We start from the raw sequence: 56,709 nt of genomic DNA, 5'->3' as shown, positions 1-56,709 counted from the left end.
CTTTTTTTGCCATTTTCACGGCATACAGCACATCACGTTCCGAAATCTCGATCCCCTTGCGAATTAAAGTAAGGAGCGAGCCCAATAATCTGTCAGCGATCTCAAATGTTTCATCATTCCCGGAAACGTAAATGGTTTCACCGCGTGTGATGAGGCTAATGCCCAGATCCTTCTCCATTAAATGTAAAAAGGCATCTTGGCTGCCGAACAAAGAAAGTGCTTCGTCCGGGCTTTTCAGTTTGTGATTAATCGCAAGTAAATGTTCTGCCATTCTTTAGTCTCCCTGAACAATAGGTGTGGTTTGAACGATATCTTCTATAACTTGGTAGAGAATAATCAACTTTACTTTACCATTCTCAACGGATTGGTGCAAAACTTTTTCACTTTCCACCTCTCCGCTGCCGTTTAATCGCTTTTCTACATCTTGTCTTCCCATTTTGATACCGGCCTGAACCGCTTCGCCTTTCGTATAAGTCCGCACGGTTGTTTCACTTTCTCTTGTCTGTTCTTGAACGTAAGACACCGGAAGCTTCATCCCCAGAAATTGAAACGGGTGCTTTTCTTCCTCTGTTTTCGGATGTTTCAGCGGCTCCTCATTAAATTCAAAGCCCCAAAAAGGCACGCCCCATGATCCGAAAGACAGCTTGTGCTTCGTCCTTACTTTACCCGTATATAGCGTAAATGATGTTTCAAGAGGCACGGTTACTTCAGACTTGTACCATGTTTCTCCGTAAATTTCCGCTTTTGAGGCGACTTTCCGGTCTTCATTTCCGATCAGTCCTGAGACGAGAAGCTGTCCTTTGTCAACGTGATCGTTCACAAAAGCCATCGGCTGCCCCTTTTGCACGAACATCCTTTTGATGACCGCCTTCTTTTTGGCAACGATATGGCGGGGGCTCACGTACTTTTCTTTTGTCGGTTCGTTTTTTTCGACCACTTTCATATGAAGGGCTGTCCCGTTCAATTCCACACCGACCCACGTAATATTATCAATGCCGTTTGTTAATGATTTTTGAATTTTCTCCGGCGTCATCATTAAAAATTGCAAACGGCCTTTTTTCACACCGATTTCTTCAAGGTGCTTTACCATCTGATGCTCGGTTTCGGGCTTGGCCCCTTTAATATCAATGTCCCAAATCATGTTGGACAAAAGAAACAATATAACGAAAAACATCACAAATCCCGCAGTGAAGCCCAGGTTTAATTTTGATTTGAGAAGCAGAAAGGGAAGACCCTTTCTTTTTGTAAAGCTTGCTTTGCATTCATGTTTTCTGATGACTCTTCTGAAAGCATGTACATCTTGAAGCTGAATCATCAGCAGAACACAGTCTTGCTTTTTTTTCACCGCAAAGATGGCGATTCCGTTTCTCGTGCATTCATTCAGCAGCCGTTCAATCCCTTTTCCTTTGACTTCCATTTGGACTTTACCTGAAAAAAATGACAGCCATTTGTTTTTCACATTATTTCCCCCCGGCTTTATGAATCGACATATCGTACGTGATCTATCGTGCCTTCCAAAAGGATTTCCTCTGGAAGGATTGCCTTAATGACCAAGTTTTTTCCTGATATGATACATTGCCCCTGCTTGAGCATCAGCCTGACTTCTTCTTCGCTGAACAGCAGGAGGCCTCTGTGATTCTCTATGTAGATATGAAGTCTGCCGACCATCGTAATACGAGGCAGATCCATCATAACGTCCGGGGGAATTTCCAATGCTCTTGTCAGCCATGCCTTTACACGATTCTTTCTTTGCCCCATAAAAAAAGAACCCCCTTTCATCTCATATGTATGATTTGAAAAGGGGTTCTAACACTTTATTTTTTACCGATGTTCCGCATGGTCCGATGCGGTTTTTTTGCACGGGGCGGACCCAAAACCTCACTGAATATAATGCCTTGGACCGCAGTTTCTTTATTTATTTTGAGGGCTGATTTCTTCAGAGATGCGTTTCGTGCGCGTTGAGATGTCAGCTTATGTTCAAGCCCGTTAAACATCTGCTCCGTCTCCGCTAGGCGCTTTTCAGCTTCCCTTCTTTTTTGCTCAAAAGGGTTCTCTTCTGAAACGGCAGGCAATTCTTCCGCTTCCGGCTTATGCTCTTTCTGCGGCTGTTTTTGATCCTGCTTTTTTGCCTGATTTTCGGGACGTGTACCCGGCGGCCGTTTTTCATCTTTGTTTTTCTTGCCGAATATTGCCGATATAATGCCGATGACGGCGGCAATGACGAGCGGATTTGTCAGAATCTCGTGCATATAGCGGCTCCCTCCTTAATAGAGAGGTTATTGTTGGTCTTCATCTTGCTGGTCATTCGTCAGCTTGCCGATAGAATCCCTCATGTCCGTATCCGCGTCGATATTTTTTATGTTCATATAGTCCATGACGCCGATGTTTCCTTCACGCAGCGCTTCTGCCATCGCAAGCGGCACTTCGGCTTCTGCTTCCACGACTTTTGCACGCATTTCTTCTACGCGAGCGCGCATTTCCTGCTCTTGGGCGACCGCCATGGCACGGCGCTCTTCGGCTTTGGCCTGCGCAATGTTTTTGTCTGCTTCTGCCTGATCCGTTTGAAGAATCGCTCCGATGTTTTTGCCGATATCAACGTCGGCGATGTCAATCGAAAGAATTTCAAAGGCGGTGCCTGAATCCAGCCCTTTGCCAAGTACGGTCTGCGAAATCATATCAGGGTTTTCCAGCACTTTTTTATGATTACCCGAGGAACCGATTGTCGAGACAATCCCTTCTCCGACACGGGCGACAACCGTCTCTTCTCCCGCTCCTCCGACAAGGCGCTCGATATTGGCTCTTACGGTGATTCTGGCTTTTGCTTTTACTTCAATTCCGTCCATGGCGACACCCGCGATAAACGGTGTTTCAATGACCTTCGGATTGACGCTCATCTGTACGGCTTCCAATACGTCACGCCCGGCCAGGTCAATGGCTGCGCAGCGTTCAAATGTCAGCTCAATATTGGCGCGCTGTGCCGCAATCAGGGCATTGACCACCCTGTCGACATTACCACCGGCCAGATAATGGCTTTCGAGCTGATTTGTTGTTGCGGATAGGCCGGCTTTGTGCGCTTTAATTAACGGATTGACAACGCGGCTTGGTATGACGCGCCGCAGCCTCATTCCGACCAAAGTAAAAATGCTGATTCTGACTCCTGCCGCAAGCGCCGAAATCCATAGCATCACCGGTACAAAGGTGAAGAATATGGCTAACACGATTATGGCAGCTGCAACTATTGCTAAAATCGCCAAACTTGACAGTTCCATCTAATTCCTCCTCAAGGTTATCATCTATATTTCTCTCACGACAATGCGTGAGCCTTCCGCTTTCACTACTTTCACCTGTCTGTCTTTTTCAGTGAACGATCCTTCCGAGACGACATCCAGACGTTCATCATCAATAATGACGGTGCCTGACGGTCTGAGGGCTGTAGCGGTAATGCCGACTTTCCCCAACAGCTCCGTCCGGTTCTGATTTGAAACATAACCGCTCTCCGTGCTTGTTGAATCAGTTAATATTAATTTTTTAAAGAATTTCATTCGTTTCCCCAACACCCTTGTTAATATGATAAAGGCTGTAATAGACACAGCAATGGCGATCAAGAGAGAAACCGCCATTACGGTAAAGCTGCCCGCAGCGAGAAAGAGGCTCGCGATGACGCCTGCAATACCGATAAGACCGATTATGCCTCCGGGCAGAAATATCTCTAAAAGGATAAAAACCAATCCCGCGCAAAATAAGAATACGCTGTCATAGCCGGCGAATCCGGCAGCGATATGCCCGGTGAAAAACAGCAGCATGGCCGTCAGTCCGACGGCACCCGGTATCCCGAGGCCCGGCGAGAACAATTCAATGGTCAAACCAAGCAAAGCAAGCGTTAATAAGACGGGGACAACAAACGGATTTGTCAGCCATCTGCCCAGTTTGCCGACGAAACCTTCTTTTGCATGGTGAACATCCGCTTTGTCAAAACCGAGCTTTGTATATAAAGCATCAAGGTTTGAAACCGTGCCCTCCGAATATCCGACTTCCTTGGCTTTTTCAGCTGTCAGTGTCAGCAGTTTTCCCTTTGGGGCGCCCGCTTCCTTTGCATTGATGGCGGGATCAGCCATAGCCAGGGCGTATTTCGGATTTCGGTTGTTTTTAACCGCTGCGTCCTCCATTTCTGCATGCCACAGTGATTGAGCCTTTTTGTCCGCCGCGTTTCCTTTTCCGTCAATGATGGCTGCGGCACCCATTTTTCCGCCCGGCGCCATATAGATTTCATCTGCCTGAAGCGCTATATACGCTCCGGCAGAAAGCGCCCGTTTATTAACGTAAGCGGTAACAGGCACATCCGCGCGGCCGATGATATCCGCAATATCCAAGGCTGATTGAACGGCGCCTCCCGGTGTATTGATGTCAAGAATAATGTGTGACGCGCCGGACTCCTTCGCTTCTTTGAAAGAACGCGATAAAAACGAGGCGAGCCCCTGTTCGACATTTTTCTCAACCGGGATGACATAAACCGATGGATGATCAGCTTTCGCGTTCAATTGAACCCCTAATAAAGATAATACAAATAAGCCCAATAGAGCAACAGCAATTCCGGTTTTTTTTCGGAACAAGGCAAATATACCCTCCTTCCCGTTTCGTTCTTCTTTATATACGTAACAAATGTACTTTAGTTTCATTTTTTATGTATAAAAAAAGACATCTCTCTAGGAAAGATGTCTTTTTTCTTGTCAATTAAGATAATTGACTGCTGACAAGTCTGTTAATTACGCTGCCGTCAGCTTTACCTTTTACTTTAGGCATAATAGCACTCATCACTTTGCCCATGTCCGCTTTGGAGCTCGCACCGACTTCAGCGATGGCTTCATTTACAATTGTCTGCAGCTCTTCTTCAGAAAGCTGCTTCGGTAAATAAATTTCTAAAATGTCCAGCTCTTTTTGAACTTTATCTACTAAATCTAAACGATCAGCGTTTGAAAATTCATGGAGGGAGTCTTTACGTTGCTTAAGTTCACGAGATAGGACAGTAAGTTCCTCATCCTCGGTCAAACTGTCTTTCTTAAGCTTAATTGCTTCGTTTTGAAGTGAAGCTTTCACCATTCGAACGACAGTCAGTTTGTCTTTCTCACGGCTTTTCATATACAGCTTCATATCTTGGTTAAGTCGCTCAAGAAGACTCATAAATCCACCCTCTTTTAGAATTTGCGTTTTCTAGCAGCTTCTGACTTTTTCTTGCGCTTTACGCTAGGTTTTTCATAAAATTCGCGCTTTCTTGCTTCTTGCAAAGTACCTGTCTTTGATACACTGCGTTTGAAGCGACGAAGAGCATCTTCAAGCGATTCGTTTTTTCTAACGACCGTTTTTGACATTCTCTTTCCCTCCCTCCGAATACACCAATCGACTACCTTTAAAAAGATACATATATAAACATGTACTTTGACATTATAATATAAGCCATCAGTCAGGTCAACTAAGCGAGCTCACTTTTCCGTCATGAATAAGGCTGCTTGTCTATATAATGATGGAAAGGGGTGTTTCGTTTGATAATACTGATTCTCTTTACCGCACTTATCCTGTTTTTTTTACTCGGAATGAGCCTGCTCAGGCAGGGCCTGATCGCATTAACGTATTCAAAAATTGAGAAAAGCCTGCTCTTATTTACCGACCACCCTTTGAAAGCTTTTCTCATAAGCATCATATTCACCGGTTTTCTTCAGAGCAGCTCAGCCTTCATGGTCATTGTCATCGGCTTTGTCAGCGCAGGCGCTTTATCTTTTAAACGGACCATTCCGATGATTCTCGGCACGAATGTCGGCTCCACATTTACGACGGAGTTTTTAGCCATAAAGATGGATGTGCTCATTTGGGTGCTTTTTATCGGAGGCCTTGTGTTTATCCTCATCCGTAAATATCCGTTCAGGCAGATCGGTATAAGCTTCCTCGGTCTCAGCATCATCTTTTTTTGCATCACATGCTTCAGCCGACTTGCCGTTCCGCTGACAGAAATGAAGGCGGGGGCGGAGGTTTTGCGCCATGTGAATGATTCGAGCTGGTCCGCTCTTTTTATCGGTATGATATTGACGGCAATCATTCATTCAAGCTCCGTCTGCATCGGCATTTTGATGAGTTTTATGAACGAAGGGGTGATCGGCATTGAACAAGCGGTCAGCGTCGTTCTGGGATCTAATATCGGGACATGCGTCACGGCCGTCATGGCTGCTGTTTCAGGCGGTTATGCCGCCAGACAGACCGCCGGTGCTCACGTAGTGTTTAATATTCTCGGCGTGCTGCTCGTCTTTCCCTTCCTGTCTGCATCAGCAGGTATTACGGAGCGCTTGTCTGATGATCCCGCGCAGATGATTGCGCATTTCAGCCTGTTATTTAACGTAGTCACCGCCTTATTGTTTCTGCCGTTCACACATTTGTTTTACCGGCTGATTGACAGGATGATTCCTCCGAAACCGTAAAAAAACCGATGCGGGAAGGCACCGGTTTTTTTATCTGTTATGAAGACATGCGCATGTTCCGGGTCATTTCATCCTCAACGACGCGGACGAATTGTCCTTCATTATACGGATAGCCCGCTTTTTGAATTTTGACTTTGACAAGTTTGCCGATTACATCTTCCGTGCCTTTGAAGACGACTTTCATGTAATTGTCCGTATAGCCGACGAACATGCCGTCCTCATCAGACTCTTTAAACGCCTCTTCCGGAATGATTTCCAGAACCTCTCCTTCATAATCGGAGGCGTATTCTTTGGCAAGCTGGTCAGACAGCGCAATCAGCTTATGCACCCGTTCGTTTTTCACGTTCTCGTCAACCTGGTCTTCCATTCTGGCCGCAGGTGTTCCGGTGCGTTTGCTGTAAGGGAATACGTGAAGCTCTGAAAACTTATGTTCTTTAATGAACCGGTATGTTTCCATAAATTCTTCTTCCGTTTCACCCGGGAAACCGACGATGACATCAGATGTGACAGCAAGACCCGGCAGCGCTTCTTTCAGCTTATTTAAACGGTCCGCGAAAAATTCCATCGTATATTTGCGTCTCATCCGTTTCAGAACGGTGTTTGATCCTGACTGAATCGGGATATGAAGGTGGCGGACGATTTTATCAGACGCGTCCAGCACTTCAATCACTTCATCAGTGATTTGGCTTGCTTCAATAGATGAAATTCTGATCCGCTTCAGTCCTTCTACACGTGTATCAAGCTCGCGGAGAAGCTTGGCGAAATTATAATCTTTCATATCTTCGCCGTAGCCGCCCGTATGAATCCCCGTCAGGACGATTTCTTTATAGCCGGCATCCACCAGCTGCTGCGCCTGTTTAATGACTTCTTCCGGATCGCGGGAACGAAGCAGACCGCGCGCCCAAGGGATAATGCAGAACGTACAGAAGTTGTTGCAGCCCTCTTGGATTTTTAACGACGCTCTTGTGCGGTCAGTAAAAGCGGGAACATCCAGCTCTTCAAACACGCGTGCTTTCATAATATTGCCGACGCCGTTGATCGGCTGACGCTCTTCCCTGTACTGCTCAATGTAACCGAGCATTTTTTCACGATCCTGCGTGCCGACGACGATGTCAACACCCGGTATGGCCATAATTTCTGCCGGAGAGGTTTGCGCATAGCACCCTGTTACGCAGATGACGCCGTCAGGATTTTGGCGGATCGCCCGTCTGATGACTTGACGGCTTTTTTTATCTCCCGTGTTTGTTACCGTACATGTATTAATGACATATACATCTGCTGTCTGTTCGAATTCTTTTCGTTCATAACCCGCATCTTTAAACAGCTGCCAGATTGCTTCTGTTTCATAATGATTGACCTTGCAGCCAAGGGTATGAAAAGCAACAGTTGCCATTACTGATCACCTCTTAATAACTCTGTATGATAGGAAACTGCGCTTAACGCGTAAAGAGGCGCAGTTTCAGTCCGTAAAATTCTCGGTCCGAGGCCGCATAAGACGGCGCCTTTTTCTGAAAGCTGATGAACTTCAGACTCAGTCAGACCGCCTTCAGGGCCGAATACGATTAAAAGAGACGAACCTTGCGGAAGGCTTTTAAGCTCCGCGGCGAAAGCGCCCGTTTCTCCCTGCTTTGATGACTCCTCGTATGCAACGACACATTTATCGACATTCTCCGCCATTTCAAGCAGCTGCCGGAACGTATAAACGGTTTTCACTTCGGGAATTTCATTGCGGTACGATTGCTCCGCCGCTTCCTTCGCGATTTTCGCCCATCTCTCCCGCTTTTTCTTTGCCTTTTTGTCGTCTAGCTTAACGACGGATCTGGCGCCCTGAAAGGGGATGAACATACTAGCCCCCAGCTCGGTCCCTTTTTGGATAATCCATTCAAGCTTATCGCCTTTCGGAAGGCCGCTGGCAATCCTGATCTTCAAAGGCAGTTCACGGTTTTCACCCGTCCATTCAGCAATGCTGCATGATATATGATCTTTAGAAACCGCTTTGAGCAGGCATAACGCTTCATGGCCGTCTTTCGAACAGCAGATTATCCGGTCTCCCGCACTCATTCTCATGACGTTCGCTATATGGTGGACGTCTTCCCCCGTAATTTGAAAATCGGGAGTTTCGTCCATCTCCTGCTTCGTGAGCTCGATAAAATATCGTTGCATACGCTGTGACACCTACTAACTGTTATTTTTTCGCGATGATGCTGACCCAATCTTCCATAGACAGAATTTCTGTGATGGTAAAGCCGGCTTTTTCCAACGCTTCTTTTACTTCCTGTTTTTTCTGGCCGATAATGCCTGAAGTAATAAAATGGCCTCCGTCTTTGAGCAGGTCGTACGCCTGTGATGTAAAGCGGAGAATCACTTCCGCCAAAATATTTGCGACAATGACATCATGTTCGCCCGTGATGCCGTCTAACAAATTGTTCTGCTTCACTTCGGCCGTATCACTCACTTTGTTCAATTTTAGATTCAGACGCGCGCTTTCAACAGCGACCGGATCAAGGTCATATGCATGAACCGATTCGGCCTCAAGCATGGCGGCCGCGATGCTTAAAATTCCTGAACCGGTGCCGACATCAATGACATGGTCGCCTTTTTGAACGATACGCTCAAGCGCCTGAATGCACAGAACGGTTGTCGGATGCGTTCCCGTACCGAATGCCATGCCCGGATCCATTTCGATAATCAGTTCATCGGTATTCACGGGTGTGTACGTTTCCCATGTGGGTACGATCGTGAATTTTTCAGAAATTTTCACCGGATGATAATACTTTTTCCAAGCTGTCGCCCATTCTTCTTCATTAACTTCAGAAATGGTGATTGTGTTTCTGCCTAAATCAATGTCGTACAAAAGCAGATTATTAATCGTCTCTTTAATGCCGTCCACCGTTTCGCCGAGGAAACTGTTAATCGGCAGATACGCTTTGACAATGACACCCTCATCGGGGTAATCATTGGGGTCGAGCTGGTAGATTTCCCCGTAAACATTCTCACGCTCTTTCATTAAATCAAGCGGATCTTCGATGACAACCCCGCTCGCACCAGCTTCATGCAAAATATTTGAGATGGGTTCGACCGCTTCATGTGTTGTGTGAATGCTGATTTCGGACCATTTCAAAACTACCAACTCCTATCCAATCATTACTCGCCTTTAAATGCGCGTTTTACTTTGTCAAAGAAACTCATTTCTTGTTCATCCGGCAGGTTTCCGCTGACTTCAGCGAACTCGCGGATGATGTCTTTTTGTTTGTCTGTCAGATTCGTCGGTGTGACGACGCGGACGACAATGTGTTGGTCGCCTTGTCCGTAGCCCCGGACGTTCTGAACGCCTTTGCCTCTTAATCTGAATTTCGTGCCGGTTTGTGTGCCGGCAGGTATTTTCAATTTCACTTTTCCGTGAAGCGTCGGCACTTCCACTTCGTCTCCGAGTGCCGCTTGGGCAAACGTTAACGGCATTTCGCAATAAATATCGTCTCCATCGCGTTCAAAGAACTCGTGGGCGCGCACATGGAATACGACAAACAGATCTCCCGCAGGCCCTCCGTTTACGCCAGGTTCACCTTGGCCCGGAACGCGCAGCTGCTGTCCGTCATCCACACCGGCAGGAATCGTGACATTGATTTTTTTCCGTTTTTTCACTTTGCCCGTGCCGCCGCAGTCAGAACACTTGTTTTTGATGATTTTTCCTGTTCCTTCACAGTGGTGGCAGACTCTTCGGTTAACCACTTTGCCAAACGGCGTGTTCTGTTCGACGTTCAGCTGGCCTGAACCTCCGCAGTGCGAGCACGTATCCGGCTTTGTTCCCGGCTTTGCGCCCGATCCTTTACATGTTTCGCAATTCTCTTCGCGCGGAATTTCAATGATCGTTTCTTTTCCGAAAGCCGCGTCTTCAAATGACAGGGTCATTGTATACTGCAGATCCGCGCCTTGCCGCGGCGCATTCGGGTCACGGCGTCTCGTGCCGCCTCCGAAGATGCTTGAGAATATGTCATCGAAACCGAAGCCGCCGAAGTCTCCGCCGCCTCCGAAACCGCCGCCGAATCCCTGGTTAGGGTCTGTATGGCCGAATTGGTCATATTGAGCGCGTTTTTGGTCGTCTGAGAGCGCTTCGTACGCTTCTTTTACCTCTTTGAATTTTTCATCTGCTCCGGATTCTTTATTGATATCAGGATGATATTTTTTTGAAAGCTTCCGATAGGCTTTTTTGATTTCATCCTTTGAAGCGCTCTTACTTACCCCAAGCACTTCATAGTAATCACGCTTACTCATCTCGCTTCACTCTCCCGAATTTCTCACATAAATTAGATTGTATCATTTTGAATTATGTTTTTTCAATTCCTTTTATCCCGGGCAAGAAAAAAAGTCAAAGCCAAGAGATGCCTGACTTTGACTTTCTGTCTGTTGAATCAGAATATGCTGTGTGTTCTTCCGCCTAAAGCCATGCGGGAAAGAACTTATTTTTTCGTTTCGTCGTCTTTTACTTCTTCGTATTCCGCATCGACAACGTTGTCATCCGCTTTTTTGCCTTCAGCGTTTGCTGCGCCTTCAGCCTGCTGCGCTTTTGCCGCTTCTTCATAAAGCTTCATAGAAAGCTCTTGAACGATTGTTTGAAGCTCATCTTTTTTCGCTTTGATGTCTTCAATTTCGTTTTTCTCGATAGCGGCTTTCAGCGCGTCTTTCGCGTCGTTTGCTTTTTTCACTTGCTCTTCGTCCACTTTGCCTTCCAGATCTTTTAATGTTTTTTCCGTTTGGAACACAAGCTGGTCAGCTTCGTTGCGGACTTCGATTTCTTCTTTTCTCTTCGCATCAGCGTCAGCGTTTTCTTCCGCTTCTTTTACCATGCGTTCGATCTCATCATCAGAAAGACCTGAAGAAGATTTGATTGTAATGTTTTGTTCTTTTCCTGTGCCTAAGTCTTTCGCTCTTACGTTTACGATACCGTTTTTGTCAATATCGAAAGAAACTTCGATTTGCGGTACGCCGCGCGGTGCAGGCGGGATATCAGTAAGCTGGAAGCGGCCGAGCGTTTTGTTGTCCGCAGACATCGGGCGCTCACCTTGAAGCACGTGAATGTCAACAGCCGTTTGGTTGTCAGCTGCAGTTGAGAATACTTGAGACTTGCTCGTCGGAATTGTCGTGTTGCGGTCGATCAGTTTCGTGAACACGCCGCCCATTGTTTCAATACCGAGAGAAAGCGGTGTAACGTCAAGAAGAACAACGTCTTTTACGTCTCCCGTGATGACGCCGCCTTGAATCGCTGCACCCAGCGCTACAACTTCATCAGGGTTTACGCCTTTATGCGCTTCTTTACCCGTTTCTTTTTTGATTGCTTCCTGTACGGCAGGAATACGTGTTGATCCGCCGACAAGGATAACTTTGTCGATTTCGCTCGCAGAAAGATCCGCATCTTGAAGAGCCTGACGGACAGGAGCCATTGTGCGCTCAACAAGGTGAGCGGAAAGCTCTTCGAATTTAGCGCGGGTCAGTGTCAGCTCAAGGTGAAGAGGACCTGCTTCTCCCGCTGTGATAAACGGTAAAGAAATTTGTGTGGATGATACGCCGGAAAGATCTTTTTTCGCTTTCTCAGCCGCATCTTTCAAACGCTGAAGCGCCATTTTGTCTTTTGAAAGATCAATGCCGTTTTCTTTTTTGAATTCTGCTACGAGATGATCGATGATGACTTGGTCAAAGTCGTCCCCGCCAAGACGGTTGTCACCGGCAGTTGAACGGACTTCAAACACGCCGTCGCCAAGTTCAAGAACAGATACGTCAAACGTACCGCCGCCAAGGTCGTAAACAAGAATCGTTTGGTCTTCGTCCGTTTTATCAAGTCCGTATGCAAGCGCTGCTGCAGTCGGCTCGTTGATAATACGCTCTACCTCAAGACCGGCGATTTTACCGGCATCTTTTGTCGCTTGGCGCTCTGCATCGTTGAAGTATGCAGGAACCGTGATAACGGCTTTTGAAACTGTTTCGCCGAGGTAGCTTTCAGCGTATGCTTTCAGATGCTGAAGGATAATAGCTGATACTTCTTGAGGCGTGTAGTCTTTTCCTTCGATTTCCACTTTATAGTCAGTACCCATATGGCGTTTAACAGACATGATTGTGTTAGGATTTGTGATTGATTGGCGTTTCGCCACTTCCCCTACTTGGCGCTCGCCGTTTTTAAATGCAACGACTGACGGAGTCGTACGGTTTCCTTCAGCGTTGGCGATTACTGTAGGCTCTCCGCCTTCAAGCACTGCCACACATGAGTTTGTCGTACCCAAGTCAATTCCGATTACTTTACTCACTTTGAATTACCTCCTGCTATGTAGTTATTGATTCACTTTTACCATTGAAGGACGGATGACGCGATCCTTCAGTTTGTAGCCTTTTTGCAGTTCTTCGATAACAATATTGCTGCCGAAGTTTTCATCTTCCACCTGCATGACGGCTTGGTGAAGGTTCGGATCAAATTCCTGACCGACAGCTTCGATGGCTTCAACGCCTTCTTTTTCAAGTGCGTCCATCAGCTGACGGCGGACCATTTCCATACCTTGCAGCAAGCTTTTTGTCTGCTCGCTTTCAGCTTCTACCTGTAACGCCCGTTCAAAGTTGTCGAGAGCCGGAAGGATTTCCGTTACGACGTTTTGAGAACGGTATTTCTGAGCAGCTTCCATTTCAAGGCGGCTGCGTCGTTTATAGTTTTCAAAGTCTGCTTGAACACGCAAAAGCTTGTTTTCTTTTTCATCAAGCAAACCCTGCAATTCATCAATTTGGTGCTGAAGGGCTTCTTCCTGACCTGCCGTTTCTTCATGCTGCTCTTGTGAAGCCGCTTGTTCTGCCTGTTCTGTCACTTCTTCTTGTTCTGCTGCTTCAACCTGTTCTGCGGTTTGTTTTTCTTCTGACATTGTGTTCACCTCCCTCAAATGCTGTAAAAAGATGACTGAAAATGATTGCCAAAATTCCCTTATTCATCATACAAACTTGTGAATGCTTTTGACAAGTCTGAAGTCACATGCTGCAGCAGGCTGACGACTCTTGAATAATCCATGCGCGTCGGCCCGATAATCGCGATTGATCCGATCTGTTTCGTATCAACTGTATAAGTGGCCGTGATTAAGCTGCAGTTTTCCATTTCTTCGTAGTCGTTTTCTTTCCCGATTTTGATTGAAATCCCCGCTTTTGATGACTGAAACAGCTTCAGAACATCCTGCTCTTTTTCAATTAAAGATAAAAGCGAGCGAACCCTTTCAATATCATGGAACTCCGGCTGATTCAGCATGTTGATCTTTCCGCCGAAAAACAATTTCTCAACGTGGGCCGCCGGATGGAATGTGGAGCGGAGCGATTCAAGTATGCTGTCATAGTTGGCGATATGCTGCCTTAAATATGTGACAACCTCTTTAAAAATGCGCTCATTCAGTTCGTCCATCGGCACGCCCGCTAATCGATCGTTTAATATATTGACCAGTTTTTCAATATCGGCCAAATCCACTTTAGCCGGGAAATTGATGGTGCGGTTTTCGACATGCCCCGTGTTCGTGACGAGGATGGCGACCGCCTTATCCGGCTGGATCGGAACGATTTGAATCTGTTTAAGATAGTTCTCGCTCAGCGTCGGCCCGAGGACAATCGATGTGTAGTTTGTCAGGTCGGACAGGATTTGCGCTGATTTTTGGACTGTTTTTTCCAGCTCGAAGATTTTTTCTTTAAATATCGAGTGAATTAAATCCAGATCGGTTTTTGTCAGCTTGACGGGTGACAGCAAATGATCGACATAATACCTGTACCCTTTTTCCGACGGAATCCGTCCTGAGGATGAATGGGTTTTTTCAATAAAGCCCAATTCCTCCAAGTCAGCCATCTCGTTTCTGATCGTTGCAGAGCTGAATGTAATCTCGTCTTTTTTTGAAAGAGTTCTTGATCCTACAGGCTGCGCTGATTGTATAAAATCATTAATAATCACTTGCAGGATCAACAGCTGACGATTTGTTAACATCATCATCACCCCTGTTAGCACTCAAGGTCAGCGAGTGCTAATTCTATATCAAAAGTAACAAACCAAAAGAAAAATGTCAATTATAACTCACCCAAAAAAGCGCCAAAAACCTCATTTCCTAATAATTTGCCCTCATGCGTTAATGCAACCGATTCTTCCGTGTCACAGATCAGGCCTTTTTCGGTTAAATCTTTGAGAACATCGGGAAACAGTTCGTCAACCGAGCGTCCGAATTTATCGAGGAAAGCTTGCTTTTGTACGCCGGACATTTTTCTGAGACCGAGGAACATTTCTTCTTCAATCTGCTCCTCACGTATCACCTCGTGCGTGTCACGATAAGGCAGCCCCTTTTCTTCGATGAGCTGAATGTAATGTTTCACAGGCCCGGCGTTGACGGTGCGCGTGCCGCTGATATACCCGTGAGCGCCTGCGCCAAAACCGAAATACGCTTCATTGCTCCAATACGTCAGATTATGCTGCGACTCGTATCCGGGCTTTGCAAAGTTGCTGATTTCATATTGGCGGATGCCTGCTTCACTCATCTGCCTCATGACCGTTTCATACATCTCGGCCTCTTGTTCTTGCGCCGGGAGATGCAGGCGGCCTTTTTGCATTAAATTATAAAACACCGTTTTCGGCTCTACGATCAGCGAGTAAACGGAATAGTGCTCCGCACCAAGAGACAAAGCCGTTTTGACGGAATTGTCAAGATCGGCCAGCGTCTGACCCGGCAGGCCGAACATCAAATCGAGACTGATGTTGTCGAAGCCGAGAGCCCTCGCACGTTCAAAGGAAGTGAATACGTCCTTTTGTTTATGCACTCTGCCGATTTTTTGTAAAAGCTCATCTTCAAAGGTTTGAACACCGAAGCTCAGCCGGTTGACACCGGCATTTTTCATGATTTTTAATTTTTCCGGGGACAAATCATCCGGATTCGCTTCCGCGGCAAATTCTATGAGTCCGTCAGAAGGTTTCAGCACGCGGTGAATGGAATCCATCAATTTTTCCAGCTGGACGGGTGAGAGCGATGTCGGCGTGCCTCCCCCGATAAAAATCGTGCGGAGATCAGGGCGTCCCGTCCGTTCTATTGTATTTATCATTTCCTTTTCGAGTGAGTTTAAGTACTCATCGACAGGCTGGCTCTGAATAAAATATTTATTGAAATCGCAATAGTGGCAGATATGCTCACAAAACGGAATATGAATATAAGCTGATTTCATTTTGAAACACCTTCTTCTTTACAGAAAGAAGCCGCAGCGCGGGACTGCGGCGGCTTCCGTTATTTTTTCGGGCTGTCATCCATTTTAAGAACGGCCATAAACGCTTCCTGCGGCACTTCTACCGAGCCGACCTGCTTCATCCGGCGTTTTCCTTCTTTTTGTTTTTCAAGAAGCTTCCGTTTCCGCGAGATGTCTCCTCCGTAACATTTTGCAAGGACGTTTTTCCGCATGGCCTTAATGGTTGAGCGGGCCACGATTTTCTGTCCGATCGCTGCCTGCACGGGCACTTCGAATTGCTGGCGGGGAATCAATTCTTTCAATTTTTCGACGATGACTTTCCCGCGCTCGTATGCGTAATCGCGGTGCACGATAAATGACAGCGCATCAATTTTTTCTGCATTCAGCATAATGTCCATTTTGACGAGTTTGGACGGTTTGTAGCCGATCAGCTCGTAATCGAAAGAGGCGTACCCTTTCGTGCTGGATTTCAGCTGATCAAAAAATTCATATACGATTTCCGCAAGAGGCATCTCATATACAATGCTGACCCGGTTGGCGTCTAAGTACTGCATATCGATAAAGTTGCCCCGTTTCCCCTGGCAAAGCTCCATAACCGCTCCGACGTAATCGTTCGGAACCATCATCGTCGCTTTGACATAAGGTTCTTCCACCCGCTCTATTTTTTGCGGGTCAGGCATGTTTGACGGGTTATCCACGATGATCTTTTCGCCGTCCGTCATATAAACGTCATAAATAACGCTCGGCGCGGTCGTAATAAGGTCAATTTTAAATTCCCGTTCAATCCGCTCTTGAATGATTTCCATGTGAAGCATTCCTAAAAAACCGCAGCGGAAACCGAAGCCGAGGGCTTGTGACGTCTCCGCCTCGTATTGAAGAGATGAATCGTTCAATTCAAGTTTTTCCAGAGCTTCGCGCAAATCATTATATTTGGCTGTGTCAATCGGATAAAGTCCGCAGTATACCATCGGATTGAGTTTGCGGTAACCCGGAAGCGCTTCTGCCGCAGGCTTAACCGCGCTCGTGATCGTATCACCGACACGGGTGTCGCCGACGTTTTTGATTGCGGCTGTCAAATAGCCTACGTCACCGACTGTCAATTCGTCAGCCGGCTGCGCTTTCGGCGTGAAGACGCCGACTTCGATGACTTCAAACTCTTTTCCGGTTGCCATCATTTTAATTTTCTGGCCCGGTTTGACCGTTCCTTCTACGACTCTGATATACGCGACGACTCCGCGGTACGCGTCATAAAGCGAGTCAAAGATGAGCGCTTTCAGCGGAGCTTCCGGATCTCCCGCGGGAGCCGGCACTTTTTCTACGATCTGTTCTAAAATGTCTTCGATGCCGATGCCCGCTTTCGCTGAAGCGAGGACGGCGTCTGAAGCGTCAAGGCCGATAACGTCCTCAACCTCTTGACGCACACGTTCTGGCTCTGCGCTCGGAAGATCGATTTTATTAATGACAGGAAGAATCTCAAGATCATTATCAAGCGCCAGATAGACGTTCGCCAATGTCTGCGCTTCTATTCCCTGAGCCGCATCAACAACGAGAATCGCGCCTTCACAGGCAGCCAGGCTTCGCGAAACTTCATATGTAAAGTCGACGTGTCCGGGCGTGTCGATGAGATGGAATATATATTCTTCTCCGTCTTTTGCTTTGTATTTCAGCTGAACGGAATTTAATTTGATGGTAATTCCCCGTTCGCGTTCAAGGTCCATTGAATCAAGCAATTGTTCTTTCATTTCCCGCTGGGTGATCGCCGATGTTTTTTCTAAAATCCGATCCGCCAAGGTCGATTTGCCGTGGTCTATGTGGGCGATGATGGAGAAATTCCGGATTCTTGACTGCCTCTCTAAACGCTTTTCTTTATCTGTCACAATCTATCACTCCTACTATTAAACGCAAAATACACTAGCTTAGATTATATCAATAGGATTGTAAACATTCAATTAAAACAAGAAAGAGAAAAGCTTCCTTTAAGGAATCATCCGCTTTTCTCTTCATCAATGCTATCGGTTCAGTTTCGAAACCCACTCGTACATCGCCTGCGCCGAGTCCGTCACGGTATTTGAAAGGGTTTCTCCCGCTTTTGAAAACAGGTTGAAGGTTTCCGCCTGTTCCAGCTGTTTTTGTTTTTCTTCCAGATCTTTCGCCGTAACGGTTTGCCCCAAAATGGAAGCTTCTTTTTCCTGTCCTTCTCCGCCGCCGAGCGTGAATGCTCCTTTTAAGGAGGGATCTTTGTATCCTTTCATATCAAGCATTCCGCTGTTTGCCTGCTGCATGCCGAACAAAACGCCGAAAAACATGACAATGGCGATCAGCAGGCATTTGCCGGTAAAACGGATCATTCGAATCACCTGATTTCTATTGTTTTTTCTTCTCTCCTGATTGCGAGCTGACCTTGTCTGCATCCCAGTACAGTTCGCTGAACACATCGGCCACGGCATCTGATGCGCGCCTCAGTTCTTCTAGATTGTTATCCACGCCCCCGAATTCCAGCAGAAGCGACCTGTCGTTTAAATCCTGGTTGTATACTCCATTATCTCCCGGAGAGCCTTTTGATAAAACACCGACGCTTAAGCCGGGGTATTTTTTCTCCATCAGCTTATGAAGTTCACTTGCGAGTTTATAGTTTTCTTCAAAATTAGCGCTTTTTTTGCCGACCACGATGGCGACTCTGGCATAGCTTTTTCCTTTGATGTCGGCTGTCGTATTTTTCTTGCGGCGGGAATCCCGGTGAATGTCTATGGTATATTGCAGGTTTTTATTTTTGGCGAGCGCGCTTTTTACGACCGGCCTTGATTCGTCATAGCTTCGCGCATAATTTAAGCCGTCTTTGTTCAGGCGGGCCTGAATGTCGGTTTTATCTACGGTCGCTCCTACACCTTGCGCTTCAAGCGCTTTTCCGAACATATCTCCGACAAGCGTGACATTGGCCTTCGAATGGCGGGCGTTATCCGGATTTGTTTCCCCCTTTAACAGAGGAAGATAGGATTCGGTATTATGAGTGTGGTAAATAAAAACGACTTTTTTGCTGCCTGTTGAATGTTTCGGCGGCGCCGTTTCTTCTTTTTTCGTTTTGTTTTCGATTTCTGCCAGGTTCACTTCTTTTTCTTTTTCCATCACCTTTGACGGCGGCGGAGATTCAGCAGGCATATTCGTATAATCCGTCCCCTGCCCCGCCAGAAGGATCTCCGTATCGTATTGGGCAAATCCCGGCAGCTCACGTCCCAAGAAACTCCGCGGGTCTTCCATATTAATACTTGTCGCCAGTTTTAAGGAAAGCCGGGACAGCTGAAAAGAGTCTTTTTCAGGAAGCTCTGAGGCGAAATAATGATTTTCCATACCGAGGAGGTGTGCAAACGCGTCACCCGGAAGTTCTCCGGCAATTCCGTGAAGAGAATCCGAAGAAAGCCTCAGTTCAGGGCGAAGCGATGTGAGCACACCCGATAATACGAAAATAACGATAAGGCTTGTCATAAACAAAAACATGCCCTTGAGCGCATTTCCACCGTTTACTGCAACGACAATTTGACGGTTTCTGCGTTTTTTTCTCATGATTTGAATCCCTCCAGCGCTTGTCTAGTAATTACTCTATGAACAAGCTAGAGGAGGTAGAACCATTTTAATGATTATAAGAGCCTTTGTTATCTTGTGACACTTTTTCATGAAGGGCGGTGTTTAACCCGTTTGCAAGCACGTTCGCCATATCATCAATAAAGGTGTCAATCTCCTTCGGCGTGACCATCAGATTATGGCCGAGCGGAGAAAGCACTTCGTGAATCAGCTGGCGTTTTTCGTTTTCGTCCAGCGTGCCGACAATACCGAGAAAGGATTGGCGCTCTTTTTCTCCGGGAAGGTCTTCGTCTGTCAGCACCTTCTTTTTGCCGAAGTTCATTCCGGCGGGCACCAGGGATCTTGACGGGCTGTCATCTTTCATCTCTCTGCCGAAATGCTTTAATATATAATCCACCGTATCGCTTGCGATCGTAACCGCATCAACGACAGTCGGTACCCCGATTGCGATGACGGGGATGCCGAGCGTCTCCTTGCTTAATTCTTTTCTCTTATTGCCGACGCCTGATCCCGGGTGAATGCCCGTATCAGAAAATTGGATGGTCGTGTTCACCCTTTCAACGGCTCTTGCCGCAAGAGCGTCTACCGCAATCACAAAATCCGGCTTTGATTCTTTGATCACACCTTGAATAATATCGCTCGTTTCAATTCCCGTTAATCCCATCACACCGGGAGCAAGCGCGCTGACCGGCCTGTACCCTTCCTGTACGTTTTCCGGCTGAAGCCTGAACAGATGCCTTGTCACAAGAAGGTTTTCGGTCACGAGAGGGCCGAGCGCATCTGGCGTCACATTCCAGTTGCCGAGACCGACGATCAAACAGCTTGCATCCTTTGGAATCTTTAATGCCGACAGATAGGCGGAAAATTCCTCGGCAAACACTTCCGTTACTTTTTCCTGCATGTCAGAGTCGTGTTCCCGAACCCCTTGAGCCTCGATCGTGACATAGCGTCCCTGCTTTTTCCCCGATAGCTCGGCGCCTTCTTTGGTAATATCGACGGTTCTGACTTTAATGCCGCCCTTGTCGCGTTCTTTTTCAATAAACCCGTTTATTTCTTTTGTCTGACCGGCTTGTCCGTCTTTTACCGCCTGTTTCGTTTCTACCGCTAAATCCGTCCGTATCAGAAATTGATTGACATCCAGTTCGTTGTTTTTCACAGGAAAGACCTCCTTCAATCATCGTGGTACATAGTGTGGCCATTTACAAAACGAATCATGCGAATTTACCCATCAACGAAAAATACTTTACATTTATATTGCAATCTAAAGTTCTGTTTGATAGAATACAATTTGTTCTATTGTGAAGAAGATTTAACCTTAAGACACTGTGCTACAGGTTGTATCTTAGGAGGTGAAACACATGCCAAACATTAAATCAGCGATTAAACGTACAAAAACAAACAACGAACGCCGCGCTCATAACGCGACAATCAAATCTGCTATGCGTACTGCAATCAAACAAGTTGAAGCTTCTGTTGCTAACAACGAAGCGGATAAAGCGAAAACTGCTCTTTCTGAAGCAGCGAAACGCATTGATAAAGCAGTGAAAACAGGTCTTGTACACAAAAATGCCGCAGCTCGATACAAATCTAGACTTGCGAAACAAGTGAACGGACTTTCTGCATAATACAAAAACGATCCCTTTAACGGGGATCGTTTTTTTCATTCAGTCCGGAGAAGCTCAAGGAGAAAGAGCTCCAGCAAGAGCTGCTTGTCCTTTTTCCCCGTTTTCATTTCATAATCCATCACTGCGAGCCTTTCTATAATACGCCGCAGCTCTTCTTCAGAAAAAAGCCTCGCCTGATCCATCGCCAGCTTTACCCGGAAAGGGTGCACCTTTAAGTTGGAAGCGATTTGCTTTTGGCCGTATCCTTGTCCCGCAAAATACTTTGTCTGCATAATCAGACGGAATTGGTTGGCGATCAGCGCCATAATTTTGATCGGTTCTTCGTTTTGTTTTAAAAGATCATAAAATATTTGAAGACTTTCCGTCCGTTTTCGGTTCACGATTTTGTTGATCAGCTCAAAAATATTCTGCTCCAAACTTCTTGCGACAAGCTCCCGGACATCTTCAAGCGTGATCTCATGTCTGTCACCGGTGTAGGCGGAGAGTTTTTGTATTTCCTGATATATGGAAGACAGATGGCCGTTTGCAAGCAGAACCAAATGCTCGGCAGCTTCTGTATCCATCGTTTTATTTTCGGATTTCGCCAGATTAATCGTAAAATCAGTCGTCTCCTTTGCATTCAGCTCCTTAGCTTCAATCATAAGGGCTTTTTGCTTCAGCGCTTTCGTCAGCTTTTTCCGTTCGTCCAGCTTTTCATACGGAGCCACAATCACAAAGACCGTATAAGGCGCAGGCTCCTTCAGGTAAGTCTCCAAAGCGCTTGTATTATGCTCTATTTTTTCTTTCTTTTTTTCCCCTGTTAAAAAAGACGGATTTTTTACGATAACCAGCCGCTTCTCTCCCATAAACGGAAACGTTTCCGCATCGGTTATGGCCTGGTCAAGCGGATCCTCTTCAAGATCAAAAACAGACAGGTTAAAATCTTTAGTCTCCTCATCAACGACAGCTTGTCTGATCCGGCTGACAGTCTCTTGGAGCAGATACGTTTCTTTTCCGTATAAGCAATAAACGGAGCGGACATCCCCTTTTTTCAGGGCTTTCCAAACATCAAATACCATGATCGTATGACTTCCTCTCTTTCTTGATCCCCTTCTATCCTAAATTGAGTTCGGCAAATAGTAAAGAGGAAGCTTTAAAAAGGACAGCTTCCTCATTTATAATAAACGCCTGATTCACAAGCTCCCGGGTCTGCTTGTAAAAAGGCGATAATCACAAGAACAGAAAACGTTACCATCACTTCTAGATTTTTCAAAACAATTCCAGTATACTTAGGGAAGTCAGGAGGGATGAAATTGAATGATTTTGAAAAAAACGTTCAAAGCAAACGAAATGATGCTGTTGACTCAGCTGTCGGTTTTGTCGTGTCCTTCGGATTTTTCGCCTTTTTGTTCGTGATGGCAACAGCCATCCATCTTATCGGCTCTTAGCCGCATTCCGGGCTGCTGTCAATCGGCAGTCTTTTTTACTTCTTGCGCCCTGGTTTCTTCTATATCATATGGAGGGAAGACGGAAAACGTTCCGGCGCCTTTTTCAAATCTGTATTGAATCGTTCCGCTGATATCGGTGCGAAGCACATTGACAGAGTACGCCTTCAAACGATCCAGCACTTCTTCATGCGGATGATGGTATCGATTCTCTTTTCCTGCTGAAATCAGCGCTGCTTCCGGCTGAAGCTGTTTCAAAAAGGCTTCACTCGTTGAGCTTTTGCTGCCGTGATGACCCGCCTTCAATATATCAGCCTTCAGTTTCGGATACGTTTTCAGCACTTCTGTTTCGCCGTCCGATTCTAAATCTCCCGTCAAAAGCCAGCTCACTCCGCCTAAAACCGTCCAAAGCACCAGTGATGAATCATTTTTACTCTTTCCGTCAGATGACTCCGGAGACAGCACCTGAAACTGAAGATCACCCGCTGTAATGGTGTCGCCCCGCTTTGCTTCGGCAACGGGAATGTTGTTTTCTTTCGCCATATTTAATATGTTCTGATCCTTCGGTTCTTTTACGAATCCCACGGGGACAATTAACCGTTTGACTCTATGATTTTTGATTAACACTCCGGCTTCCCCGATGTGATCCTGATCCGCATGGGTTAAAATCAGCGCATCCAGCTTTTTCACCCCTTTTCCGTTTAAAAACGGAATCAAAACCTTCTCGCCGATAGAATACGGGTGGCGTTTTTCTTTCCATGATTCTCCGGGATAAGCAATCACTCCCCCTGTATCAACCATTACGGTCCCTTTGCGGTGCGGCGCGCTTATAAACAGCGAGTCTCCCTGCCCGATATCAAGCATATCCGCTTCTCCCCATGGACTGAAATACGGACGGCATATTAAATAAGCCAAAACCGCGCAGAAAAAAAGAGCCGATTTCCTGAGTTTTAAAAAACCTCCCTTTTCCAAAGCCGCAAAAAGCGTAAAAACGGAAACCGCAAGCAGAAGAAGAGAAAGAAAGTCAGGCTTTGACACAATCATAGTAAATAAATCAACGGATGCCGCATATGTAATGAAATCATGCACAGGCTTCATCACAAGGTCAAACATATCAAACAAACATTCTCCCACCTGCCTTGAAAGCAAAAGAAGAAGGAAACCGATGACAGAAACCGGAATGACAAATAACGTATAAAATGGCACCATCACCATGTTCATCGGAAAACTGACAAGTGAAATTTGCTGAAAATGATAGAGAAGAAACGGAAGTGAGCTGAGCTCTGCAATGAATGAAGCCATCGCAAGCCCGGCAAGTCTGCTTTTCCCTGCTTTCTTTAAAATGGAGGATGACAGAATTAAAGAGGCGCTTACCGCAAAGGAAAGCTGGAAGCCCGCCTGCCAAAGGAGGTAAGGATTAAACAGCAGGAGCAGCAGATAAGACAGAGACAATGCAGCAGAGGAATGAATGCCGCGTTTAAAAAGAGTTCCGGCGATATAAAATCCCAGCATGAGGGATGCGCGCAATACGGATGGGGCGGCACCGCTCAGCAGCGTATACACCGGTAAAAACAGCAGCAGCAACATCCCCGCCTTTTCTCTTGTCAGCCCGATTCTGATCAGAGCATAAAATAGTCCTGCCGTAATAAGACCGACATGCATTCCGGAAATCGCCATTAAATGAACGACTCCCAAATTTTGATATGCACTCAGTATATCGTCCTCTATAGAAAATCTTTCACCTAAGGTCAGCGCTTCAACAATTCCGGCGGAAGATTCAGGCACGTGATTCCGAATGATTGAAATCAAATTTTTTCTGATGCTCAGCAGTTTAAACAGCGGCTGTTTGGATTTTTCACACTGCTGAATAGAAGTCACGGTAAATAACCAGTGAATCTGCTGAGAGTAAAGATATTCCTTATAATCAAAACCCCCGGGAATCGTCGCATGTGCAGGCTGTTCCAGAGAGCCTGTAAACGTGCAGCGCATCCCCGGTTCAAGCTGTTCAATGCGTCTCTTTTCTTCAAGAGACCGGATTTTGTACAAAGCCGCCCATTTTTCCTTGTCATGTGTACGGATAACGGCTGACATTTTCGCTCCGTCAACCTTCGGAATATTAGTGATGACGGCCTGTTCAGTATAACTGCCGGCCTGATACCGCGTTACATTCGCAGCGTCACAAACCGTATAAAGAAAGAAATAAACACAAAAAGAAACGAGGCAGACAACAACCGGAGCAGGCTGCTTTGTTTTTATCATAATAAAGAGAAGATACAGAAGAAAAAGGAGCAGAACCCAGAAGACATGAGCGGCGGCAATTCCCGCAGTTGCAGAAACCGCCGCCAGAGGCAGAAGAAGGTATTTATATTTCATTTATACGTAACTGGTAAACAGCTCATTGGCCTGTTCATGAATTTTTTTCAGTTCATCTGCCTTAACTCCCGCATCAGATAATTGCTGAATCAGACCTGCGACAAAAGACAATTTTTCGCGGTTTTTCAGATCGATGATCATTTCATCAAGTTCGACCTGCTCCACCTTGACTCCGGCTTGGCTGAACAGCTCTTTTGCATAAGGCTGTGTTTTGTAATCTTCGGCATAATAGACCGTTTTGATGCCTGCCTGGATAATTGATTTGCAGCATTGAATACAAGGATAATGCGTCACATAAATTTCGGCGCCCTCCGTCGGAACACCGAACTTAGAACATTGCAGAATCGCATTCATCTCTGCATGTATGGTCCTCTGGCAATGATTATCTATTAAAAGGCATCCTTCATCAGCGCAATGGACGCCGCCGGCGATTGAGCCGTTGTATCCGCCGGCAATCATCCGCTTATCTCTGACTACGGTTGCCCCGACTGACAGTCTCGGACATGTGCTTCTCAGCGCCAGCAAATGGCTTTGCGCCATAAAATATTGATTCCATGAGATTCGTTCCACAAGTGTTCCCTCCAAAAAGTCTTGTTGCTTTTCTAAGTTTACATAGATTTAAGCAGAACCGTCAATTCACTTTACCGTAATGGAAGTTTTTATCCGCTCAAATGACTTTTCTCCAAAGCCTGATACATTCATCAAATCTTCAGCAGTCTGAAACCGTCCGTTTTCTTCTCGGTAGGCGATAATGGCTTCCGCTTTTTTCTGCCCCACCCCGGAAATCGCCTGAAGTTCGTCCAAAGATGCCGTATTGATATTGACAGCTGCATTCTCCTTTTCACCCGCTGCTGTTTTCGGGTGATTCTCTTCTTCGCCTTCACTCGGAATATAAACAATCGTCCCGTCCTGCAGCTGCTCTGCTAAATTAACATTCAATTCATCCGCCTTTTTCTTCAGGCCTCCGGCTTTTTCAATGGCTTGCGTCACTCTGTCTCCCGCTTTCATTTCATACACGCCGGGATTTCGGACCGCACCTTTCACATCAATCATAATCTTATCGTCTGCGGTGTCTTTTTTGTCCGCGACGGATGCCGAGGCTGTTTGGCCGAGCACGGACTGCTGTTTGACCGGCTCTTCCTTTTCAGAACGAAACAGCCAAATACAGATAAAAACCGCCCCTGCCGCAAGACAAGCGCCCAGAATTTTCAGGTTCCGCCGCAGCCGCTCCGTCATCATCGCTTTCGTCATATTGCATTGCCTCCCCGCATAAGGTTTAGAGGATTAAGGGAAAAAGGAGGGGAATTCATTGAAAATAGGCTTTATCGGCACCGGAAACATGGGAACGATCCTGATTGAATCGTTTATCGAATCAAACGCTGCCGATCCCTCACATATCACCATCACAAACAGAACAATCGAAAAAGCATTAAAACTAAAAGAACGTTTCAGCGGCATCCATGTCACTGAGGATCAGGAAAAGCTCGTACAGGATAATGAAATAATATTCATTTGTGTAAAACCGCTGGATATATATCCTTTGCTGAAAAAACTCACACCGCATTTACGGAAAGATCACATTTTAATCTCCATTACCAGCCCCGTTCAGACGGATCAGATTGAACATACGGTTCCGTGTCAGACGGCCCGCGTCATTCCGAGCATTACGAACCGCGCCTTGGCCGGCGTCTCGCTTGTTACGTTCGGCAAAAGCTGCAGCGAGTCTGCAAAAGCGGATATTCAAACGCTGTTCACTCATATTTCAAAACCTGTTGAAATCAGCAGCGGCATTACAAGAGCGGCGTCAGACATTGTCAGCTGCGGACCCGCTTTTATGAGTTATCTCGTTCAGCGCTTTATTGACGCGGCAGTGGAAGAAACGGACATCACCAAAGAAGAAGCCGTGATTATGTCGACAGAAATGCTTGTCGGTCTCGGAAAGCTTCTTGAAACGGGGCATTACACGCTTCCCGCCTTGCAGGAAAAAGTATGCGTAAAAGGCGGCGTCACCGGAGAAGGACTGAAGGCTCTCGAAAGCGGTGTTCAGGATATGTTCAATCGTGTCTTTCAGCGTACACATGACAAATACGATGAAGATATATCGTTAGTGAAGAAGCAATTTCACGTGTAACTGAGTATGCCATAAAGAGCTTTATCGCGCCAATCGCAAAAAATGCATTTTAAAAACCATCGTTCCGTTTAAACGATGGTTTTTGGTTTGCCTGCCGTAAAGAAAAGACGTTCAGACTCTGTTGAAGGAGGCCGGTCTGTAAAATCAGCCGTCACCTTCTTCAGTTCAAATCCGGTCTCTGCAAGCATTTGTTCATATTCTTCAATGTAAAATGTTTTTTGCTCATGCGTCTCGTCATAGCGGTCATAAGATTGTCCGTTCCATACGAAAAAGGACATATCATGGATGACAGAAAGCTCTTCATCGCCGGCAAAGCTTTGCCAGATATAGCTGATCTGCTCATCCTGATCCGCATGGGTGCTGTCCGGAAAAAGCTCCGTCATTTTATACGGGGAATGGACGTCAAACAGAAGCAGGCCGCCCTCCTTCAAAACTTGAAAAACACTTTTGAAGGTGCTTAAGACATCATTTTTCGTTTTTAAGTAATTTAGGGAATCACAGCAGATGACTACGGCATCAAACTGTTCTTCAAAACCGGAAAGCTCTCTCATATCCTGCTGGAGAAAAAGAATCGGCTTTCCCGTTTTTTTCTGCTGGGCACAGCTCAGCATATCTTCACTCAAATCAATCCCCGTGACTTCGCAGCCTTTTTCAGCAAGCCTGATGGATATTTCTCCGGTTCCGCAGGCAAGATCAAGCACCCTTCCCTTTTCCGGAAGAGACGCTTCGATCCAGCCCGCCCATTCATCATACGGCGCATGGGACATTAACTCGTCATATACACCGGCGAAGCCTTGGTAAATCATGAGTTCAAGCCGAGTTCAAGCTCTGCGAGCGGCGCGTCGCCCCATAGCTTTTCAAGATTATAGTAGCTTCTTTCATCTTTATGGAAAACGTGGACAATGACGTCGCCGAGATCAACTAAAACCCAGCGGGCCTCATCAAACCCTTCCATCTTTTTGACATCAATGCCGTTTTCTTCTGCCTGATCTTTAATTTCACGCGCAATGGCCTGAACCTGTTTATCAGAATTCCCGTGGCAGATTAAAAAGTAATCCGCTACAAGTGAGATTCCTTCCATGTCCAGCGCTAAAATATCTTCTGCACGTTTATCGTCGCATGCTTTTGCCGCGATTTTTAATACGGAAGCTTGATTCATTTTCCATATTCCTCCTGTCATTTTTGAGACACCAGCCAGTTATAGGTTGCAAACGTCTCCGGAAAGACCGGCTGGTTTTTTTTCATCAGAAATATCATTGTATTTTTCATCGCTTGTATGAGCGCTTCGTTCAGATCTGTTTCCGCCAGACGGCGCACCTCTTCCACTCCGGGAAAATGGCGGCCGGGTTCAATGTAATCCGCAACGTAGATGACTTTGTCTAAAAGGGTCATTCCGGGACGCCCTGACGTGTGATAGCGGATTGCATCCAAGATCTCAGGATCAGTGATCCCCGCTTCTTTCTCAGCCAAATACGCTCCCACAGGGGCATGCCACAGCTCGGCATTGTAATCCAAGAGCTCAGCCGGCATTTTTTCCCGCACGATGATCTGCTTCATTTCTTCTTTCGGCCGGAATTTTGCATAATCATGAAAAATAGCCGCCATTTCCGCTTTTTTCGGATCTGCTCCGAACCGGCCTGCGAGAATAACCGCCGTATCTGTCACGCCGATTGTGTGGATGTAGCGATGCTCGGTCAGCTGTTCTTTGACGCAGGCAAGTGCTTCCTCACGATTCATATAAATCATTCTCCTCTATATACTGCCTCACTTTATCCGGCATTAAGTATTGCGTCGGCTTTTTTGCTTTGAGACGTTCTCTCAGCATCGTTGACGAAACGTCAAATTCCGGAACGTCGGCAAAAAGCAGCGGGTACGGTGTCTCAATATGATACCCCGGGCGCCGCACTCCGATAAATTGAATGAGCGTGAGCAGTTCGTCCAGTTTGTACCATTTCGGCAGATATTCAATCATATCCGCCCCGATAATAAAGAAAAGCTTGTCGTTCGGGTGCCGCTCCTTCAGTAAACGGACGGTATCATAGGTATAAGAAGGGCCTTTCCGGTCCATTTCCGCAAGCTCAAGCTTAAAGAAGGAATTAGAGCTGATGGCAAGCTTCAGCATCTCCACCCGGTGCCGGCTGTCTGTAAAGTCTTCATTCTGCTTATGCGGCGGGATTTTATTGGGCATAAACCAAATCTCATCGAGCTCCGCCTGATGAAGGACTTCATTAGCCATCAGAAGATGTCCGTTGTGCGGAGGGTCAAATGTGCCCCCGAATATTCCGATTTTCTTCATGTCAACCACCTTACGGAAGCTCGATTTGTTTATTTTCCTTTGATTCCTTATACAATACGATCGTATTTCCGATCGTCTGCACCAATTGTGAGCGGCTGCCTTTCACAAGGGCTTCTGCGACATCGTTTTTATCGTCTTCGCAGTTTTGAAGCACGCTGACTTTAATCAGCTCTCTTGCTTCTAAAGCCTCGGCAATCTGTTTCACCATGTTTTCGTTGACTCCGCCTTTTCCCACTTGAAAAATAGGCGTTAAATGATGCGCTTTTGAACGCAAAAACCGTTTTTGTTTTCCTGTTAACATTGTGTTCCTCCTAGTTTTCCTTCAACAATTGCTCTCATTAAGCCGCTGTCAGGCTCTTGTTCCGTCCACAGCTTGAAAGACAGTGCAGCCTGCTCCACAAACATGCCGACACCGTCAAGGGTTGTTAAACCTTTTTTTTCAGCTTCTTTTAAGAACGCCGTTTGAATCGGGTTGTATACGATATCACAAACGATGGCGCCCGTTTTGGCCCGTTCCAATGAGAGCGGCACGGCATCCGTTTTCGGATACATGCCGACAGATGTTGTATGAATAATGACGTCATATTGTTCAAGCTGATTTTCAGCTTCTTTTAAAGTAAGGGCGCGTTTCTGCTGAAAAGAGGGAGCAGCCGCAATCAGACTTTCCGCTTTTTCCGGCGTGCGGTTGCAAACGTCAAATTGTTTCGGCTCTCTGCGGACGATTGTCGTAAAGATCGCTCTTGCCGCCCCTCCCGCCCCAATCATGAGGATAGAGAGCTCTGATATCGGTTTGTCCAATACTTTGACTAAGGATTTATAAAACCCATCTCCGTCAGTATTATACCCGATGAGCCTGTCTCCCTCTCTTTTGACGGTATTTACGGCCCCGAGTACTTTCGCGCTTTCATGTATTTCATCCAGATGCTCCATGATCGCGACTTTATGCGGGACTGTGACGTTCACTCCGCAGATGCCAAGCGCCTTGATTCCGTTAACGGCGTCCTTGAGATGACGAGGTTCCACCTGAAACGCAAAATACTGCCCGTTGATGTTCTTATCTTGCAAAGCCGCGTTATGAATATCGGGTGACATTGAATGCCCGATCGGATTTCCGATTACTCCGTACAATTGTTTCATGCTCCCTCTCCCCTTCTCTCTATATTAATGAACGGCGGACAAATACGTGTACGCCTTTCGGAGCGTATGCCGTTATTTTTTTATCTGCTTGCTGCACCGTGACCCAGCCGAGTCCGGAAAAAACGATATCCGTCTTTCCTTCTTTAATCGTAAACGTGTGGGCCGTAAGCTCCGGAAATTCATCCAAATGATCTTTTCCGGGCGGGGTAAGCAGTTCTCCCGCATGCTTTTCGTATAAGGCATCAGCATTTTCAAGCTTTGTTCTGTGAATCATCAATTCATTCGGCATATAGCAGACAAACGCCGTTTTATCGCCTGATACATAGTCAAACCGGGCAAGCCCGCCGAAATAAAGCGTTTGTTTTTCATTCAGCTGAAAAGTGCGCGGCTTCAGTTCTTTTTTCGGTGTCAGCACCTTTAAGTCACGCTTGTCCACGTAATGCGCCATCTGGTGATGGTTAATGATTCCCGGCGTATCATAAAGCGCAGATCCGTCATCAAGCGGGATTTCAATCGCATCAAGCGTCGTGCCCGGAAATTGAGAGGTGGTAATAATATTCTCTTCCCCTGAGACCTCTTTAATAATCCGGTTGATAAATGTGGATTTGCCGACATTGGTACAGCCCACCACATACACATCGCGCCCTTCGCGGTAATGTTCAATGGCGTCAATGACTTCCTTCATCCCTTGTCCGCGGGAAGCGCTGATTAAAAAGACATCAAGGGGTTTTAAGCCGTATTCTTTCGCTTCGCGTTTCATCCATTGGACGAGCCGTTCCCGCTTTACGGATTTCGGCAGGATATCGGCCTTATTACCGACAAGAATGATCGGATTACCGCCGACAAAGCGGTTCAGCCCGTTTATCCAGCTTCCGTTAAAATCAAAAATATCAACGACTTTGACAATTAGAGAGTCAGTATCGCCGATTGTGTGCAAGATATTTAAAAAGTCATCATCCGTTAATGAAACATCTTGAATTTCATTGTAATTTTTCAGTCTGAAGCAGCGCTGACAAATGACATTCTCCTTCGTGAGCGATGCCTTTGGCGCGTATCCGAGACCTTGTTTATCCTCGGTCTGGATCGTTACTCCGCAGCCGATGCAAACAACCTTTTCCATTCCTAATCCTCCCACTGAATATGGCCTTTACGTTTCAAAGAACTCAATATTCTCCGTTCAATCCGGCGGTTAAAGCGCGTCATGACTCCGTCAGAGGAAGCGACAGGCACGACGAGGATCGTATGATACCCGTTTCTGTTTCCGCCGAGAACATCAGTAAGCAGCTGATCGCCGATGACCACACAGTCTTCTTTTTTCAGATCCATGCTGTTGACAGCTCTTTTAAAGGCGCGCCCCATCGGTTTTCTTGCCTTATAAATAAACGGTATGCCAAGCGGCTCCGAGAATAATTTCACTCTTCGTTCATTATTATTGGAGACGATCGTGACTTTAATGCCGTGCTCCTTCATTTCTTCAAACCACTCGATTAATCGAGGTGTCGCACTCGGTCTGTCCCACTCCACAAGCGTGTTGTCAAGGTCTGTAATAATCCCTTTCACATTGCGTTCCTTGAGCTTTTCCGGTGTGATATGAAATATATTTTTCACAAATTCGTCAGGTAAAAAAAACTTTTTTAACAAAACCCGCACCCTTCCTTTTCTTTCTATCATCTATATGTCGAAACCTGTCAGATTTAAAAACAAAGTCGGACTCAGTAAAAAAATTTCGACAAAAATTGGGTTTCTTCACCAGTTGTGGATAAAATTACACACATTATCCACTCTTATTACATCCGGATTTATCCAGATTATAAACAAGATACTAACAAGTTATCCACTTACGAGTGTGGATAACAGAACGATTGTTCTTATTTGTATTTCATGGTAGATTAAAGATAACCTCACCATGATTGAAACGCAACCTTCCATCATATGCTTGCGTCTGATGATTGATTACAATTGTAAGGAGGTGCCACTCCCATTAATTGGGTCCCCGGCATGAGAAAGCTTTCTGATGAATTACTAATAGAATCTTATTTCAAAGCCAATGAAATGAATTTGAGCCGTGAATTTATCGAGTTAATTGAAAACGAAATCAAAAGAAGATCGCTCGGACACATTATTTCCGTTTCTTCTTAAACAGAAAAAAATTCCCGGGCGAATTTCCTTTTTTTACTCAGATGACTGATATTATATCACTTCGGTTATGCGCATTACTACCACTTTCAACAAAAAACACCCCTAAAATAGAGGTGTTTAAGAGGACGGCTGCTATATATTGAACCAATACAGACCGCCCAGGATGAGAATGACGACGAGCAGCACAACAAAAAATGCGTACCAGTACCCCGCATTCACCCGAGGAGGCGGGCATACAGGATATTGCGGAGGGAAACCGCGGTTCATAGCAATCGCCTCCAAAAGATGTTTTTTCTACAGCCTATGAAGCAGAAGCAAAACGGTTTAGGCAGCTGACGGCGTCAGCGTTCCAAAACCCGCCCATTTTTTATGCCTTCAATTAAGATTCTGGCGCCTTTTGGCGTCATATGATTTCCGGAGGGATCTATCAGTCCGGATTGGATCAGCGCCCGGTCTGTATCTTTGCCGCCGTCCGCGCGTATAAAGTGTTTCCAGTTATCCACCAGCGGCACTTTCAACTCAGCTGCAACCTGCCTCGTAACGCCGTTATAGGAATTATGCCATTTTCTCGCGCCGCCTTTTTCTTTAAAGGCTGAGGCTTTATATCTCGAATAGTAATAGAGATGATGCGTTCCGTTTCCTTCTATAACCGGGATGCACGTCATTAAAATCGGCTTTATGCCGTGATTTCTGCTTTCGTTTATGAAATAAGTCAGGTTTTCTTTAAACCGTTTCTTTGATACTCGCGGCTGATCTCCCGTCAAAATGCCCGCATCATTTGTTCCGAACATGATAAATAAATATTGGGGCTTACGCTCCAGCACATCGCTTTGAAAGCGCAGGCGCGCATCCTCAGTCGTCTGGCCGCCTATTCCCGCATTTATAACCGTAAGACGGCCGCGTTCCGCTGTTTTTAAAATATTTACCCACTGCTGCGCCTTCGGATAATCACGATAATCCCAGTTGGAACCGCGCGTATTGCTGTCGCCGAACGCGACAACACTTTTCTCTTTGCCCGCAGCGCATCCTGATAACAGACAGGTTATCGTAATAAAAAGAACAGCAAACTTCATTTTCTCTCCCCCCAAACCTTACCTCCTATGGTACACATCTCTTTGGCGGCTTTCAACGCGGCGCTCTCTTTACTGGATATGAAAAGGACCGGAATCCTGTCCGATCAAATCCGAAACCTTAACAAACGTGTAGCCCTGCTTTTTCAGCTGGGGAATGATTTCTTTCAAAGCCTCAACCGTCTGGCGCCGGTTTCCTCCGCCGTCATGCAGAAGAACGATATCTCCATCTCTGGCATGTGAAACAACGTGCCTGACGATTTTTCCTTTTCCGGGCCTTTTCCAGTCTCTCGGATCTTGGTTCCATGACCACATGATGATATGATAGCCCTCTTTTAAGAGGCTTTTGAAAGCCGTATGATTCAGCGACCCTCCCGGCGGGCGGAATAACTTGTCCCCTTCCGGCTGCAGCGATCTGATATGATGCGCGGAGCTGTGAAGCTCTTGTAAAATGTCTTTGCGTTTTAAACGGTGAAAATAAACATGGTTCATCGTATGGTTGCCGATTTCATGCCCTTCTTCAACGATGCGTTTTGCCGTTACGGGGTATTTGTCTATACGGCTCCCGATACAAAAAAAGGTTGCTTTAACATTGTGCTGTTTCAGCACGTCTAACACAGCCTCCGTATAGACAGGATGGGGGCCGTCATCGAAGGTTAAAGATAGCTTCTTTTTTTCAGACCTTATATCCCAGTACACGTTTCCCGTCTTCTCCATGTCACTTCTTTTTAAAGATTTCGCATCGGCGGACACGGCAGTGAGACCCGTGAGGACGCATATCATGATGATCAGATGAAAGCATCTCAACGTTTACACCTCCAGTAAACACTACTGTTAACGTGTCCCCTTTTGTATAAAATCATTCTCTGCATCAAATGATGCACATCACCCGCTTCCCGCCTGTTTTTGTCCAAACCCGGCTGCCAGTCGTTTCTCATCAAACGGCAAATGCTGATAAACAAGTACGCTTATCGGACAGCTTATTTTAATAGAAGGAGATAGATTTGTGCTGTATACTAATTGAAAAGAGGTGAACGTACAGATGATAAAAAAGGGATTCAGTCTTGCCGTCATCATTGCTGTCGTGATGATCGGCTTTATGCAAAAAGACGTCTGGCTCAGCATGATTCGCGCGGGCGGCATGTACGCCGTGCTTATGAGTATCCTTCTGGTCGCAGCTGACGTATTTTTTCCGATCGTTCCATTCGCCATTATCGCGGCCTTAAACGGAGCGGTTTTCGGGATTGTAAACGGAGTGTGGATTACATTGTCAGGCGCAATGCTCGGAACAATGGCATTGTTTTTTCTCGTCCGGTACGGATTCAGAGACTGGGCCAGAAAAAAACTGGTGGCTTACCCGGCCGCGGCTCAATATGAAGGTTCATTTCATCAGCACGCGTTTACGGCGGTGCTTTTCGGGCGGCTCATTCCGATTATACCGTCGCTTGCCATGAATACCGTCTGCGGGCTGAGTAATATACGATGGCCGATCTTTTTTTCTGCGTCGGTGCTCGGCAAAATTCCGAACATTGTGATCGTGACCGTCGCAGGCGCTTCATTTACAAGCAACAAACTGCTGTCTTTCGGGATTTACGGAATGTATATGCTCGTCTTAATGGCGGTCATTTATAAGAAGTTTCCCGGTCTTTTAAAAACAACGAAAAAATGAAGCGCGTACCGCCTCCTATTCCGGCGGTACGGCTCCTCTCATTCTGAGAACTTTTCCGTTTAATTCTAAATTGATGCAGCTTCGTTCCGCGTTCTCTTTGCTGCTCAGTAAAGGTGCACATAACCGATTTTTTGGCTGCGGTAAAAGTTGATGGAAGCTTCAAGCTGTCCGATCGGCTGCCCGTTATGAAGAAGCAGCTTAAAATTGTCGGGTGAGCATTAGATTTGGGATGACAGCCACCTGAGATACTCATCCTCACGAAATGAAACGGCCGTCTCTTTATGTTTCTTTAAATTGATCCGCTTGAAACACATCGGGAGTCCTCCTGTTTGAGGCCGCAAATAAGAACGAGCATAAAACGGCTGCCAACGCCAGCATAACAGCAGCCCCTGCGATGACGATGACGCGGACGGAAGAACCGACAGCCGCCGCTCCGAAAACCGCCGTTACCAATATAATGAAGACGGCTTCGACTAATGAATAAAAGCTCCCCACTCTCCCCATGATGTCCACCGGAACATTCTTTTGATAAAACGTCAGAAAGCCTGTATTGGCAAACGCCAGAAAAAAAGCGAGAAGGAAAAATCCGAAAGCAGCCGTCCAAAAAACGTCAGAAAACGCATAAATCATATATCCGGCCGCTGTGAATAAAGAGCCCATTCCCATCAATAAAGAAGCCGGCATTTTTTTATTTAAGATTACATTGACAAGCGCCCCCGCAATAATGCCTGCCCCTGAGACACTGACGAGAAAACCGTAATCGGCATCAGTCAGCTGAAGAACTTCTTTTGCAAAAGCGGCTTCAAGCGAATCAAGCGCGGATAGCATAACAGTCATGACCAGACTGAATAAAAAATAAATGATCATGACGTTTCGCGCCGTTCGGCTGAAGCGATAGACGAGCTTCCAATCTTCTTTGTACACTGCCAAAGAAAGCTTCCGTGCGGGAGAATGTACGTGGGGCTCATTTTCAAGGCTCGGCAGCATCATCGTGATGAAACCGGACAGCACTAAAGCCGCCGCATTCACCCAAATCGCAAAAATCGGCGTGCCGGCGATAAAAAAGCAGCCCGGCCGCAGCCGGCCCGAGGAGAAAAGCCCCTGATTCCGACAAAGCCCTTAGTGAATTGAATCGTTTTCTCCTTTCAGCCGGAATAAGCATCGTCACATACGCCATGGAACACGGACGAAACATCGTATTGGCCATTTGAATCAAAAACACGATACAATAAATGAAAAATAAAGACCTTACAGTAAACATCAGCGGCAGAACGGCAATGAATGCAGCCCGGATGAAATCAAGCGACATCATCATATTCCGTTTGTTACACCTGTCGATGATGCTGCCCGCCCACCCATTTGTCATCAAAACAGCCGCAGGCCTGATTAAATAAAGGATGGAAACCGCAAAAGCAGACCCCGTTTCTTTTAAAACAATAAGATTAAGAGACAAAAAATAAATCCATTCACCAATATTTGCTATCCCGATTCCGGTTAACAGAAGCATCGGGTACCGCCAAGACTTCAGGTTTTTCATCTTATCCCTCCCTTAGAAATAAAAAACGCCCTCAAGACAATAAAGTCTTGAGGACGGGAAACAGCCCGCTATGCCACCTCAATTCGGTTTGGTGCCGGCCTTGCCGGGTACAAAGCTTACTCGGTAACAGGAGTATCCGCCGCATCATCCTCGTTTTTCATGATTCCGATGCGAAGCTAAGAGGTTTGTTTCAACACATCCATTCATACTCCTTCACAGCTCCCGGAGCTCTCTGTCATGAATGATATCTGTCTACTCGTCTCTTCAGCGCTTTTCGTTATATTCTTTTCACCCTTACTTTTTTTAACAATATACAGGCTCAATCAGCAAAAATCAAGAGGCTGTAAGAAATAATACCTGCCTTTGATTAATTTCCCTGTACAGACACAAACAGCCTGACTGCCACATACAGTTACATATAGGCTTTTGCCTACATAACTTTGTGGAGGTGAGGATGGTGACAGGTGTTTTTGCAGCGCTCGGGTTTATTGTGAAAGAACTCGTGTTTTTAGTATCATACGTGAAAAATAATGCCTTTCCACAACCGCTCTCAAATAGTGAGGAGAAAAAATACTTAGACCTTATGGCTGAAGGCGATGAACATGCCCGCAACATGCTGATCGAACACAATCTCCGTTTAGTCGCCCATATTGTGAAAAAATTCGAAAATACGGGAGAGGACGCAGAAGATCTGATCTCCATCGGTACAATCGGGCTGATCAAAGGAATTGAAAGCTATTCAGCCGGAAAAGGCACGAAGCTTGCCACATATGCCGCACGATGTATTGAAAATGAGATTTTAATGCATCTGCGCGCATTGAAAAAAACGAAAAAAGACGTCTCCCTTCATGATCCGATCGGCCAGGATAAAGAAGGGAATGAAATAAGCCTGATCGATGTCCTCAAGTCGGAAAGCGAAGATGTGATCGACACCATTCAGCTCAACATGGAACTTGAAAAGGTCAAAAAATATATCGATATTTTAGACGATCGCGAAAAAGAAGTCATCGTCGGCCGCTTCGGGCTTGATCTAAAAAAAGAAAAAACGCAGCGCGAGATCGCAAAGGAGCTCGGCATTTCAAGGAGTTACGTGTCGCGGATTGAAAAACGCGCATTGATGAAGATGTTTCATGAGTTTTACCGGGCGGAAAAGGAGAAGCGGAAGAAGAAAGGAAAGTGAGCGAAAAGCCGGATCTGACACTCCGGCTTTTTCTACTTTATCTTTTTCAATCATGACTATGAACAGAATATGCGTAGCGCTCAGTTTGAAGGGATAAATATACAAACTGTTTAATCGCGTCAAGGCCTGTGATGAATTCATTTGTGATACGGCCATTTTCAAAATCTATTTTGTAGGTTTGAGAGGTCCCTATGACTTCGCTGTCATCTTCAATATCATCAAATTCAATTTCTGAGGAAAGGGTCATGATAAGATCACTCCTATAACGTTCCTCCATTTATTGATTGAATGAACCATAATAAAAACCGCTCCTAAAGAGCGGTTTTAAAATATAAGAAATAATCATTCTAAGAAGAAATCGAAAGGGATTTATTTACTGCTTTTTGAGCATGGATTAAAGTCGTATCAAATAATGGCACTTTTGAATCCTCTGCCTTTACTAATAGTCCAATTTCAGTGCATCCAAGAATGATTCCTTCTGCTCCTCTATTTACCAAATTATTTATGATCTTCTTATAAATGTTTTTGGAAGACTGTTTAATTTCACCCAGACACAGTTCTTGATAAATAATATTATTTATTAATTCCCTTTCATCATCATCAGGAACAATGACATTAATATCATGAGACGCAATACGTGATTTATAAAAATCTTGTTCCATCGTATATTTAGTACCAAGCAATCCTATTGAGCGAATGTCTTGTCTAATAATTTGTTCTGCAGTTGCATCGGCAATATGCAAAATAGGTATAGTGATCATTTCTTGGATATATCCAAGAACTTTATGCATAGTATTTGTACATATTACAATAAAATCTGCACCTGCTTTTTCTAATGATCTTGCAACTTGACCTAAAGCTTCACCTGCTTTATCCCAAGCTCCTATGGATTGATAATGTTCAATTTCCTTAAAATCAACACTGTATAAAAGGCATTTTGCCGAGTGAAGCCCTCCTAACTTCTTTTTTATTTCTTCATTGATAATTCGATAATACTCAGCTGAAGATTCCCAACTCATTCCGCCAATAAGACCAATAGTTTTCATAACCCACCTCGGATGAAATTTTCAAAATATTATAGTTATTCTATAGCATAGATTAGGTCTTTACAATTATTTATTTTTTCAGGATTACTATTATTAAATTTTATCGAGAATAAAAAAAGATTGCCCGCCTTTTAAGGAGACAACCATCAAATTTTCACCCATTTTCAGTTCTTCATCTTCTCCAGAGCGCAACCGTTTAGGAATAATAATCAAATCAGCAGGTATTATTAATTTGTCATTTTCATTAAGCCTTATTTCAATAGATGAAACGGAAATCACTTCAGCCGGCATAATATCCACCGGTGACTCAGATCCAATAAAGTCAGAATATAGAAAAAGAGATGTGACAGTTATGAAAATCATTTTTCTCATTCGTTACTGCATTTTGGTATCAAATGACTTGACTTATAAGTCCTTAACTTGCGTCTTCTCTCAAACGATTCAACGCCGGACGCTCTAAAAACTCCTCAGAAAATCTTTCACAGGCATACTTCAGTCCCTGCTTTCTATATGCAGACCTCGATCTGGCTGCCGATGCTTGAGCCCTTGTTCCTCGGTTGATAACCTTACAGCTAATGGCTATCATCCTGAATCTTCTTCCTATACAGTTTTATTAAATAATGATAGAAATCGTTATGCATTTGCCAGTTTGCGGCTCTCGAAGATTATCACCTTCTTTAAATGCATCACCCCTTTGGTTATACTACGTAATAACTGTTTGTCCTACTGAGGTGATTTTCAACGGTGGAAAAAAGAAAAACTAGTTACTGATTAGTAACTAGTTTTTATCTTAAAAGATTCAAATATTAGGTTTCGGATTTTCTGGTTTAACCATCTCATCACATTGTTCTTCCGTTAATAATGTAAGCTGCACGCAGTCTTTTTAGCATTAACCCTTCCTTATGAACAAACTTGGCATTTTCTAATAATTTTCATACCCGATAAGGTTCTAATTCCCTAAGTTTTCGTATCAATATCCTCTGTGTAATCCATGGAATTAACCTTTTAAGTTCATTAAACTTAACTGTTTTATTAGACAAAGCTTACAGATCGAATTTCATGGCGCCTATCGATTTTACAATTTCAGGATCTCGGTGCGACCCGAAAAGACTTTCTCCTTTATCAAGGGTGGAAATCTTTTCGATATCCTCTAAGCTCAACTCAAAATCAAAAATGTCAAAGTTTTCGACAATCCGTTCTTTGCGCACCGATTTTGGAATCGTAACGACTTCACGCTGAACAAGCCAACGCAGCACGACCTGGGCGACGGATTTATTGTGTTTTTCCGCAATGGAAGTCAACACGCCGTTGCTGAACATGTTATTGCGCCCTTCAGCGAACGGTGCCCATGACTCGTGTTGAACTCCCTGCTCTTTCATAAAAGCAGCACTTTCTTTTTGCTGGCAGAATGGATGCGTTTCGACTTGATTGACGGCTGGCACGATTTCATTATGCATGATCAGATCCATTAGACGGTCGGGATGGAAGTTGCTGACTCCGATTGCCCTGATTCTTCCTTCGCGGTACAGATCCTCCATCGCGCGCCAAGCGCCGTAGTAATCGCCGTATGGCTGGTGAATAAGGTATAAATCAAGATAATCCAGCTGCAGCTTATTTAAAGATTTGGAAAATGCCGCCTTGGCACTTTCATAGCCGGCATCCTGAATCCAGAGCTTGGTCGTAATGAACAGCTCCTCACGCGGTACGCCGCTCCGCTTGATTGCACGTCCGACTGCCTCCTCATTTAGGTAGCCGGAAGCAGTGTCAATCAGGCGATAACCGGCCATCAGTGCTTCATATACTGCGTTTTCACAATCTTGAGCATCGGGGACTTGGTATACACCGAAGCCGATAATTGGCATTTTCACTCCGTTGTTTAATGTTACGGTTTGCATTGTAATTCCTCCTATTGTTCAAATGTAGAACGACAAACGGCACGCATCCCGAAAATCGGGCACTGCAGAATGAATTCCGCTGCGGCTGGTTTGCGTTATAATAAGCTTATTACCTTCGTGCAACACGAAGGCAAGCACTTTTTTAAAAAATTTTTAAAGGAGGATTACACATGCATACAGTCAAAGAAGCAGCGATGATAACCGGACTCACTGAGCATGCGGTGCGCTTTTACACGGATAAAGGCCTGGTGCCGAGCGTACAGCGCAATAAAAACAATATCCGTTTGTTCGATGAAGAATCAATTAACTGGCTGTTTGGCGTCAAATGCCTCAGGCAATCCGGAATGCCGATTGAAGACATTAAAACGTACGTGAATCTCTGTCTCGAAGGAGATTCGACCATCCCACAACGGTACACACTCATGATGGAGCATAAAGAAGAAGCACTCGCTCAGCTCGAAGAAGCCAAACAGCACATTGCCCATTTGGAACAAAAAACCGCCCTATATCAGGCCATTGTGGAGCACCGCTCTCCTGATACAACTAATCCCGCCAACTGGGAAAAAATACAGCATATGCATAGTGACGTATTTTACTCGCCCACTGTCCGGTAGATGTGAAAGATATTTATGAGCACATCAATGGATCTTAAACTCCTAAATTGGAATCCATATTGAATAGGCTAAGTTTGATGACATGTTATGAGCGATTAAATTTGTTTATATACGGCTATAAGGCTGCAAGTCCTTAAGGTTACTTTCTATTAATTAGAAATTAATAGAAGTCGCATCTGTATGCGACTTCTTGTTCGATGTTGTTTTCAAGTGTGTCAGAGGTAATGTTAACTTCAGCAATTACTTCTTTTGTGCTTAAGTTAGCTGTGCTAATTGATGGAACAGACTTTTGATCCTTAGTCAGCGCAACTCTTAAAATCGTTGGCGTATCTTGAACCATTCGAATAAAAGTTGAAGCTTGAATAGGCTTGCCATCAAAAGGATCGGCTTCTCGCGCGCTTGGTTTTCTGTATTTTCTTTGCTCGAAGGCTCGGAATCGATAATTTCTGAATTGTCTGCTTCATTAATAACTGCTTTTTTGAAAGAATCCCCCACTTGCTCAAAACTGCTTTTCATACAGTCTTAAGAGCCATCGCATCACAGTCATTTTTCCATCCAACATCAGACTTACTGAATTTCTTTTTGTGCTTTTCTACTTGTGCCTTTGTCCAGTACACTGTTTTTCGGAAGCCATTTATCAACTCACAATAAGCTGCATAACCAATCACTACGTCTGAATTCACACTTTTCAAAATCAATCTCGATCTCCTCAGTCAGCGGATTCCGCTTCTCCAATTCGCCTTCATGAATCGGTATGCAATTGATGGACTTATATTGGCCTGTTCGCAAAGCAAGCTGTATGTACCCTTTGTATCCTAGCTGGAATTGAGCCTTTCCTCCATAAGGAACTATCCAGGCATACCCTAAGTTTTTATCTATAGGCAGGTCGAGTGTCTGCCACCATTGCAGATGAGATGGCACTCATAAGATCTGTTTTCTGCAGCATCTGCTCGCTGTTATCAAGACTTAAGATAGAAGCAGTAAACTGTGCAGCCCTCTTTCCTGACACTTCCTCAAATCGCTTAATAAGGGGTGGTGGAAGAAAGCTAGCCTTTCATGATCGCTCCTTGCTGTTTCACAGGAACGCTTTTCATACATCATAATAAAACCTTATTAAAACTTTACAAGACAAGCTGAATTGACTATAGTCTAATTAGACTAAAATATTGATGTAAAGAAGTGAAAAATTAGATGATAAAGTCTTTTATAATGTTGGGGCAGTCGAATATGGCGGGCCGTGGATTTTTGAATGAAGTAGACCCTATCTATAATGAAAAAATTAAAATGCTACGCAATGGACAATGGCAGATGATGACAGAGCCGATTAATTACGACCGTCCGGTTTCCGGCGTTGGCCTGGCGGCATCTTTTGCAGATGCATGGTCGAAAGCTCATCCCGATGAAGAAATTGGCTTGATCCCGTGTGCGGAAGGCGGCAGTTCATTGAATGACTGGCATCCGGAAGGCATCCTTTTTCAGCATGCTTTGTCCGAAGCCCGCTTCGCCCTCCGTTCCAGTCAAATTTGCGGGATCCTTTGGCACCAAGGTGAGAGTGACAGTTATCGTTCGCTGCATGAAACTTATTACGAGAAATTAACTCTTATCATTGAGACGCTAAGAAACGAGTTGAAACTTGATGAGGTACCGTTGATTATTGGAGGGCTTGGTGACTTTCTTGGGAAGACCGGTTTTGGACAGCACGCCACTGAATTTCGACAAGTTAATGAACAATTGCTGCGTTTTGCTAATGAACAACAGAATTGTTATTTTGTTACTGCAGCAGGTTTGACTGCGAATCCTGATGGCATTCATTTAGACGCAGCTTCACAACGTAAATTCGGTTACCGCTATTTCGAGGCTTTTTCGAAAAAGCACCATATCCTGAAACCCATTTCGGGAGAGGAGCAATCACTGAAAGTGAAGGGTGACTATTCTAAAACAGAACAGATTTACCTTCATAGTATGGATTTGGCTTCGGGTGAAATCACGTACGCGGAATTTGAGGCGCGGATGGCGAAGGTGATGAAACCATAATTCCCTTACTTATCCTTGGCTTGCTCATTCAAAACCCCGGAGCTCACGGCTATGAACTTCTGGCCTTAATGGAAAAACGTCATTACAAATACATTGTTAACTTCACGAAAGGTTCATTTTATTACAATCTGCAGCAACTTGAAGAAAAGTGTTTGATTGAACAGATTCAGCAGAAACCCTCAACCAGCGGGCGTGAAATCCGTAACTTTAAAGTCACAGATTCGGGAAGGGCAGAATTCGAAAAATTAATGATCAAATACGGCACCAAATCGGAATATGTGAACCTGCAATTTTATGGCGCGTTACTCTTTGCCGATGAATTCGACAAAAATAAATTACTGGATCTGATCCAATCACAAATCGATCAGACTAAAACTCGAATCGAGCTCCTTGATGAATACCTGTCCATCACTCAAGAAATTCCCGGCACAATCAATTACTTTCGCCGTATGAATGAAAATTCCCGTTCACATCACTTGGTTAATTTAGAGTGGTTCGAAAAATTGAAAGCAGAAATAGAGTGAACTATTGCATAATAAAATTTCGCATCGTCGGCATTAAAAAAAAGAGTCCCTATTTTGTTCAAAGGCGTGAATCCTGACATTGCATCGATGTGGGAAAGTTTAGATGAAGCAGCAATCAATCAACTAAAAGAGCTTTCTAATGCAACGCCTGCAGGACTCATCAGTGCATCCACGAACTTTTCTGAAGGCCGGACAGAGGAAAACGGAGAGCTTGATCACTATATTGGCGCAGCCACAACGAAACATTGCCCAAATCACCTATCACAGCTTGAAATCCCTGCCTCAACATGGGCTGTATTCGAAGCAGCCGGATCATTTCCGGATGCACTGCAGGAAGTATGGGGGCGGATTTATTCCGAATGGTTTCCATCGTCACATTATGAACAAATTGAAGGCCCAGAAATCCTGTGGAACGAGCATAAGGATGTAACATCGCCGTCTTTTAAAAGTGAAATTTGGATACCCATTTCAAAAAAGGAATATATCTGACAATGAAATTAGAGGAATTAAAGGTTTTAAGGAAGGGGTCTTATCCCTTCCTCTTTATGTCACTAACCCGATCTGCGGCAATATTGATGCCACTAATCTTTGAATTGAGTTTTTTAATGAGCAGAGCCGATCTTACTGAAAATATAAATTGAGGTGTATTGCGTTTTGATGATCTGCTTCTCACTTCTTATTTTCCGCCTTAACATCCGATCATTTCTGCAATTCTTCTGCAAAGTCTGACGTTGATGATTGACCGCCAAGTCTCCCGTTTTGATTCCTGCCTTCACGGTTTCCCGAAGTGAGTTCTCTATTAATTCCGCCGCTTCTTTCCGAGAATAAATCACTTCACAACAGACAAACTGATAGCGGTATAAAAAAACAGCTCCGTTAAAATGGACGGAACTGTCTTTGGCTTTTGGATTTTGCAGTTATCTCCATCCGTTAGTTTAATTAGAATTCAGATAATCCAAGACACGATCAACTCTTTCATTGACTGAGTAATCTCCTTCAATTTTTAACAATGGACAAGATAAATCCGCCATCCAATGTTCGTGTAAAGCTTTGCTTCTAACTTCCATTCCGGCATGATCATATAAAGAAGCCCACTCTAAAAATGTTTTTGATTGTTCATATTTACTGCCGCCGGCTAACACTTCGTTTCCATAACGCTGAAATTCCCTATGCCTTAATCTCTCAAGCCGTATATCCTGCGGAATCCATAAGAAGATGACAAGGTCAAAATAACTTTTTAGATCATCGCCCCAGCGGCACACTGCGCCAGAAAGAATCCATTTCTCATTTATTGTCAAGTCTTTTTTAAGCAACTTTCTTCTTTCAGGGATTTCTCTTTTTTTAATGAATTTATCTGTCCAATAGTAATCATCAGTATCAAGATGCGTATGCGGCAAATGCTTTGATAATGCAACACCCAATGTTGACGTTCCGACACCAGAGGCTCCCAATATGTGAATCTTATTTTTCATACTTCCCCCTCCTTATGAAGCAACCAAACTCCCTGTTGCATAAGATACTTACTATTATTTTGACATAAATCCCTAAAGACCTTTACTTTGCCAGGGGAATCCAGATGCGGTTAAAACCATACCGCTTACGAACTTCATAGTCATTTTCAAACAGTGATTAACTTTCTCTCCGGCCTATTTTAATATCCTCATACACTTTTTCAAAAGTCTCGATTGGCAGTGAAAACTTGGTTGTTTTCTCGTTGCGGTAATTGATTACGATCTCAATTTGATTATTTTTTTGTTCAGACTCAATAAGTGCATTCTCCCATTTATCTCTGATTGAAATGATACAATTTTCCATTTTTCTTTTCCTTTTTCTTATAAATGTAATTCACTTTAACTCCCCTTTCATTGATCGGCAAAAGGTTCCGTAATAAGGAAGCTCCTCAAAAAAAAGGATCAAAACTTTTATCAAGTTTGATCCTTTTCCCTTTTTAGTCATTTCTTCGCGAACGTTTATAGACATTCATGGTTACCAGCCAGCTCATAACAACGATTCCTGTAAAAAGAATGAGCATATTACTGTACAAATAAGCGGAATGATCATCGTTAACAGGCAGCAGCCTTTGATTCAGCAAGCTGATCGATAATAAACCGCCTGCAATCGAAATACCCGTTCCCTCTGATAAAAAGCTCGTAAAATTAAGCAGACTCATTCCGGCGCCGGCTTCCTTTTGTTTCAAACTGCCAGACACAATTGTAGATATAACCGTTTTTGTGAAGGAGAGCCCCCCCAAACACAAAAACGATTATGACGGTCATAAGCCAAGGTGCCGCATCTATGAAAAAGGCAGCGATTAAAAAGCTGGAAGACATCAATACAATCCCAATGGTCAGCACACACAAAGAACCTTTCCGATCAACAAGCAATCCTCCAATGTAACCGAAGATGATGACGCTCATCGTCCCGGGGAACATAATCCCGCTTCCAATTGCCGCAGTACTTAAATGGTGAACATCTTTCATCATATAAGGAACCATAGACACAAATCCTGCAGCAGTGCCGAATATCAGGCCTCCGCTAAGGACGCCCGTCATAAACAAAACATTTTTCCCCAGTGCAGGGTCAACAAAGGGATCTTGAGTTTTCCTAATATGTTTCACAAATATCAGGAAAGCCAGAATACTGATGATCAGAAAAGACATTCTATATGACGTTGTAAACAGCAGAAAAAATACGGTGCCTGCAGACATTAATATAATCCCCGTCATATCAAAGCGCCCGCTGATTCTTTCTTCCTTTTCCAGCAGTTTCATCAGGAATGGAACGGTGATAACTGTTGCTGTCGGAATAAGCAGCAAATATGACCAGTGAATATAATGAGCGATCATTCCGCCAATAGCTGGTCCGACACCTTCCCCCATTGCCACCAGCGACCCGATCAGACCAAATGCTTTACCCCTGTTTTCTTTCGGAATATAGCGTACTACTGCAACCATCACAAGAGCCGGGAATGCGGCTGCACCAGCCCCTTGAATAAATCGGGCCAGAATGAGTACAGGAAAGAAAGAGTGTCCGACAAATCCAATGATCGATCCGAAGCCATTTACCATAATTCCAAATAGGAGCAGTTTTTTGATGCCCAGCTGATCTGATAACTTCCCATACAGAGCAGTTCCGATGGAAAATGTTAACATAAAAGCCGTGTTCACCCAGTTTGCACTCGCTGGCAGTTTATGAAAATCGTTAGCGATATCAGGTAGCGAGACGTTCAAAACCATTTCATTTAATACGCTGAAAAATGACAAAACACAAAGCCAAATGAACACTTGGTTGTGCCGTAAAGCTGACTGTGAATAAGGCGTATTCACAAATTTCCCTCCATTAATGAGGGCAGACGCAGTTTATAGGGCCATTGATACGCTTCCCTCTTTTAATTGTACCCTGTTCATTTTTTTGCACTTCATACATAACTCCCCCTGCATTGATTGATATACCTTATTATAAATCCTCAAGCCGATGTTTTGAATACTTTGCGGCACACACCCGCTAAATGACGAAACATCAAATACTGTATATTTAAAATTTACAGTACCAAAAAACCGCAATCTCATTTGCTGTTGAAAAATTGGAATAAAGCATTGTATCGACCGCTCCTATGACAAAGTTATTTTTGGCATAAAAATGACAAGCTGAAACATTAATATCTTGTGTTTCAAGCATAAGACCGCATAAATGATTCTCCTTTGCCCACTCAATCGCTTTATGTAATAAAGCCGTCCCGACACCATTTTTTCTATAATCTTTTGCAACGGCAATGTCTTCAATCAGTGCGTATCCATTCCAATTAGAACGAAGCTTACTCCGGCCGACACAGTCGTTCTCTGCGTAATAAAAAAAGACAACTTTATCCTCTTCTTCAGCATAACTGACATCAATGTCTTCATCGTCATATTTTTTGACATAAGGTTCAGCAAATTTCTCCTCTGTATATGTCCAAACATTGTTTTCAAATGAAGGGATGATTCTCCCTGAAACAACGAAAGGTTCGTTTGGTTTATTGAAGTCTTTCATATTGAATTGAGTCATTTTAGTTATCATCATAATCGCCTTTCTGCAGTTATTGAACTCACTTTACACCTTTTGAACTGTTGATTCGTCTGCATGTCACGAAGACTAATACAAAAAAGATACCAACATTGATTGGTATCATCTATTCGTTCGAGCCCTTACAACAACATCCTATTTCGGAGCTTCCAAACCAAATGTTGTCCATTCCTCTTTTGCCGGACCATAAATACCCGGAACAGGTAAACCTGCTTGTCTCATAAGGACAGTCATTTGTCCTCGATGATGGTTTTGATGTTGAATTAAAAACATCAAAAGTGAACCATTCGGCAATTGCTGACCAATAAAGTTGACACATTCTTGAAGTGTATCGTCAGTCCATTGCGTTTTTAACGCCTGCACAAATGCATTACTGGCTTGATGATAACTCTCAGCAATAAACCGCGCCGATGCAGGAACAGGATAATCTTCAGCCGGAGCGTGGAACGTTAAATCTGTGTTCGAGGTAATGATATGAATGGCCGCGACAGTATGCCATGCAATACGGCCTAAAGTCCAATGTTGTGAAGTGATTTCTTGTTTAAGTGATTCATCAGTCAGATGATTCAGCAGTTTTTGTGTCGCATCGGCTTCGAATTCCCAAGATTTCAAAAAATGGTCTAAGGTTTGAAACATAAAAATCCTCCTTATCCTTTTTTGTAATTCTATGTATCTGCAGTTCAATTATAGTGCTCCGTTTAGTTAAAAAAGAACAAAACGATAGACAGACAATACAATAACAGACAAAATATAAGAACAAACAGATCACTCTATACTTCCTTTTCTTCAATCGGCAAAAAAGGATAGCTGTTCAAACAGGATTCTTCAGTGTCTAATATTTTCGCTTTACAAAAGTCCATACCGTCTTAGTGATTGAACCGGAGATAAAACAGCTCCCCGTCATCATAGCCACCCAAATGAAAAATGTCGGTTCGGCACCTATTACAATAAACATAAATATCAAGGACAAAATGAATACAATAACAACCATCATCCATACTTTTTTGAAGATGAAATATCCTAAAATCCCTAACAGAAAAGAAGCTGCCGGAAGAAAAATGAGAATGATATACGCGGGACTCAACAGCGGGCTAATACAAACACCTCCCAATTTCAAAACGAGGAAGTTCCTACTTTTTGTCTGATATCAAATGATATGAAGTGATTTATTTCATCTTGATATTACGCCGTTTCATTCATTTTATACATATTATACCAATACAATTGGGTCAAATATAGATATTTATTCATTTTTAACATATTTTCGGAAAATCAGGAGTGATTTAAAGTCGGAGGATAGCCCGCTTTTTCTTTTCCTAGTAAGCCCTGCCGCATTGGCTTTAGCCGATCTGCTTTCTCATTGTTTTTGCAGCGCTAATATTCTCATAATCGTGTGCATGACGCTGCTTTCGTCATTTGATTTGATGACAAAGTGCGCCGCATCTTTTATTTCGTCAATGGCGTTCTTAACCGCAAAGCTGTAGGATGCCGCTTCCATCAATTCTTTGTCATTGCGGCCGTCTCCGAATGCCATTGTTTCATCAGCCGAAACCCCTAATAATCGCTGCAGTTCTTGTACTGTTGATCCTTTATGTATTCCGATATTTGATATGTCCATCCAGGTATCTTCTGATGCTACGATATATAATTGGTGAAAAAATTCATGCAGCTTTTCTCTCGTTTCCGGACAGTTGGCGTCGGGGTCATGAACCGTAATCTTGATAAAATCGTCTTTTATCTTAGTAAAATCAGTTATTTTCGTTACATGTGCATAAGAGGCATTTACATATTTCATTTCACTTTCAGACAGATTTTCTTTTACGATCGCGCCTTTTTTTGTGCACGCGATAATGGTGTGCCCGCAGCTGATTTTTTCTAAAGCGCCTATAATTGACAGTCCGGCTTTATTGCTGATCAAAGATTCATATACGAATTTGCCGTTCTTTTTCATACGTGCGGCACTGTCTCCTAAAATCCAAAAATCTTTCGCGTCTTCTCCGAATAAGGCTTCCACCCTTTCACACTGTTTCCCGGTGCAGATGGCGAAAGCGACATGCTGTTCCTCCATTACTCGTTTTGTCTTTTCAAATAACGTTCTGTCAAAATCGCCTTGATTATTTAAAAATGTGCCGTCTAAATCCGTAATCACTAATTTAATCATCGTTCAGCACCTCCGCAGTTAAAATGTCTTTTTTCAGACAAAGGGTTTTTCACATTTGAGAATGGAATCAATCGCGTTTAAGACCCCTTCCTCATTGTTTGATTGCGCGATATGCGCCGCGGCCTGTTTAATGCTTTCCTGCGCATTATCCATAGCGACTCCGTATTTCACGGCAGACACCATCTCCAAATCATTGCCGCTGTCTCCAAAGGCCGCGCATTCTTCATCATTTATCCCCCATTGTTTCTGGAGAAACTTAATCCCGCTTGCTTTATGAAGCCCCGGTATGATCAGATCTATGTCACCGTGCCCGCTTGATACAGGCGTGACGAAAGACCCGATGGCGTCTTTTAAATGCCTCAGAAGTGCGGAACAATGTTCGGCGGGAAAACTGATGGAAAATTTTAAAATGTCATCATCGATGTTTTCAAAATGCGGCACCCTTTTTAACACATAATAATACTTACTGGCATGCAGATATTCATCTTCACTGGCATTTTCATGAATATACGCGCTTTTTTTTCCGCAGACAATGACGTTTTTCACCTCATACTGCTCTAAAGCACGGATCACTGCTTTTATAGTGTCTTCAGACATGTTACCCGTGAATAATTCTTCTCCGGCATTCACGACGAAAGCGCCATTCTCGGCAACGAAAGCGATTTCACTTTTGATTTCCGGAAAGAAGGATGTAAGCTGCGCATATTGGTTTCCGCTTGCTACGGCAAATTTAATTCCCCGCGCTTTTAATTCACGATACTGATTCATAAAACGCTCTTCGTTATATGCCATTTCATCATTCAAAAACGTTCCGTCCATATCAACCGCTATCAGTTTGATACTCATATTGTCCTCCTTTTTTCGGCCGCTTTTGTCAGCAACCCTTGAAGAGATCATACATAAAGCGTATGAACGAATTATATCCGCAGTTGTTTTGCACCGTAAATCATTGGCTGACGTCTTGTTTTGAATGACACAAAAAGTGATTTGTCACATAAAAATAACACTATGTTTCTTTTAAAAATGATATGTTACGATGAGATGTACATTCACCATTCTCATAAAAAGGAGAATCCCCCTGCATGTTCACACACGAAATGATTGCTTATTTAACGAGCTTGAAACTTCTTTATACAACTACATCTCCCAAAACAGCGAGAAAGTCGTCTATATGCGAATCCGTGAATTGGCAAATGAAACCCATGTATCTACGGCTTCTATTTTACGTTTCTGCAAAAAAATAAACTGTGAAGGGTTTTCGGAGTTTAAGGTGAAGCTGAAAATGTATGCGGAGGCAAATAAAAAAACGATTTTAAAGAGTCCCCATCATTCCGTTGCCGAGTTTTTTGAAAGAACAGTAAGCGGAGGGATGGAAGAAAAGCTGAAGGAAGCAGCAGCCCTTGCAGCCGATGCAGAAAGCGTCATTTTTATCGGAGTGGGTAGTTCAGGAATTCTCGCCGAATACGGAGCCAGATATTTTTCGTGCTTAGGGAAACTTTCAATGTATATTAAAGATCCTTACTTTCCGGCCCATTCCCATTTCCGCCATAACAGCATCACGATCGCATTATCGGTTTCAGGTGAAGGAGATTCTACGGTGACTCATCTGAATCAGCTGAAACAAGAAGGAAGCCGGGTCATCAGTATTACAAATCATAAACATTCAACCATTGCCAAAATGTCTGATGTGAATATTTCATATTACGTGACGGAAGAATGGGTTGAAAATGCGAATATCACCACCCAAATCCCCGCTATGTACATACTTGAATCAATGGCTCGGGAGATATACAAATTGAGAGATTAAATTCAGGAACGGACCACGGAAATTTCGGCCTTTTTGTAAAAGTGATGAAAAACCCTTCTCTGCTGCCAGAGAAGGGTTTTGAAGATTACAGATGAGACACAATACACTTTGCATGGCCCGCCAGTTTATATTCTCCCAAACCGGAAGGCAGGAGAATGTGATCTCCTTTTCTAAAGGGATGTTCATGCCCGCCTGCAATTATTATTCCGTCTCCTTCGATCACGCTGACAAGAAGGAAGGGATGATTCTGGAATAAATTCGCTTCACCTTTTACATCCCACTTTTCGACTGAAAAATAAGGACATTCTATTAAAACAGCTGCCAGCAGATCATCTGTTTGTTTATATTGAACGGTCGGCCGTTCACGGACAGATGGAACGTCTGTCACTTCTATACTTTTTTCCAAATGGAGCTCGCGCAGCCTGCCGTCCGCATCTTTTCTTCCGTAATCATACAATCTGTAAGTCGTATCTGAATTTTGCTGCGTCTCTAAAATAAGTGTGCCCTTTCCAATCGCGTGAACGGTGCCGCTTGGGACAAAGAAGAAATCTCCCGGCTTTACCTTAACTCTGTTCAGAAGTCCGTCCCATTCTCCGCGCTCAATCATGGATATCAGTTCTTCTTTTGTTGTTGCGCTGTGGCCGAAAATGATCTCCGCATCTTTTTCACAATCAATGATATACCAGCATTCGGTTTTTCCAAGTTCCCCGTTTTCATGCATTTTGGCAAAGTCATCATTCGGATGCACCTGAACGGACAGATCTTGGTCCGCATCCAAAATTTTTGTAAGAAGAGGAAAACGGTCTCCTTCAAGGTTTCCGAATAAATCTCTGTGATGCTCCCACAATTCACCGAGCGTACATCCTTTATACATGCCGTTTCGAACTGTGCTCTGTCCATTTTGATGAGCGGCAAAGGCCCAGCACTCCCCTGTCCGCTCGGACGGAATATTATAGTGAAAATCACGCAGGGCGGCGCCTCCCCAAATTCTTTCTTTGAAAACCGGATTGAAAAATATCGGTTCAGTAGACATGATCATCCCCCGCTTTATTCGATTTCTTCCAGAAGCTCATACGCCTCTTCTTTTGTCTGAACGGAGAGCAGCCTTTCCCGATAGCTGTCATCCATCAGTTTTCGGGATAACATCTGTAATATTTTCAGATGCTGATTTCCGCCGCTTTCCTTCGGTACGGCAATCATAAAAATCAGTTTTGCATCAGAACCATCAAGGCTGTTCCAGTCAACACCCGAACGTCTTATTCCGAATGCGACACCCGGCGTTCTGACGGCATCAGACTTTCCGTGCGGAATGGCGATATTCATACCTATCGCCGTGGTTCCCTGCTGTTCACGGCTCAAAATGGCCTGTTTAAATCCGCTGTCAGACAGAAGCATACCTTTATGGGACAATTTCTCGATCATTTCATCGATAATGTCATCCCTCGTTTCGCCGGATAAATGCGGTTCAATCAAGTCCGTGCTGATAATGTCAGTCAGTTTTTTGATTTCGGTCATCCCGGCTTTTCGGCTGTCAGCCTGAGATGGTTCCTTTGTTTCTTTTGCCGCTGCAGCTTCATTTGGTGCGGCAGACGGCAGCACCTCACCGGGCGCGGGGGATTTCGCCATATCTTTCTTCAGTACATTAACCAACAGAGCGGTGACAAGAGAGCCTGCTGTTACAGCGATAAAAAACATCAATACATGATCTACTGCTCCAAGTACAGCAACGATGGGGCCGCCGTGTGCCACTCTGTCCCCCACATGGCCGATCATCGCTATCACCGAGCCGGTCATAGAACCCGCCATAATACTCGGGATCACACGAAGGGGATCTTGGGCCGCAAATGGAATGGCTCCTTCCGTGATACCGAAAAGGCCCATCGTAAATGACGCTTTTCCCATTTCTCTTTCTGCGGCGGCGAATTTTCTTTTTCCTAAAAACGTCGCAATCCCAAGCCCTATCGGCGGTATACAAATGGAAACGGCAATCGGGCCCATAATTTCATAATTTCCTTCTCCGATCATTGCCGATCCGAATAGAAAGGCCACCTTGTTTACGGGTCCTCCCATATCAAAGGAGATCATCGCTCCTAAAATCAATGCCAGGAGAATTGAGCTCGAGCCTTTCATTCCCGCAAGCCAAACCGTTAATGATGCGAAAATATGAGCGACGGGGGCGCCGATCAGAAATACAAACGCCAAACCGACGATCAGTGAGGCAAACACCGGAATAATAATGATCGGCATAATCGGCTGTATTGCTTTAGGAACTTTACATTTTTTGATTCCAAGCGCCGCATATCCCGCCAAAAATCCCGCAATGATTCCTCCAAGAAATCCTGCACCGCTTGCACTGTCGTAAAAGCTGCCGGATGCCGCAATATATCCGCCGATCATTCCGGGTACAAGACCCGGCTTATCGGCGATGCTGAACGCGATGTACCCAGCTAAAATCGGGATCATGAATGAAAAAGAAGCGCTGCCGATCTGTTCAATCGTTTTCCAAAAAGACTCATCCGGAATGACTAAGCCCTTTGGTGTTTTTTCTCCTCCAAGCGTCAATGCAACCGCTATCAATAATCCGCCGACGACAATGAAAGGAACCATAAAAGAAACGCCGTTCATTAAATGACGGTAAATCGGGTTTTGTTTTTTGCCCTGCTGACTTGCGGTTTGAGCTTTTGAAGCAGATTGATAGACCGGCACTTCACCGCTAAGCGCTTTTTGAATTAATTCTTCCGGTTTGCGGATGCCTTCCTGAACCCCGACGGCCAGCAGCTTTTTTCCCGCGAATCGGTCTTTGTTCACCGAACGGTCCGCCGCGATAATGATTGCGTCTGCTTCCCGGATTTCCTCTTCGGTCAGCCTATTTTCCACCCCGATTCCGCCCTGGGTTTCCACTTTGATCTCAACGCCTAATCTGCCGGCTGCTTTTTGTAAATTTTCAGCAGCCATATACGTATGGGCAATGCCGTTCGGACATGATGTAATCGCTAACAGTTTCATATAAATCCTCCTTTGCAGTCTGAATTTCAAGATCTTGTCTCAACTTTATACTGAAATCAGCCTGTGATAAGCGCGTTTTTTTACCATAAGTTCCGGAAATAACGGCATTTTTCCCTATAAACAGAAAAAAAGCAGGGAGCCATTCCCTGCTTTTAATAGTTTAAATACGATAAAAACGTCATCACATTTTTTTCTTCCGTCAGTTTTTGAATAAATGCCGGCTGCTCGCTAAGATAGGAAAGCTCACTGAATAATTGCTTTACCTTGTTTTGATCTTCGTGTTTGACGGCAAGCATAAATACAAGCGACACCTTTTCCGTCCCCCACTCAATGGGCTCTTTTAAGGTGGCGATTGCAATGGCTGATTGTTTGATATATTTAGAGTTCGCGTGAGGGATGGCAATACCCGCCCCGATATTTGTCGCCGACATTTTTTCTCTCATTACTGCATGAATGCCATACTCTTTTTCTACATAGCCTTTTTCATACAAAGCCTGCGCCAGCTTTTCAATGACCTGATAACGGTGCTCTGTCTCTTGCTGTAAAAAAACGAGAAACGGAGTCGTATCATTCAGCATTTTAAACGTTTTTTGCTCCAGGCGGTGTGATGTATCAAGCTGTTGCATAAATGCGCTGAGCTTCTTTTCATCAGCAGGCTCCAAAAGCGGTGATACGACGATATGAGGGATCGTTACATTTCCAAGCCCTATCGTAGAAATGACGAAATCTATATCTTTATGCTTTTTGATATACTCTGTCAGTTCCGCTTTTGCGATACAGTCTTTTATCGTAATGTGATGAAATTTGCGTTCAATTTTAGTCCGCAGCAATTGCGACATGCCAATGCCCATATGGCAGACGATGATCGTCCTTTTAGGGTTATGACTGCTTCGGCGCAGCCGTTCGATCGCTGCCTGAAAATGCAGCGTCAAATAGGCCGCCTCTTCTTCAGGAATATAAAGATCAAAAGTTTGATTGATGTCTTCTAAAACGTCAATGATAAGATGAAACAAATAAGGATACATTTTTTTGATGTCGTGAAGCATGGGGTTTGAAACAGAGAGATCATAGCTCAGCCGCTTCAACACCGGATCGAGATGAATGTTCAATCCGTTGATCAATTCCTGGTCTTTGTGAAAATCCAGCATTTTCAGTTCTGAAACGCGATTGATCAAATGCCTGACGACTTTGGAAAGCTCAGAATCTTCAAGATCAAGCTTCTTTTCTTGCTGCAATGGATAGCGCACTTTCCCGCCTATTATATGTAAAGTTAAATAGACGGCTTCTTCCTCGGGAAACCGGATGGCAAATACCGGCTCAAGCCGTTTTAAACAAGCCAGTGTCCATTCATATTCTTTCTTCTTTTTTACCGCCTCCAGCTGCCTTGCAGAGATGGCGACCGGCTGTTTCATTTTGATACGGCGGATGGTCAGCAATGTATGCAGCAGCAAACTTTCAAATGTTTCATCCGTAAAATAGATAGAATGGTTTTTTTGTAATAACTTGATTTCTTTTCTCACAAAGTCCGCTTCATGACTTAAAAACTTACTTTTTATAAATTGGCTTGTAAACTCCGCATTATCAATCAAATCTGAAATTCGCGCCAATGCTTTTCTTTTGTTTTTTTCGTCTCCTTCAATCTTTAAGCCGAGCCGCTGTTTAGAAACCAGTGTGAGATCAAATCGCTTCAGCCACTCTTCAACCGCACTGATAT

57 protein-coding genes and 12 pseudogenes (2 of these 69 running past the window's edge) are annotated in these 56,709 nt (G+C 44.5%); 12 read left to right on the top strand and 57 right to left on the bottom strand.

Features of this window, described 5'->3' with window-relative positions; genetic code table 11:
- The 8 genes and pseudogenes from MJQ52_RS18975 to rpsU all read right to left on the bottom strand — a co-directional run.
- Window positions 1-271: the start of a PhoH family protein gene (locus MJQ52_RS18975; RefSeq protein ID WP_003152970.1), read on the bottom strand. 689 nt of this gene lie to the left of the window's left edge; the window shows 271 of its 960 coding nt (coding positions 1-271); the start codon lies at window positions 269-271; its stop codon lies off the left edge, out of view.
- A pseudogene (yqfD, locus tag MJQ52_RS18970) lies at window positions 235-1,459 on the bottom strand (sporulation protein YqfD). The gene MJQ52_RS18975 and the pseudogene yqfD overlap by 37 nt, the downstream one beginning before the upstream one ends.
- A 17-nt stretch (window positions 1,460-1,476) precedes the next feature.
- Window positions 1,477-1,758 carry a sporulation protein YqfC gene (gene yqfC, locus MJQ52_RS18965; protein ID WP_003152966.1) on the bottom strand — a complete coding sequence of 94 codons (282 nt, stop codon included), beginning with the start codon at window positions 1,756-1,758 and terminating at the stop codon, window positions 1,477-1,479.
- A gap of 56 nt (window positions 1,759-1,814) precedes the next feature.
- Window positions 1,815-2,249 carry a hypothetical protein gene (locus MJQ52_RS18960; RefSeq protein WP_070082126.1) on the bottom strand — a complete coding sequence of 145 codons (435 nt, stop codon included), beginning with the start codon at window positions 2,247-2,249 and terminating at the stop codon, window positions 1,815-1,817.
- Window positions 2,250-2,276: 27 nt separating this feature from the next.
- Entirely contained in the window at window positions 2,277-3,269 is a 993-nt protein-coding gene (gene floA / locus MJQ52_RS18955; RefSeq protein WP_003152961.1) for a flotillin-like protein FloA, read from the bottom strand.
- Between the two features lie 24 nt (window positions 3,270-3,293).
- Window positions 3,294-4,610, bottom strand: coding sequence for an NfeD family protein (locus tag MJQ52_RS18950; RefSeq protein ID WP_046559884.1), 1,317 nt, complete (start codon window positions 4,608-4,610; stop codon window positions 3,294-3,296).
- Between the two features lie 121 nt (window positions 4,611-4,731).
- Complete coding sequence (locus MJQ52_RS18945; protein WP_094247720.1) at window positions 4,732-5,178, bottom strand: GatB/YqeY domain-containing protein; 447 nt, start codon at window positions 5,176-5,178, stop codon at window positions 4,732-4,734.
- Window positions 5,179-5,192: 14 nt separating this feature from the next.
- A complete protein-coding gene (gene rpsU / locus MJQ52_RS18940; protein WP_003152957.1) occupies window positions 5,193-5,366 on the bottom strand; it encodes a 30S ribosomal protein S21 in 174 nt (57 codons plus the stop codon).
- Window positions 5,367-5,537: 171 nt separating this feature from the next.
- On the opposite strand from rpsU, the gene MJQ52_RS18935 reads away from it, so the two are divergent.
- Entirely contained in the window at window positions 5,538-6,464 is a 927-nt protein-coding gene (locus MJQ52_RS18935) for a Na/Pi symporter (RefSeq protein ID WP_070082128.1), read from the top strand.
- Between the two features lie 37 nt (window positions 6,465-6,501).
- Here MJQ52_RS18935 and mtaB read toward each other — a convergent pair whose 3' ends face one another.
- From mtaB to gpr, 12 genes are all read right to left on the bottom strand, one after another.
- Window positions 6,502-7,857, bottom strand: a complete 1,356-nt coding sequence (mtaB, locus tag MJQ52_RS18930) for a tRNA (N(6)-L-threonylcarbamoyladenosine(37)-C(2))-methylthiotransferase MtaB (RefSeq protein WP_014305444.1) — start codon at window positions 7,855-7,857, stop codon at window positions 6,502-6,504.
- A complete protein-coding gene (locus MJQ52_RS18925; RefSeq protein WP_094247719.1) occupies window positions 7,857-8,627 on the bottom strand; it encodes a 16S rRNA (uracil(1498)-N(3))-methyltransferase in 771 nt (256 codons plus the stop codon). Before MJQ52_RS18925 ends, mtaB begins: the two co-directional genes overlap by 1 nt.
- 22 nt (window positions 8,628-8,649) lie before the next feature.
- Window positions 8,650-9,585 (bottom strand): 50S ribosomal protein L11 methyltransferase, encoded by a 936-nt coding sequence (gene prmA / locus MJQ52_RS18920; RefSeq protein ID WP_077722610.1) that lies wholly within the window; start codon window positions 9,583-9,585, stop codon window positions 8,650-8,652.
- Between the two features lie 23 nt (window positions 9,586-9,608).
- A complete protein-coding gene (dnaJ, locus tag MJQ52_RS18915; protein WP_003152895.1) occupies window positions 9,609-10,736 on the bottom strand; it encodes a molecular chaperone DnaJ in 1,128 nt (375 codons plus the stop codon).
- Window positions 10,737-10,921: 185 nt separating this feature from the next.
- Window positions 10,922-12,760 (bottom strand): molecular chaperone DnaK, encoded by a 1,839-nt coding sequence (gene dnaK / locus MJQ52_RS18910; protein ID WP_003152893.1) that lies wholly within the window; start codon window positions 12,758-12,760, stop codon window positions 10,922-10,924.
- Window positions 12,761-12,784: 24 nt separating this feature from the next.
- Window positions 12,785-13,360 (bottom strand): nucleotide exchange factor GrpE, encoded by a 576-nt coding sequence (grpE, locus tag MJQ52_RS18905; protein ID WP_003152892.1) that lies wholly within the window; start codon window positions 13,358-13,360, stop codon window positions 12,785-12,787.
- Between the two features lie 59 nt (window positions 13,361-13,419).
- Complete coding sequence (hrcA, locus tag MJQ52_RS18900) at window positions 13,420-14,451, bottom strand: heat-inducible transcriptional repressor HrcA (RefSeq protein WP_017418176.1); 1,032 nt, start codon at window positions 14,449-14,451, stop codon at window positions 13,420-13,422.
- An 80-nt stretch (window positions 14,452-14,531) separates the two neighbouring features.
- On the bottom strand, window positions 14,532-15,671 hold the full coding sequence (gene hemW, locus MJQ52_RS18895) for a radical SAM family heme chaperone HemW (RefSeq protein WP_094247718.1): 1,140 nt from the start codon (window positions 15,669-15,671) through the stop codon (window positions 14,532-14,534).
- 59 nt (window positions 15,672-15,730) lie between these two features.
- Window positions 15,731-17,566 (bottom strand): translation elongation factor 4, encoded by a 1,836-nt coding sequence (gene lepA / locus MJQ52_RS18890; RefSeq protein WP_013352938.1) that lies wholly within the window; start codon window positions 17,564-17,566, stop codon window positions 15,731-15,733.
- 132 nt (window positions 17,567-17,698) lie between these two features.
- Window positions 17,699-18,037, bottom strand: coding sequence for a YqxA family protein (locus MJQ52_RS18885; RefSeq protein WP_007408270.1), 339 nt, complete (start codon window positions 18,035-18,037; stop codon window positions 17,699-17,701).
- 16 nt (window positions 18,038-18,053) lie between these two features.
- Window positions 18,054-19,247 carry a stage II sporulation protein P gene (spoIIP, locus tag MJQ52_RS18880; RefSeq protein WP_013352939.1) on the bottom strand — a complete coding sequence of 398 codons (1,194 nt, stop codon included), beginning with the start codon at window positions 19,245-19,247 and terminating at the stop codon, window positions 18,054-18,056.
- A gap of 67 nt (window positions 19,248-19,314) precedes the next feature.
- Window positions 19,315-20,421 carry a GPR endopeptidase gene (gene gpr, locus MJQ52_RS18875; protein ID WP_003152878.1) on the bottom strand — a complete coding sequence of 369 codons (1,107 nt, stop codon included), beginning with the start codon at window positions 20,419-20,421 and terminating at the stop codon, window positions 19,315-19,317.
- 202 nt (window positions 20,422-20,623) lie between these two features.
- On the opposite strand from gpr, the gene rpsT reads away from it, so the two are divergent.
- Window positions 20,624-20,890 carry a 30S ribosomal protein S20 gene (rpsT, locus tag MJQ52_RS18870; RefSeq protein WP_003152876.1) on the top strand — a complete coding sequence of 89 codons (267 nt, stop codon included), beginning with the start codon at window positions 20,624-20,626 and terminating at the stop codon, window positions 20,888-20,890.
- A gap of 16 nt (window positions 20,891-20,906) precedes the next feature.
- Here the strand turns inward: rpsT and holA are convergent.
- A pseudogene (gene holA, locus MJQ52_RS18865) lies at window positions 20,907-21,948 on the bottom strand (DNA polymerase III subunit delta).
- Window positions 21,949-21,987: 39 nt separating this feature from the next.
- A pseudogene (locus MJQ52_RS18860) lies at window positions 21,988-22,142 on the bottom strand (hypothetical protein).
- Between the two features lie 40 nt (window positions 22,143-22,182).
- Here MJQ52_RS18860 and MJQ52_RS18855 point away from each other — a divergent pair.
- Complete coding sequence (locus MJQ52_RS18855) at window positions 22,183-22,317, top strand: YqzM family protein (protein WP_003152870.1); 135 nt, start codon at window positions 22,183-22,185, stop codon at window positions 22,315-22,317.
- 18 nt (window positions 22,318-22,335) lie between these two features.
- Here the strand turns inward: MJQ52_RS18855 and MJQ52_RS18850 are convergent, their stop codons facing one another.
- From MJQ52_RS18850 to MJQ52_RS18840, 3 genes are all read right to left on the bottom strand, one after another.
- Window positions 22,336-24,687 carry a DNA internalization-related competence protein ComEC/Rec2 gene (locus tag MJQ52_RS18850; RefSeq protein ID WP_094247717.1) on the bottom strand — a complete coding sequence of 784 codons (2,352 nt, stop codon included), beginning with the start codon at window positions 24,685-24,687 and terminating at the stop codon, window positions 22,336-22,338.
- The gene (locus MJQ52_RS18845; RefSeq protein ID WP_003152868.1) at window positions 24,688-25,257 is read right to left on the bottom strand and encodes a ComE operon protein 2; all 570 of its coding nucleotides are present in this window, start codon (window positions 25,255-25,257) and stop codon (window positions 24,688-24,690) included. It abuts the gene before it with no gap.
- A gap of 66 nt (window positions 25,258-25,323) precedes the next feature.
- Window positions 25,324-25,938 carry a helix-hairpin-helix domain-containing protein gene (locus tag MJQ52_RS18840; protein WP_013352942.1) on the bottom strand — a complete coding sequence of 205 codons (615 nt, stop codon included), beginning with the start codon at window positions 25,936-25,938 and terminating at the stop codon, window positions 25,324-25,326.
- Between the two features lie 58 nt (window positions 25,939-25,996).
- Here MJQ52_RS18840 and comER point away from each other — a divergent pair, with 58 nt between their 5' ends.
- Window positions 25,997-26,818 carry a late competence protein ComER gene (gene comER, locus MJQ52_RS18835; RefSeq protein WP_014305449.1) on the top strand — a complete coding sequence of 274 codons (822 nt, stop codon included), beginning with the start codon at window positions 25,997-25,999 and terminating at the stop codon, window positions 26,816-26,818.
- Between the two features lie 68 nt (window positions 26,819-26,886).
- Here the strand turns inward: comER and MJQ52_RS18830 are convergent, their stop codons facing one another.
- From MJQ52_RS18830 to MJQ52_RS18795, 8 genes are read right to left on the bottom strand one after another with little or no spacing between them, the layout of a single operon-like run.
- The gene (locus MJQ52_RS18830) at window positions 26,887-27,624 is read right to left on the bottom strand and encodes a class I SAM-dependent DNA methyltransferase (RefSeq protein ID WP_031378935.1); all 738 of its coding nucleotides are present in this window, start codon (window positions 27,622-27,624) and stop codon (window positions 26,887-26,889) included.
- On the bottom strand, window positions 27,621-27,977 hold the full coding sequence (rsfS, locus tag MJQ52_RS18825; RefSeq protein ID WP_003152864.1) for a ribosome silencing factor: 357 nt from the start codon (window positions 27,975-27,977) through the stop codon (window positions 27,621-27,623). The genes MJQ52_RS18830 and rsfS overlap by 4 nt, the downstream gene beginning before the upstream one ends.
- 17 nt (window positions 27,978-27,994) lie before the next feature.
- On the bottom strand, window positions 27,995-28,555 hold the full coding sequence (yqeK, locus tag MJQ52_RS18820) for a bis(5'-nucleosyl)-tetraphosphatase (symmetrical) YqeK (protein ID WP_032856887.1): 561 nt from the start codon (window positions 28,553-28,555) through the stop codon (window positions 27,995-27,997).
- Complete coding sequence (locus tag MJQ52_RS18815) at window positions 28,545-29,114, bottom strand: nicotinate-nucleotide adenylyltransferase (RefSeq protein ID WP_003152860.1); 570 nt, start codon at window positions 29,112-29,114, stop codon at window positions 28,545-28,547. The genes yqeK and MJQ52_RS18815 overlap by 11 nt, the downstream gene beginning before the upstream one ends.
- A gap of 10 nt (window positions 29,115-29,124) precedes the next feature.
- Window positions 29,125-29,415, bottom strand: coding sequence for a ribosome assembly RNA-binding protein YhbY (gene yhbY, locus MJQ52_RS18810; protein ID WP_003152858.1), 291 nt, complete (start codon window positions 29,413-29,415; stop codon window positions 29,125-29,127).
- Window positions 29,409-30,251, bottom strand: a complete 843-nt coding sequence (gene aroE, locus MJQ52_RS18805; RefSeq protein WP_094247716.1) for a shikimate dehydrogenase — start codon at window positions 30,249-30,251, stop codon at window positions 29,409-29,411. Before aroE ends, yhbY begins: the two co-directional genes overlap by 7 nt.
- Before the next feature lie 19 nt (window positions 30,252-30,270).
- Complete coding sequence (yqeH, locus tag MJQ52_RS18800) at window positions 30,271-31,371, bottom strand: ribosome biogenesis GTPase YqeH (protein ID WP_014305454.1); 1,101 nt, start codon at window positions 31,369-31,371, stop codon at window positions 30,271-30,273.
- A 2-nt stretch (window positions 31,372-31,373) separates the two neighbouring features.
- Window positions 31,374-31,892, bottom strand: coding sequence for a YqeG family HAD IIIA-type phosphatase (locus tag MJQ52_RS18795; RefSeq protein ID WP_094247715.1), 519 nt, complete (start codon window positions 31,890-31,892; stop codon window positions 31,374-31,376).
- A 357-nt stretch (window positions 31,893-32,249) separates the two neighbouring features.
- Between MJQ52_RS18795 and MJQ52_RS18790 the strand changes: the two genes are divergently transcribed.
- Window positions 32,250-32,390: a sporulation histidine kinase inhibitor Sda gene (locus MJQ52_RS18790; protein ID WP_003152850.1), complete on the top strand. Its 141-nt coding sequence runs from the start codon at window positions 32,250-32,252 to the stop codon at window positions 32,388-32,390.
- A 132-nt stretch (window positions 32,391-32,522) separates the two neighbouring features.
- On the opposite strand, the gene MJQ52_RS18785 is transcribed toward MJQ52_RS18790, so the two are convergent.
- From MJQ52_RS18785 to MJQ52_RS18775, 3 genes are all read right to left on the bottom strand, one after another.
- The gene (locus MJQ52_RS18785) at window positions 32,523-32,657 is read right to left on the bottom strand and encodes a hypothetical protein (RefSeq protein WP_258570278.1); all 135 of its coding nucleotides are present in this window, start codon (window positions 32,655-32,657) and stop codon (window positions 32,523-32,525) included.
- A gap of 74 nt (window positions 32,658-32,731) precedes the next feature.
- Complete coding sequence (locus MJQ52_RS18780; protein WP_025649828.1) at window positions 32,732-33,463, bottom strand: SGNH/GDSL hydrolase family protein; 732 nt, start codon at window positions 33,461-33,463, stop codon at window positions 32,732-32,734.
- 69 nt (window positions 33,464-33,532) lie between these two features.
- Window positions 33,533-34,267 (bottom strand): polysaccharide deacetylase family protein, encoded by a 735-nt coding sequence (locus MJQ52_RS18775; RefSeq protein WP_041481888.1) that lies wholly within the window; start codon window positions 34,265-34,267, stop codon window positions 33,533-33,535.
- 235 nt (window positions 34,268-34,502) lie between these two features.
- Here MJQ52_RS18775 and MJQ52_RS18770 point away from each other — a divergent pair, with 235 nt between their 5' ends.
- Window positions 34,503-35,129 carry a TVP38/TMEM64 family protein gene (locus MJQ52_RS18770; protein ID WP_003152841.1) on the top strand — a complete coding sequence of 209 codons (627 nt, stop codon included), beginning with the start codon at window positions 34,503-34,505 and terminating at the stop codon, window positions 35,127-35,129.
- A 279-nt stretch (window positions 35,130-35,408) separates the two neighbouring features.
- Here MJQ52_RS18770 and MJQ52_RS18765 read toward each other — a convergent pair.
- Window positions 35,409-36,666, bottom strand: a pseudogene (locus MJQ52_RS18765) (MFS transporter).
- Window positions 36,667-37,120: 454 nt separating this feature from the next.
- Here MJQ52_RS18765 and sigK point away from each other — a divergent pair.
- Window positions 37,121-37,846, top strand: coding sequence for an RNA polymerase sporulation sigma factor SigK (gene sigK, locus MJQ52_RS18760; RefSeq protein ID WP_020956104.1), 726 nt, complete (start codon window positions 37,121-37,123; stop codon window positions 37,844-37,846).
- A gap of 49 nt (window positions 37,847-37,895) precedes the next feature.
- On the opposite strand, the pseudogene MJQ52_RS18755 reads toward sigK, so the two are convergent.
- The 6 genes and pseudogenes from MJQ52_RS18755 to MJQ52_RS18730 form a co-directional block, all read right to left on the bottom strand.
- Window positions 37,896-38,093, bottom strand: a pseudogene (locus MJQ52_RS18755) (DUF2634 domain-containing protein); the annotation flags it as partial.
- A 100-nt stretch (window positions 38,094-38,193) separates the two neighbouring features.
- The gene (locus tag MJQ52_RS18750) at window positions 38,194-38,892 is read right to left on the bottom strand and encodes an aspartate/glutamate racemase family protein (RefSeq protein ID WP_052586312.1); all 699 of its coding nucleotides are present in this window, start codon (window positions 38,890-38,892) and stop codon (window positions 38,194-38,196) included.
- Between the two features lie 93 nt (window positions 38,893-38,985).
- On the bottom strand, window positions 38,986-39,255 hold the full coding sequence (locus MJQ52_RS18745; protein ID WP_094247930.1) for a DUF2577 family protein: 270 nt from the start codon (window positions 39,253-39,255) through the stop codon (window positions 38,986-38,988).
- 55 nt (window positions 39,256-39,310) lie between these two features.
- Window positions 39,311-39,428: pseudogene (locus MJQ52_RS18740) on the bottom strand (hypothetical protein); the annotation flags it as partial.
- Window positions 39,429-39,824: 396 nt separating this feature from the next.
- Window positions 39,825-39,932 (bottom strand): winged helix-turn-helix transcriptional regulator, encoded by a 108-nt coding sequence (locus tag MJQ52_RS18735; protein ID WP_082181728.1) that lies wholly within the window; start codon window positions 39,930-39,932, stop codon window positions 39,825-39,827.
- Window positions 39,933-39,935: 3 nt separating this feature from the next.
- Window positions 39,936-40,787, bottom strand: a complete 852-nt coding sequence (locus tag MJQ52_RS18730) for an aldo/keto reductase (RefSeq protein WP_094247713.1) — start codon at window positions 40,785-40,787, stop codon at window positions 39,936-39,938.
- 170 nt (window positions 40,788-40,957) lie between these two features.
- Here MJQ52_RS18730 and MJQ52_RS18725 point away from each other — a divergent pair, with 170 nt between their 5' ends.
- A complete protein-coding gene (locus tag MJQ52_RS18725; RefSeq protein ID WP_071391590.1) occupies window positions 40,958-41,401 on the top strand; it encodes a MerR family transcriptional regulator in 444 nt (147 codons plus the stop codon).
- Between the two features lie 187 nt (window positions 41,402-41,588).
- Here the strand turns inward: MJQ52_RS18725 and MJQ52_RS18720 are convergent.
- Window positions 41,589-41,768, bottom strand: a pseudogene (locus tag MJQ52_RS18720) (phage major capsid protein); the annotation flags it as partial.
- Window positions 41,763-42,495 (bottom strand): annotated as a pseudogene (locus MJQ52_RS18715) (recombinase RecT); the annotation flags it as partial. The pseudogenes MJQ52_RS18720 and MJQ52_RS18715, both read right to left, overlap by 6 nt.
- A gap of 97 nt (window positions 42,496-42,592) precedes the next feature.
- Here MJQ52_RS18715 and MJQ52_RS18710 point away from each other — a divergent pair.
- From MJQ52_RS18710 to MJQ52_RS18700, 3 genes and pseudogenes are all read left to right on the top strand, one after another.
- Window positions 42,593-43,435, top strand: a complete 843-nt coding sequence (locus tag MJQ52_RS18710) for a sialate O-acetylesterase (protein WP_071391589.1) — start codon at window positions 42,593-42,595, stop codon at window positions 43,433-43,435.
- The gene (locus tag MJQ52_RS18705) at window positions 43,432-43,959 is read left to right on the top strand and encodes a PadR family transcriptional regulator (RefSeq protein ID WP_065180886.1); all 528 of its coding nucleotides are present in this window, start codon (window positions 43,432-43,434) and stop codon (window positions 43,957-43,959) included. The genes MJQ52_RS18710 and MJQ52_RS18705 overlap by 4 nt, the downstream gene beginning before the upstream one ends.
- A gap of 17 nt (window positions 43,960-43,976) precedes the next feature.
- A pseudogene (locus MJQ52_RS18700) lies at window positions 43,977-44,448 on the top strand (GyrI-like domain-containing protein); the annotation flags it as partial.
- 446 nt (window positions 44,449-44,894) lie between these two features.
- On the opposite strand, the gene MJQ52_RS18695 reads toward MJQ52_RS18700, so the two are convergent.
- The 9 genes and pseudogenes from MJQ52_RS18695 to MJQ52_RS18655 all read right to left on the bottom strand — a co-directional run bounded on the left by MJQ52_RS18695 (window position 44,895) and on the right by MJQ52_RS18655 (window position 51,028).
- Window positions 44,895-45,431 (bottom strand): ATP-binding protein, encoded by a 537-nt coding sequence (locus MJQ52_RS18695; protein WP_015387978.1) that lies wholly within the window; start codon window positions 45,429-45,431, stop codon window positions 44,895-44,897.
- A gap of 157 nt (window positions 45,432-45,588) precedes the next feature.
- Window positions 45,589-45,808, bottom strand: a pseudogene (locus MJQ52_RS18690) (hypothetical protein).
- 99 nt (window positions 45,809-45,907) lie between these two features.
- Window positions 45,908-47,285, bottom strand: a pseudogene (tet, locus tag MJQ52_RS18685) (Tet(L)/Tet(K)/Tet(45) family tetracycline efflux MFS transporter).
- 33 nt (window positions 47,286-47,318) lie between these two features.
- Window positions 47,319-47,381, bottom strand: a complete 63-nt coding sequence (locus MJQ52_RS18680; protein ID WP_134816631.1) for a tetracycline resistance efflux system leader peptide — start codon at window positions 47,379-47,381, stop codon at window positions 47,319-47,321.
- Window positions 47,382-47,493: 112 nt separating this feature from the next.
- A complete protein-coding gene (satA, locus tag MJQ52_RS18675; protein ID WP_052587356.1) occupies window positions 47,494-48,015 on the bottom strand; it encodes a streptothricin N-acetyltransferase SatA in 522 nt (173 codons plus the stop codon).
- Between the two features lie 141 nt (window positions 48,016-48,156).
- Window positions 48,157-48,657 carry a DinB family protein gene (locus tag MJQ52_RS18670; protein ID WP_003152812.1) on the bottom strand — a complete coding sequence of 167 codons (501 nt, stop codon included), beginning with the start codon at window positions 48,655-48,657 and terminating at the stop codon, window positions 48,157-48,159.
- Window positions 48,658-48,853: 196 nt separating this feature from the next.
- A complete protein-coding gene (locus MJQ52_RS18665; protein WP_015387973.1) occupies window positions 48,854-49,105 on the bottom strand; it encodes a DUF2651 family protein in 252 nt (83 codons plus the stop codon).
- A gap of 273 nt (window positions 49,106-49,378) precedes the next feature.
- A complete protein-coding gene (locus MJQ52_RS18660; RefSeq protein WP_014305469.1) occupies window positions 49,379-50,182 on the bottom strand; it encodes an HAD-IIB family hydrolase in 804 nt (267 codons plus the stop codon).
- Between the two features lie 33 nt (window positions 50,183-50,215).
- Window positions 50,216-51,028, bottom strand: a complete 813-nt coding sequence (locus tag MJQ52_RS18655; RefSeq protein ID WP_014305470.1) for a Cof-type HAD-IIB family hydrolase — start codon at window positions 51,026-51,028, stop codon at window positions 50,216-50,218.
- A 236-nt stretch (window positions 51,029-51,264) separates the two neighbouring features.
- On the opposite strand from MJQ52_RS18655, the pseudogene MJQ52_RS18650 reads away from it, so the two are divergent.
- A pseudogene (locus MJQ52_RS18650) lies at window positions 51,265-51,989 on the top strand (MurR/RpiR family transcriptional regulator).
- Between the two features lie 85 nt (window positions 51,990-52,074).
- Here MJQ52_RS18650 and manA read toward each other — a convergent pair.
- The 3 genes from manA to MJQ52_RS18635 all read right to left on the bottom strand — a co-directional run.
- Complete coding sequence (gene manA / locus MJQ52_RS18645; protein ID WP_044053484.1) at window positions 52,075-53,022, bottom strand: mannose-6-phosphate isomerase, class I; 948 nt, start codon at window positions 53,020-53,022, stop codon at window positions 52,075-52,077.
- A gap of 14 nt (window positions 53,023-53,036) precedes the next feature.
- Window positions 53,037-54,995: a fructose-specific PTS transporter subunit EIIC gene (locus tag MJQ52_RS18640; protein ID WP_094247711.1), complete on the bottom strand. Its 1,959-nt coding sequence runs from the start codon at window positions 54,993-54,995 to the stop codon at window positions 53,037-53,039.
- Window positions 54,996-55,147: 152 nt separating this feature from the next.
- On the bottom strand, window positions 55,148-56,709 hold the 3' portion of the coding sequence (locus tag MJQ52_RS18635; protein ID WP_014305473.1) for a BglG family transcription antiterminator. Its footprint extends 391 nt past the window's final position; only the last 1,562 of its 1,953 coding nucleotides appear in the window; its start codon lies beyond the right edge, outside the window; it ends in the stop codon at window positions 55,148-55,150.

Source organism: Bacillus sp. jun7, assembly GCF_051034795.1.
GTDB classification, from domain to species: domain Bacteria; phylum Bacillota; class Bacilli; order Bacillales; family Bacillaceae; genus Bacillus; species Bacillus velezensis.
This window is presented reverse-complemented; position numbering and strand designations above follow the sequence as displayed.

What these genes read in the sequence shown, in the direction of transcription:
- dnaJ (WP_003152895.1), bottom strand. Translation starts at nt 10,736, where the DNA reads ATGAGTAAGCGTGATTACTATGAAGTGCTTGGGGTAAGTAAGAGCGCT.
- MJQ52_RS18780 (WP_025649828.1), bottom strand. Translation starts at nt 33,463, where the DNA reads ATGAAGTTTGCTGTTCTTTTTATTACGATAACCTGTCTGTTATCAGGA.
- spoIIP (WP_013352939.1), bottom strand. Translation starts at nt 19,247, where the DNA reads ATGAGAAAAAAACGCAGAAACCGTCAAATTGTCGTTGCAGTAAACGGT.
- MJQ52_RS18725 (WP_071391590.1), top strand. Translation starts at nt 40,958, where the DNA reads ATGCATACAGTCAAAGAAGCAGCGATGATAACCGGACTCACTGAGCAT.
- MJQ52_RS18840 (WP_013352942.1), bottom strand. Translation starts at nt 25,938, where the DNA reads ATGACGAAAGCGATGATGACGGAGCGGCTGCGGCGGAACCTGAAAATT.
- rsfS (WP_003152864.1), bottom strand. Translation starts at nt 27,977, where the DNA reads ATGAATCAAGCTTCCGTATTAAAAATCGCGGCAAAAGCATGCGACGAT.
- MJQ52_RS18745 (WP_094247930.1), bottom strand. Translation starts at nt 39,255, where the DNA reads ATGATTTTCATAACTGTCACATCTCTTTTTCTATATTCTGACTTTATT.
- MJQ52_RS18640 (WP_094247711.1), bottom strand. Translation starts at nt 54,995, where the DNA reads ATGAAACTGTTAGCGATTACATCATGTCCGAACGGCATTGCCCATACG.
- floA (WP_003152961.1), bottom strand. Translation starts at nt 3,269, where the DNA reads ATGGAACTGTCAAGTTTGGCGATTTTAGCAATAGTTGCAGCTGCCATA.
- mtaB (WP_014305444.1), bottom strand. Translation starts at nt 7,857, where the DNA reads ATGGCAACTGTTGCTTTTCATACCCTTGGCTGCAAGGTCAATCATTAT.
- MJQ52_RS18785 (WP_258570278.1), bottom strand. Translation starts at nt 32,657, where the DNA reads ATGAACCGCGGTTTCCCTCCGCAATATCCTGTATGCCCGCCTCCTCGG.
- MJQ52_RS18670 (WP_003152812.1), bottom strand. Translation starts at nt 48,657, where the DNA reads ATGTTTCAAACCTTAGACCATTTTTTGAAATCTTGGGAATTCGAAGCC.
- MJQ52_RS18750 (WP_052586312.1), bottom strand. Translation starts at nt 38,892, where the DNA reads ATGAAAACTATTGGTCTTATTGGCGGAATGAGTTGGGAATCTTCAGCT.
- MJQ52_RS18790 (WP_003152850.1), top strand. Translation starts at nt 32,250, where the DNA reads ATGAGAAAGCTTTCTGATGAATTACTAATAGAATCTTATTTCAAAGCC.
- yhbY (WP_003152858.1), bottom strand. Translation starts at nt 29,415, where the DNA reads ATGTTAACAGGAAAACAAAAACGGTTTTTGCGTTCAAAAGCGCATCAT.
- MJQ52_RS18885 (WP_007408270.1), bottom strand. Translation starts at nt 18,037, where the DNA reads ATGATCCGTTTTACCGGCAAATGCCTGCTGATCGCCATTGTCATGTTT.
- grpE (WP_003152892.1), bottom strand. Translation starts at nt 13,360, where the DNA reads ATGTCAGAAGAAAAACAAACCGCAGAACAGGTTGAAGCAGCAGAACAA.
- MJQ52_RS18830 (WP_031378935.1), bottom strand. Translation starts at nt 27,624, where the DNA reads ATGATTTACCAAGGCTTCGCCGGTGTATATGACGAGTTAATGTCCCAT.
- yqfC (WP_003152966.1), bottom strand. Translation starts at nt 1,758, where the DNA reads ATGGGGCAAAGAAAGAATCGTGTAAAGGCATGGCTGACAAGAGCATTG.
- MJQ52_RS18770 (WP_003152841.1), top strand. Translation starts at nt 34,503, where the DNA reads ATGATAAAAAAGGGATTCAGTCTTGCCGTCATCATTGCTGTCGTGATG.
- MJQ52_RS18730 (WP_094247713.1), bottom strand. Translation starts at nt 40,787, where the DNA reads ATGCAAACCGTAACATTAAACAACGGAGTGAAAATGCCAATTATCGGC.
- yqeH (WP_014305454.1), bottom strand. Translation starts at nt 31,371, where the DNA reads ATGGAAAAGGTTGTTTGCATCGGCTGCGGAGTAACGATCCAGACCGAG.
- yqeK (WP_032856887.1), bottom strand. Translation starts at nt 28,555, where the DNA reads ATGAATCGTGAGGAAGCACTTGCCTGCGTCAAAGAACAGCTGACCGAG.
- sigK (WP_020956104.1), top strand. Translation starts at nt 37,121, where the DNA reads ATGGTGACAGGTGTTTTTGCAGCGCTCGGGTTTATTGTGAAAGAACTC.
- MJQ52_RS18945 (WP_094247720.1), bottom strand. Translation starts at nt 5,178, where the DNA reads ATGAGTCTTCTTGAGCGACTTAACCAAGATATGAAGCTGTATATGAAA.
- MJQ52_RS18695 (WP_015387978.1), bottom strand. Translation starts at nt 45,431, where the DNA reads ATGAAAAATAAGATTCACATATTGGGAGCCTCTGGTGTCGGAACGTCA.
- rpsU (WP_003152957.1), bottom strand. Translation starts at nt 5,366, where the DNA reads ATGTCAAAAACGGTCGTTAGAAAAAACGAATCGCTTGAAGATGCTCTT.
- manA (WP_044053484.1), bottom strand. Translation starts at nt 53,022, where the DNA reads ATGTCTACTGAACCGATATTTTTCAATCCGGTTTTCAAAGAAAGAATT.
- MJQ52_RS18925 (WP_094247719.1), bottom strand. Translation starts at nt 8,627, where the DNA reads ATGCAACGATATTTTATCGAGCTCACGAAGCAGGAGATGGACGAAACT.
- hemW (WP_094247718.1), bottom strand. Translation starts at nt 15,671, where the DNA reads ATGAAATCAGCTTATATTCATATTCCGTTTTGTGAGCATATCTGCCAC.
- hrcA (WP_017418176.1), bottom strand. Translation starts at nt 14,451, where the DNA reads ATGTTAACAAATCGTCAGCTGTTGATCCTGCAAGTGATTATTAATGAT.
- aroE (WP_094247716.1), bottom strand. Translation starts at nt 30,251, where the DNA reads ATGAAACAATTGTACGGAGTAATCGGAAATCCGATCGGGCATTCAATG.
- MJQ52_RS18660 (WP_014305469.1), bottom strand. Translation starts at nt 50,182, where the DNA reads ATGATTAAATTAGTGATTACGGATTTAGACGGCACATTTTTAAATAAT.
- MJQ52_RS18815 (WP_003152860.1), bottom strand. Translation starts at nt 29,114, where the DNA reads ATGAAGAAAATCGGAATATTCGGGGGCACATTTGACCCTCCGCACAAC.
- MJQ52_RS18655 (WP_014305470.1), bottom strand. Translation starts at nt 51,028, where the DNA reads ATGAGTATCAAACTGATAGCGGTTGATATGGACGGAACGTTTTTGAAT.
- satA (WP_052587356.1), bottom strand. Translation starts at nt 48,015, where the DNA reads ATGATAACTAAAATGACTCAATTCAATATGAAAGACTTCAATAAACCA.
- rpsT (WP_003152876.1), top strand. Translation starts at nt 20,624, where the DNA reads ATGCCAAACATTAAATCAGCGATTAAACGTACAAAAACAAACAACGAA.
- MJQ52_RS18960 (WP_070082126.1), bottom strand. Translation starts at nt 2,249, where the DNA reads ATGCACGAGATTCTGACAAATCCGCTCGTCATTGCCGCCGTCATCGGC.
- MJQ52_RS18850 (WP_094247717.1), bottom strand. Translation starts at nt 24,687, where the DNA reads ATGAAATATAAATACCTTCTTCTGCCTCTGGCGGCGGTTTCTGCAACT.
- MJQ52_RS18710 (WP_071391589.1), top strand. Translation starts at nt 42,593, where the DNA reads ATGATAAAGTCTTTTATAATGTTGGGGCAGTCGAATATGGCGGGCCGT.